The organism is Paenibacillus swuensis, assembly GCF_001644605.1.
GTDB lineage: Bacteria > Bacillota > Bacilli > Paenibacillales > DY6 > Paenibacillus_N > Paenibacillus_N swuensis.
The window spans coordinates 4,747,405-4,805,075 of sequence record NZ_CP011388.1; the positions used below are offsets into that span (position 1 = coordinate 4,747,405).

At 48.9% G+C, this 57,671-nt stretch carries 51 protein-coding genes (2 of these 51 only partly in view); 22 read left to right on the top strand and 29 right to left on the bottom strand.

Going from position 1 to position 57,671, the window contains the following annotated elements; all coding sequences use genetic code 11:
• Positions 1-67, bottom strand: the beginning of a protein-coding gene (locus SY83_RS21395) for a MarR family winged helix-turn-helix transcriptional regulator (RefSeq protein WP_068610240.1). It extends 374 nt beyond the left edge of the window; 67 of the gene's 441 nt are visible here — the first part of the coding sequence; its start codon is at positions 65-67; its stop codon lies beyond the left edge, outside the window.
• Positions 68-237: 170 nt separating this feature from the next.
• On the opposite strand from SY83_RS21395, the gene SY83_RS21400 reads away from it, so the two are divergent.
• From SY83_RS21400 to SY83_RS21415, 4 genes are read left to right on the top strand one after another with little or no spacing between them, the layout of a single operon-like run.
• A complete protein-coding gene (locus SY83_RS21400) occupies positions 238-567 on the top strand; it encodes an ArsR/SmtB family transcription factor (protein ID WP_068610242.1) in 330 nt (109 codons plus the stop codon).
• Positions 564-1,976 carry an arsenic transporter gene (locus SY83_RS21405; RefSeq protein WP_068610244.1) on the top strand — a complete coding sequence of 471 codons (1,413 nt, stop codon included), beginning with the start codon at positions 564-566 and terminating at the stop codon, positions 1,974-1,976. Before SY83_RS21400 ends, SY83_RS21405 begins: the two co-directional genes overlap by 4 nt.
• Before the next feature lie 31 nt (positions 1,977-2,007).
• Positions 2,008-2,433, top strand: a complete 426-nt coding sequence (gene arsC / locus SY83_RS21410) for an arsenate reductase (thioredoxin) (protein ID WP_068610247.1) — start codon at positions 2,008-2,010, stop codon at positions 2,431-2,433.
• 31 nt (positions 2,434-2,464) lie between these two features.
• Positions 2,465-2,902 (top strand): protein-tyrosine phosphatase family protein, encoded by a 438-nt coding sequence (locus SY83_RS21415; protein ID WP_068610249.1) that lies wholly within the window; start codon positions 2,465-2,467, stop codon positions 2,900-2,902.
• A 143-nt stretch (positions 2,903-3,045) separates the two neighbouring features.
• Here SY83_RS21415 and helD read toward each other — a convergent pair whose 3' ends face one another.
• Positions 3,046-5,463, bottom strand: coding sequence for an RNA polymerase recycling motor HelD (gene helD, locus SY83_RS21420; RefSeq protein WP_068610251.1), 2,418 nt, complete (start codon positions 5,461-5,463; stop codon positions 3,046-3,048).
• A 543-nt stretch (positions 5,464-6,006) separates the two neighbouring features.
• On the opposite strand from helD, the gene SY83_RS21425 reads away from it, so the two are divergent.
• The 3 genes from SY83_RS21425 to cydS are packed head-to-tail and all read left to right on the top strand — an operon-like array spanning position 6,007 to position 8,543.
• Positions 6,007-7,353 (top strand): cytochrome ubiquinol oxidase subunit I, encoded by a 1,347-nt coding sequence (locus SY83_RS21425; RefSeq protein WP_068610254.1) that lies wholly within the window; start codon positions 6,007-6,009, stop codon positions 7,351-7,353.
• Complete coding sequence (locus SY83_RS21430; RefSeq protein ID WP_068610256.1) at positions 7,350-8,378, top strand: cytochrome d ubiquinol oxidase subunit II; 1,029 nt, start codon at positions 7,350-7,352, stop codon at positions 8,376-8,378. The genes SY83_RS21425 and SY83_RS21430 overlap by 4 nt, the downstream gene beginning before the upstream one ends.
• Before the next feature lie 42 nt (positions 8,379-8,420).
• A complete protein-coding gene (cydS, locus tag SY83_RS23700; RefSeq protein ID WP_269453467.1) occupies positions 8,421-8,543 on the top strand; it encodes a cytochrome bd oxidase small subunit CydS family protein in 123 nt (40 codons plus the stop codon).
• Between the two features lie 60 nt (positions 8,544-8,603).
• Here the strand turns inward: cydS and SY83_RS21435 are convergent, their stop codons facing one another.
• Positions 8,604-11,249 (bottom strand): COG1361 family protein, encoded by a 2,646-nt coding sequence (locus SY83_RS21435; protein WP_068610258.1) that lies wholly within the window; start codon positions 11,247-11,249, stop codon positions 8,604-8,606.
• Positions 11,250-11,398: 149 nt separating this feature from the next.
• Here SY83_RS21435 and SY83_RS21440 point away from each other — a divergent pair, with 149 nt between their 5' ends.
• On the top strand, positions 11,399-12,223 hold the full coding sequence (locus SY83_RS21440) for a DUF3221 domain-containing protein (protein ID WP_068610260.1): 825 nt from the start codon (positions 11,399-11,401) through the stop codon (positions 12,221-12,223).
• Positions 12,224-12,283: 60 nt separating this feature from the next.
• Here SY83_RS21440 and SY83_RS21445 read toward each other — a convergent pair whose 3' ends face one another.
• Entirely contained in the window at positions 12,284-13,366 is a 1,083-nt protein-coding gene (locus SY83_RS21445) for a Gfo/Idh/MocA family protein (protein ID WP_068610262.1), read from the bottom strand.
• A 221-nt stretch (positions 13,367-13,587) separates the two neighbouring features.
• On the opposite strand from SY83_RS21445, the gene SY83_RS21450 reads away from it, so the two are divergent.
• The gene (locus tag SY83_RS21450; protein ID WP_231891320.1) at positions 13,588-14,439 is read left to right on the top strand and encodes an AraC family transcriptional regulator; all 852 of its coding nucleotides are present in this window, start codon (positions 13,588-13,590) and stop codon (positions 14,437-14,439) included.
• Between the two features lie 68 nt (positions 14,440-14,507).
• Here SY83_RS21450 and SY83_RS21455 read toward each other — a convergent pair whose 3' ends face one another.
• The 5 genes from SY83_RS21455 to SY83_RS21475 all read right to left on the bottom strand — a co-directional run bounded on the left by SY83_RS21455 (position 14,508) and on the right by SY83_RS21475 (position 21,256).
• Complete coding sequence (locus SY83_RS21455) at positions 14,508-15,821, bottom strand: homocysteine synthase (RefSeq protein ID WP_068610267.1); 1,314 nt, start codon at positions 15,819-15,821, stop codon at positions 14,508-14,510.
• A gap of 148 nt (positions 15,822-15,969) precedes the next feature.
• Entirely contained in the window at positions 15,970-16,680 is a 711-nt protein-coding gene (locus SY83_RS21460; RefSeq protein ID WP_068610269.1) for a response regulator transcription factor, read from the bottom strand.
• A 66-nt stretch (positions 16,681-16,746) separates the two neighbouring features.
• Positions 16,747-18,540 carry a two-component system histidine kinase PnpS gene (pnpS, locus tag SY83_RS21465; RefSeq protein ID WP_068610271.1) on the bottom strand — a complete coding sequence of 598 codons (1,794 nt, stop codon included), beginning with the start codon at positions 18,538-18,540 and terminating at the stop codon, positions 16,747-16,749.
• Positions 18,541-18,626: 86 nt separating this feature from the next.
• Positions 18,627-19,616 carry a bile acid:sodium symporter family protein gene (locus tag SY83_RS21470; protein WP_068610274.1) on the bottom strand — a complete coding sequence of 330 codons (990 nt, stop codon included), beginning with the start codon at positions 19,614-19,616 and terminating at the stop codon, positions 18,627-18,629.
• On the bottom strand, positions 19,613-21,256 hold the full coding sequence (locus SY83_RS21475; protein WP_068610276.1) for a fumarate hydratase: 1,644 nt from the start codon (positions 21,254-21,256) through the stop codon (positions 19,613-19,615). Before SY83_RS21475 ends, SY83_RS21470 begins: the two co-directional genes overlap by 4 nt.
• Before the next feature lie 155 nt (positions 21,257-21,411).
• Here SY83_RS21475 and yfbR point away from each other — a divergent pair, with 155 nt between their 5' ends.
• Positions 21,412-21,993 carry a 5'-deoxynucleotidase gene (gene yfbR / locus SY83_RS21480; RefSeq protein ID WP_068610278.1) on the top strand — a complete coding sequence of 194 codons (582 nt, stop codon included), beginning with the start codon at positions 21,412-21,414 and terminating at the stop codon, positions 21,991-21,993.
• Between the two features lie 76 nt (positions 21,994-22,069).
• Here yfbR and SY83_RS21485 read toward each other — a convergent pair whose 3' ends face one another.
• A complete protein-coding gene (locus SY83_RS21485; protein WP_068610281.1) occupies positions 22,070-22,429 on the bottom strand; it encodes a hypothetical protein in 360 nt (119 codons plus the stop codon).
• A 171-nt stretch (positions 22,430-22,600) separates the two neighbouring features.
• On the opposite strand from SY83_RS21485, the gene SY83_RS21490 reads away from it, so the two are divergent.
• A complete protein-coding gene (locus tag SY83_RS21490) occupies positions 22,601-24,136 on the top strand; it encodes a mechanosensitive ion channel (protein ID WP_068610284.1) in 1,536 nt (511 codons plus the stop codon).
• A gap of 95 nt (positions 24,137-24,231) precedes the next feature.
• Here SY83_RS21490 and SY83_RS21495 read toward each other — a convergent pair whose 3' ends face one another.
• The 5 genes from SY83_RS21495 to citZ all read right to left on the bottom strand — a co-directional run bounded on the left by SY83_RS21495 (position 24,232) and on the right by citZ (position 29,574).
• Entirely contained in the window at positions 24,232-24,771 is a 540-nt protein-coding gene (locus tag SY83_RS21495) for a hypothetical protein (protein ID WP_068610286.1), read from the bottom strand.
• A 561-nt stretch (positions 24,772-25,332) separates the two neighbouring features.
• Positions 25,333-25,935, bottom strand: a complete 603-nt coding sequence (locus SY83_RS21500) for a hypothetical protein (RefSeq protein ID WP_082882681.1) — start codon at positions 25,933-25,935, stop codon at positions 25,333-25,335.
• Positions 25,936-26,058: 123 nt separating this feature from the next.
• Positions 26,059-27,000 carry a malate dehydrogenase gene (gene mdh, locus SY83_RS21505; protein ID WP_068610288.1) on the bottom strand — a complete coding sequence of 314 codons (942 nt, stop codon included), beginning with the start codon at positions 26,998-27,000 and terminating at the stop codon, positions 26,059-26,061.
• A gap of 89 nt (positions 27,001-27,089) precedes the next feature.
• Positions 27,090-28,385, bottom strand: a complete 1,296-nt coding sequence (gene icd, locus SY83_RS21510) for an NADP-dependent isocitrate dehydrogenase (protein ID WP_068610291.1) — start codon at positions 28,383-28,385, stop codon at positions 27,090-27,092.
• 73 nt (positions 28,386-28,458) lie between these two features.
• On the bottom strand, positions 28,459-29,574 hold the full coding sequence (gene citZ / locus SY83_RS21515) for a citrate synthase (protein ID WP_068610293.1): 1,116 nt from the start codon (positions 29,572-29,574) through the stop codon (positions 28,459-28,461).
• 294 nt (positions 29,575-29,868) lie between these two features.
• Here citZ and SY83_RS21520 point away from each other — a divergent pair, with 294 nt between their 5' ends.
• Positions 29,869-31,392: a Ppx/GppA phosphatase family protein gene (locus SY83_RS21520; protein WP_068610295.1), complete on the top strand. Its 1,524-nt coding sequence runs from the start codon at positions 29,869-29,871 to the stop codon at positions 31,390-31,392.
• Positions 31,393-31,413: 21 nt separating this feature from the next.
• Here the strand turns inward: SY83_RS21520 and ppk1 are convergent, their stop codons facing one another.
• The gene (ppk1, locus tag SY83_RS21525; protein WP_068611287.1) at positions 31,414-33,519 is read right to left on the bottom strand and encodes a polyphosphate kinase 1; all 2,106 of its coding nucleotides are present in this window, start codon (positions 33,517-33,519) and stop codon (positions 31,414-31,416) included.
• A gap of 95 nt (positions 33,520-33,614) precedes the next feature.
• Here ppk1 and ytvI point away from each other — a divergent pair, with 95 nt between their 5' ends.
• On the top strand, positions 33,615-34,736 hold the full coding sequence (ytvI, locus tag SY83_RS21530) for a sporulation integral membrane protein YtvI (protein WP_068610296.1): 1,122 nt from the start codon (positions 33,615-33,617) through the stop codon (positions 34,734-34,736).
• Positions 34,737-34,751: 15 nt separating this feature from the next.
• Here ytvI and SY83_RS21535 read toward each other — a convergent pair whose 3' ends face one another.
• The 7 genes from SY83_RS21535 to SY83_RS21565 form a co-directional block, all read right to left on the bottom strand.
• Positions 34,752-35,153, bottom strand: a complete 402-nt coding sequence (locus SY83_RS21535; RefSeq protein WP_068610299.1) for an FxsA family protein — start codon at positions 35,151-35,153, stop codon at positions 34,752-34,754.
• Positions 35,154-35,237: 84 nt separating this feature from the next.
• Entirely contained in the window at positions 35,238-36,995 is a 1,758-nt protein-coding gene (gene pyk, locus SY83_RS21540) for a pyruvate kinase (protein ID WP_068610300.1), read from the bottom strand.
• Positions 36,996-37,085: 90 nt separating this feature from the next.
• Complete coding sequence (locus SY83_RS21545; protein ID WP_068610302.1) at positions 37,086-38,042, bottom strand: acetyl-CoA carboxylase carboxyltransferase subunit alpha; 957 nt, start codon at positions 38,040-38,042, stop codon at positions 37,086-37,088.
• A complete protein-coding gene (accD, locus tag SY83_RS21550) occupies positions 38,032-38,898 on the bottom strand; it encodes an acetyl-CoA carboxylase, carboxyltransferase subunit beta (protein ID WP_068610304.1) in 867 nt (288 codons plus the stop codon). The genes SY83_RS21545 and accD overlap by 11 nt, the downstream gene beginning before the upstream one ends.
• Positions 38,899-38,948: 50 nt before the next feature.
• Positions 38,949-39,140, bottom strand: a complete 192-nt coding sequence (locus SY83_RS21555; protein WP_068610307.1) for a glutamate decarboxylase — start codon at positions 39,138-39,140, stop codon at positions 38,949-38,951.
• Positions 39,141-39,383: 243 nt separating this feature from the next.
• Entirely contained in the window at positions 39,384-39,884 is a 501-nt protein-coding gene (locus SY83_RS21560) for a phosphatidylglycerophosphatase A family protein (RefSeq protein ID WP_068610309.1), read from the bottom strand.
• Between the two features lie 132 nt (positions 39,885-40,016).
• Positions 40,017-43,730: a DNA polymerase III subunit alpha gene (locus SY83_RS21565; protein WP_068610311.1), complete on the bottom strand. Its 3,714-nt coding sequence runs from the start codon at positions 43,728-43,730 to the stop codon at positions 40,017-40,019.
• 129 nt (positions 43,731-43,859) lie between these two features.
• Here SY83_RS21565 and SY83_RS21570 point away from each other — a divergent pair, with 129 nt between their 5' ends.
• The 3 genes from SY83_RS21570 (at position 43,860) to SY83_RS21580 (ending at position 45,046) form a co-directional block, all read left to right on the top strand.
• Complete coding sequence (locus SY83_RS21570) at positions 43,860-44,189, top strand: YtrH family sporulation protein (RefSeq protein ID WP_068610313.1); 330 nt, start codon at positions 43,860-43,862, stop codon at positions 44,187-44,189.
• A complete protein-coding gene (locus SY83_RS21575; RefSeq protein ID WP_068610316.1) occupies positions 44,186-44,677 on the top strand; it encodes a sporulation membrane protein YtrI in 492 nt (163 codons plus the stop codon). The genes SY83_RS21570 and SY83_RS21575 overlap by 4 nt, the downstream gene beginning before the upstream one ends.
• A gap of 72 nt (positions 44,678-44,749) precedes the next feature.
• Entirely contained in the window at positions 44,750-45,046 is a 297-nt protein-coding gene (locus tag SY83_RS21580; RefSeq protein ID WP_068610318.1) for a YtpI family protein, read from the top strand.
• Between the two features lie 47 nt (positions 45,047-45,093).
• On the opposite strand, the gene SY83_RS21585 is transcribed toward SY83_RS21580, so the two are convergent.
• The 3 genes from SY83_RS21585 to SY83_RS21595 form a co-directional block, all read right to left on the bottom strand.
• The gene (locus tag SY83_RS21585) at positions 45,094-46,431 is read right to left on the bottom strand and encodes a DRTGG domain-containing protein (protein WP_068610320.1); all 1,338 of its coding nucleotides are present in this window, start codon (positions 46,429-46,431) and stop codon (positions 45,094-45,096) included.
• Positions 46,432-46,604: 173 nt separating this feature from the next.
• A complete protein-coding gene (locus tag SY83_RS21590; protein ID WP_068610322.1) occupies positions 46,605-46,865 on the bottom strand; it encodes a hypothetical protein in 261 nt (86 codons plus the stop codon).
• Between the two features lie 98 nt (positions 46,866-46,963).
• Positions 46,964-47,296: a YlbF/YmcA family competence regulator gene (locus tag SY83_RS21595; RefSeq protein ID WP_068611288.1), complete on the bottom strand. Its 333-nt coding sequence runs from the start codon at positions 47,294-47,296 to the stop codon at positions 46,964-46,966.
• A gap of 231 nt (positions 47,297-47,527) precedes the next feature.
• Here SY83_RS21595 and SY83_RS21600 point away from each other — a divergent pair, with 231 nt between their 5' ends.
• From SY83_RS21600 to SY83_RS21625, 6 genes are read left to right on the top strand one after another with little or no spacing between them, the layout of a single operon-like run.
• On the top strand, positions 47,528-48,901 hold the full coding sequence (locus SY83_RS21600) for a YheC/YheD family endospore coat-associated protein (RefSeq protein WP_068610324.1): 1,374 nt from the start codon (positions 47,528-47,530) through the stop codon (positions 48,899-48,901).
• A 5-nt stretch (positions 48,902-48,906) separates the two neighbouring features.
• Complete coding sequence (locus tag SY83_RS21605; RefSeq protein ID WP_068610326.1) at positions 48,907-50,028, top strand: YheC/YheD family endospore coat-associated protein; 1,122 nt, start codon at positions 48,907-48,909, stop codon at positions 50,026-50,028.
• A gap of 2 nt (positions 50,029-50,030) precedes the next feature.
• Positions 50,031-51,404 (top strand): YheC/YheD family endospore coat-associated protein, encoded by a 1,374-nt coding sequence (locus SY83_RS21610; protein WP_068610328.1) that lies wholly within the window; start codon positions 50,031-50,033, stop codon positions 51,402-51,404.
• A 2-nt stretch (positions 51,405-51,406) separates the two neighbouring features.
• The gene (locus SY83_RS21615; RefSeq protein WP_231891321.1) at positions 51,407-52,540 is read left to right on the top strand and encodes a YheC/YheD family endospore coat-associated protein; all 1,134 of its coding nucleotides are present in this window, start codon (positions 51,407-51,409) and stop codon (positions 52,538-52,540) included.
• 1 nt (position 52,541) lies between these two features.
• Positions 52,542-53,015 (top strand): N-acetyltransferase, encoded by a 474-nt coding sequence (locus SY83_RS21620; RefSeq protein WP_068610330.1) that lies wholly within the window; start codon positions 52,542-52,544, stop codon positions 53,013-53,015.
• A 29-nt stretch (positions 53,016-53,044) separates the two neighbouring features.
• Positions 53,045-54,157 (top strand): YheC/YheD family endospore coat-associated protein, encoded by a 1,113-nt coding sequence (locus SY83_RS21625; protein ID WP_231891322.1) that lies wholly within the window; start codon positions 53,045-53,047, stop codon positions 54,155-54,157.
• 217 nt (positions 54,158-54,374) lie between these two features.
• Here the strand turns inward: SY83_RS21625 and SY83_RS21630 are convergent, their stop codons facing one another.
• From SY83_RS21630 to SY83_RS21640, 3 genes are all read right to left on the bottom strand, one after another.
• Positions 54,375-55,709 (bottom strand): hemolysin family protein, encoded by a 1,335-nt coding sequence (locus SY83_RS21630; RefSeq protein ID WP_068610335.1) that lies wholly within the window; start codon positions 55,707-55,709, stop codon positions 54,375-54,377.
• An 18-nt stretch (positions 55,710-55,727) separates the two neighbouring features.
• Entirely contained in the window at positions 55,728-56,861 is a 1,134-nt protein-coding gene (yfkAB, locus tag SY83_RS21635; RefSeq protein WP_068610338.1) for a radical SAM/CxCxxxxC motif protein YfkAB, read from the bottom strand.
• A gap of 180 nt (positions 56,862-57,041) precedes the next feature.
• On the bottom strand, positions 57,042-57,671 hold the 3' portion of the coding sequence (locus SY83_RS21640; RefSeq protein ID WP_331709963.1) for an HD-GYP domain-containing protein. It continues 480 nt past the right edge of the window; the window shows 630 of its 1,110 coding nt (coding positions 481-1,110); the start codon falls outside the window, past its right edge — the gene reads right to left on this strand; it ends in the stop codon at positions 57,042-57,044.

The window sequence follows — 57,671 nt, forward strand, 5'->3', positions numbered from 1 at the left end:
AACATTGCTCATTTAGTAAACCAAAGTTTCTAGAAAGGATTTGAAATATATTCCGTACATTTTCCATGGTTATAACCTCCTAACTCATTTATACCCATATTATTTGCATTTTGCAAGTTAATTATTATTTATAGTCAAACAGGTATATGGATGCTCTTCGGCGTTTTATGCAGTTAAAATAATTACTTGCTTATATAACGCATTGATTATATACTTTCCACATAAAGGAGGCTGCCTATGGAAGATCGGATTATGGAGATGGCAGAAGATTTAAAGTTGTTAGCGGATAAGACCCGGCTTTCTATTGTTGCCTTGCTAAAGGAACGAGAGCTTTGCGTTTGTGATATTACCGATATCACAGGAATGTCTCAACCCAATGCCAGTCAACATTTGCGAAAGCTTAAGATGGCCGGAATGGTGAATGAAAGTAAAAGGGGACAGTGGGTTTATTATTCGCTGGTTACGACAGATAAACCTTATCTCGAGTGTTTATATGGTAGCCTTCCCAGCATGAAGGAGAAAATTGATGCCGTGAAAGGCTGTTGTGAGGTTGGGGAGGACGTATGACATCTTTAGCTATTATTATATTTTTAATTACTTTAACATTGGTGATTTGGCAGCCTAAAGGACTGAACATCGGTTGGTCCGCTGCAGGCGGAGCCATTCTGGCTCTATTATTCGGTGTTGTGAGTTTGGGTGATGTGTGGACCGTTACAGGCATCGTGTGGAACGCTACGCTTGCGTTTGTAGCCATCATTCTCATATCTCTAATCCTGGATGAGATTGGTTTCTTCGAATGGTCTGCTCTGCATATGGCCAGACTTGCGAAGGGCAACGGAAAGCTTATGTTCGTATATGTCATTTTGCTGGGAGCAGCGGTATCTTCTCTATTCGCAAATGACGGAGCCGCATTGATCTTGACTCCGATTGTCCTTGCTATGGTAAGAGCCTTAAAGTTCGATGATAAAATGATTCTGCCGTTTATAATGGCCAGCGGATTTATTGCAGACACCACATCTCTTCCGCTCGTTGTAAGCAACCTGGTTAACATTGTATCCGCGGATTATTTCGGAATAACTTTCTTGCAATACGCAAGCCGCATGATCATACCTAATTTCTTTTCGCTCGCAGCGAGTATTCTCGTGTTATATCTTTATTTCCGCAAGAGCATACCGACGAATTACAATGTATCAGAACTTAAGCAACCTCATGAAGCGATCAAAGATGCGAAGCTGTTTCGATTATCGTGGATCATTCTTGGCATTCTGCTTGTTGCTTACCTATCCAGCGAATTTATCGGTGTTCCGGTTTCCTTTGTAGCCGGAGCGGTTGCAATCTTGTTCATCCTTGCTGCAAGAAGAAGTCCTGCAATCCATACCGGCAAGCTGGTTAAGGAAGCTCCGTGGGCTGTCGTTGTGTTCTCTATCGGAATGTATGTCGTCATTTATGGACTGCGTAACGTCGGACTCACAGATTTATTAGGAGATGTTATTCAACAAGTTGCCGATCAAGGACTCTTTGCCGCTACCTTAGGTATGGGCTTTATTGCCGCGGTCATTTCATCCGTCATGAATAACATGCCTACCGTTATGATTGATGCCCTCGCTATTGAAGGAACCAATACAAATGGGATCATACGAGAAGCTCTTATTTACGCGAACGTCATTGGCAGTGATTTAGGTCCTAAGATTACCCCTATAGGTTCTTTGGCCACACTTCTGTGGTTGCATGTATTGTCTCGTAAAGGCGTAAAAATCACTTGGGGCTACTACTTTAAAGTTGGGATTATTCTTACGATTCCAACGTTGCTTATCACCCTGCTCGGACTTTACCTGTGGCTTTCATATATTATCGCGGCAAGTGTGAATATATGGGTGTCCATTGCGATCATTACTCTCGTGATTGCTCTGATTTCCGGGTTGATCCTGATAGCAGTAAACAAGAGACAGAATAAAGAAGGTCAACAAAGCAACTAAATACATTAATCATTTAAAGGAGAATTATTTCATGGAGAAAAAACCGCTTGTTTACTTTTTGTGCACAGGAAATTCATGCAGAAGTCAAATTGCGGATGGATTTTTACAACAACTTGGCGGTCATAAATATGAAGTGAAAAGCGCAGGCTTGGAGGCGCATGGACTAAATCCCCGTGCTGTAGAGACTATGAAAGAAGCAGGAATTGATATCTCCAAGAACACGTCTGATGTAATTGATCCTGATCTGTTGGCAGACGCGGACTATATTATTACTCTGTGCGGTCATGCGAATGATAATTGTCCTGTAGTTCGCAATGATAAAGCCGTAAGATGGCACTGGGGTTTTGATGATCCCGCCAAAGCGACAGGCACGGAAGAAGAAATTAAGAATCAATTCCGTACGGTTCGTGATTCCATTAAGAAACGTATCGAACAATTTGTAGAGGAAGGCAAGTAGCGTTTGGATCATTCAAAAAGGAGTGCAATATATGACTAGAGACAAAAAATATCACGCCTTATATGAAGATAAAATCTTCATGGGCGGAGCTGCGGACGTTAAAGATATGGTATTAAACGAAGGTATTGATGTAGTTGTAGATTTACGCGCGGAGTCTGTTGAATGTTCCTATCCGGAGGCGAGCGTAGAATGGGTTAAAATCCCGTTGGGTGACAACGCTGCCGGCAGTCAGGAGAACTTATTCCGATCCGCCATTGATGCCGTAGTGGGGGCTTACCGCGAAGGTAAAAAGGTCGCTTTTCACTGCGGCGGAGGTAAAGGCAGAACGGGTACTGTAGCTATAGGCACACTGCTTGAACTTGGTGAAGCGAGTTCTATTGACGAAGCCGAGCTAAAAGCTAAGAACATTCGCAGCATGATTGATGTTAAGCCCGCGCAAAGGGAGTCGCTTGAAAAGCTATATTCGTAATGAGTTAAGACCATAACCAAATAACCTTGGCCAACTAACGGCCAAGGTTATTTTCATATTCGCTGTACCCAAGACGATCCGTTCGGAAGGCGGACCCGTCTTCCTTACTTATTATTACAACCGATATCATCATCCCGGATACGTCAATCTGACGCGGTCTCATACACATCCGGATGCAACGCATGAACAAACGGCGACCATTCGCCAGTCGAATACAGATAAAGTCGATGCATCGCCCGCGTACATGCTGTGTAAAGAAGCTTCCGTTCGTTGTCTCGACCATAAGCTTCGGGCGATGCATCATAGATTAAGACCGCATCGAATTCAATACCCTTTGCGAGATACACGGGAATGATCATGACTCCTTTTTCAAAGTCCTTTGTTTCCTTTGTAACAAGCTGCAGTGCTTCGCTTCCCTGAGTTCGCACTGATTCATAGGCCTCTCTGCTTTCGGCCGCGGTCTTCGTAATGACAGCGATGGATTCGAAGCCCTCAGCCCTGAGCGCCGCGATATCGACAAGAATGCGCGCATCGCGCTTTGACCCGCTGGCTATTCTCCTCAGCAGCGGCTTATGCCCCTCCCTGTCAAATGGTGCGATCTCTCCCCCGTCCGGAAGCATGCCCTTCGTAAATTCAACAATTTCTCTGGTTGAACGATAACTGCGCATAAGGCGAATCAGGCTTGTTTCCGCTTCGCCGTAAAGTCGGATGATCGGCGAATCGGTTGCAGACAGATTGGTGGCTTGCATGAAGATCGCTTGCCCGAAATCGCCGAGCACCGTCATCCGCGCACGAGGAAACAGCTTCTTCATATATTCATATTGAAACGAAGAATAGTCCTGTCCCTCATCGACGAAGACATGCCGAATCTCTGTGTTCGTGCGGACGCCCTCAATTAATTCTTTGAGATATAAATACGGTGTCGCGTCTTCGTGGAACAGCTTGTTGCTGAGCAGCGTTTCCTTGGTTTGTCTGCATATTTCCGGCCAGAGCCCAGGGACGTCGACCCCGTTCGTTTGCTCCCGATAAGCAACTTCGTCAACAAACAATTGGCCATAAATGCTTTTGACATCTACAAACGAGAATTTCTTTACACTTTTCCTAAGCGGTTTGAAATGTTCTTTCACAATCCTTCGGAGGAGTAAGTCTTCCTCTCTCAGGCCGAAGTCAAAGTCGCTTTCATCTCCCCTGCGCTTGTTGTTCATTTTCTCGCGAACGGAGGCGTAAAGCTCCGCAAGATCCAATAACTCTGACTCTTTATGAAGCTCCCCGAAAGCTTCCGCATATTCATCGGTATCCAGATAGTTGAGTTCTTCCTGCACCCAGGACGCATCGCGTTCCGCGCGTTCCAGCTTGGTCAATTCGTCCAGCAGCCATTCCTGCAGCTGAGATATCCGATGATTCAACGGCAGAGTACGTTCATAACTGTAGAATTCGTCGCGCATTCGCTTAACGCTGATCAACTCGCGATCTCGAAATTGAATGCTGTTAAATCGCATACCCTCCCGCCCCAACCATAGGCCATAGTTCTGCAGCGCAAGCAGGAACTCCTCGGAAGCTTTATACTCAATCCCCTGAACACGAGCCTCATATCCCGACGTTCCTTGTTCGGTCAGCACATACTCCGTCTGATCAAAAATATCCTCAGGGCGCAACGTGGACCCCAGCCAATAGTCCAGATATTCCTGAAACGTCGTCTGCTGCATATTTTCTTCGCCAAGCTCCGGCAGAACGGTAGAGATATAACTTACAAACATCGGATTCGGCGAGAAGAGAATAATCTGATCCGCCCTGATCGACTGTCGGTTTTTGTACAACAAATACGCAACCCGTTGCAACGCTGCGGAAGTTTTACCGCTGCCTGCAGCTCCCTGTACGATAAGCATTCGGCTATGATCATTACGGATAATGGCATTTTGTTCCTTCTGGATGGTGGACACGATACTCTTCATTTGCGAGTTCGCGCCTTGGCCAAGCACTTGCTGCAACAATTCGTCTCCAATCGTTTCGCTCGCGTCAAACATATTAACAATGCGCCCGTCATGAATTTGAAACTGCCGTTTAAGCTCCATCCTTCCGTCGATTCGTCCGGACGGTGTATCATATGAAGCCGGTCCGGGTGAATAGTCGTAGTACAGACTGGCAATCGGTGTGCGCCAGTCGTAGATCAGAAAGCTTAATTCGTCTTCGTCGACGAAGGATGATACACCGATATAAACTCGCTCACTATGCTCTGTACCTTCCTCCAGAAAGTCAATACGCCCGAAATAAGGAGACGGGAGCAGACGGTTCATGCTTTTCCAGCGTTGTATCATTTGCTTTTGGACGCGTTCCCGTTCGGCCAACATCGCGGATTGCTGTTGTACAGAGTAAAAGGTATCTTCGAAATCATCCGTGGTAGCCGTATTAATCGTCAGATCTTCCCAGAACCGCTTGCGGATTTCCGCAGCCTGATCTCGCAGTCCAGCAACCTCCGGCTCAAGTTTATCCATACTCGCCTGCAGTTTGTTTCGAACCTGATCAAGCCGATCTTGTTCTAGCACCCATTCCTTTTCTTCCATCAATACCGAACACACTCCTTTTTATTTTTCGGATAAAAAAAGAGCATTGACAAATCAACCTTTCGGATGTACAATAAAATTAGGATAGAATTGCAACGAACCTAATAATTAATTTGTCAATGACGCTACTGATTATATCACAGCGTTTTTTGTTATTCAATTTATTTTTAAATATATGTACAAACGATGATTCTCCATTTTATTTTGGGGGATCATTTTTTAAATTCACCAAATTTTCACAACGGTTGTGAACTATTTCACATACTTTCCTGTATGATAGCAATATAAACCAATTCGAACCGTTTAATCCGTCCACACTGGTGTAATATGTAATAGACTGATTTCGGTTTAATAGAATAGAAACAGGTGAGCTCATGGACCAAGATTCGAACGACAGCAACCGCCGTATTCGCAAACAGGAGAAAACCTTATTCATTGTATGTATCGCAGTGGCGGTCATTATGCTCCTGTCTGTGTTACGCAGAATATTCTAAACCCGTCTAAATCATGATTTCCGTACCAAAAAAGGGAGTTGACCGCAACATGCCGCAATACGATCCGGCCGTCTACAGCCGCATCCTGACGAGCCTTACGCTCGGGTTTCACATCATCTTCGCCACCATCGGCGTCGGCGTTCCGCTGATGATCGCGCTCGCCGAATGGATGGGGATCAAGCGTAACGATCCCCACTACACCTTACTCGCCCGCCGCTGGGCGCGCGGCTTCGTCATTACCGTCGCTGTCGGTGTCGTCACCGGCACCTCCATCGGGATTCAGCTCAGCCTCCTGTGGCCGAGCTTTATGCGCATCGCGGGGCAAGCGATCGCCTTGCCCCTGTTCATGGAGACGTTCGCCTTCTTCGTTGAGGCGATATTCTTGGGCATCTATCTCTATACCTGGGATCGATTCAAGAAACCGATCTATCATTTCTGGTTGAGCATTCCCATCATTCTGGGTTCTTCGGGCTCCGCCATGTTTATCACCATGATGAACTCGTTTATGAACGCGCCCGCGGGCTTTACGCTGGAGGACGGCAAGATTACCAACATTCAACCCATCCTGGCGATGCTTAACCCGGCTACGCCCACGAAGGTGTCGCATGTGCTGTTCTCCGCCTACTTGACCTGTGCTTTCATTCTGGCCGGGATTGCCGCCTATTCCATTCTCAAGGGACGCAAGCACGTTTACTATAAGAAGGCGCTGAAGCTCACCATGACCACTGGCCTGATCTTCGCGATCGGCACAGCCGTAGTCGGCGACTTGTCAGGTAAATATCTGGCCGAATATCAACCGGAGAAGCTGGCTGCCGCGGAGTGGCATTTTGAAACCATCGAGAAAGCGCCTTTAATTCTGGGCGGGATTCTCACGGAGGACAATGAAGTGAAATTCGGGCTCCAAATCCCTTACGCTCTCTCCATTCTGGCACATGGGACGCCCAATGCTGTCGTGAAAGGACTGAATGAATACAAAGCCGAGGATTTGCCGCCCTTATATATCCATTACCTGTTCGACGCGATGGTCGCCATCGGCATGTTCCTGATGCTGCTGACCCTGCTGTACTTCATCCTGCGGAAATGGCGCAAAGGCAATCCGCATCACAGGCTGCTCCTGTGGGCGATCGTCATCGCAGCCCCGCTGTCCGTCTTCGCGATTGAATTCGGCTGGGTATTCTCCGAAGTCGGCCGTCAGCCGTGGATCCTTCGCGGATTCATGCGAACCAACGAGGGAGCCACCACTTCCGAACATGTCGACATCATGCTTTACCTGTTCTTGCTTTTATATCTCGTGCTGGGCATCGCGGTGAGCCGTGTGCTGCGGACCCTGTTCCGTAACAATCCCGCTGAAGCCGAACTGCTCGCGCTTGAGGATTCGGGGGCGGATAAACGATGAGCTATGAACTTTTAGGTATCACGGTCTTATGGACCTTTTTGTACGGCTACCTGATTGTGGCCTCTGTGGACTTCGGCGCCGGTTTCTTCAGTTACTATAGCGAGTTGACCGGCAAGAAGAACGTCATCCACCATATCATCCAGCGTTATTTGTCTCCGGTATGGGAAGTAACCAATGTCTTTCTCATCTTCTTCATGGTGGGTATTGTCGGCTTCTTTCCGGACACGGCCTATTATTACGGAACGGCTTTGCTGATTCCGGGCAGTGTCGCTATCATTCTGTTGGCCATTCGGGGCTCTTACTACGCTTTCGCGAACTACGGTTCGAAGAAAGACAACCGGTTCTATCTGTTCCTTTATGGCGCGACCGGTTTATTGATTCCTGCTTCCTTATCCACCGTGCTGACCTTGTCGGAAGGCGGATTTATTGAGGAACGAGGCAATAAAGTCATCTTTTTGTACGAAAAATTGTTCACCAGCTCCTACTCCTGGTCCGTCGTTCTGCTTGCGATTGTCAGTGTGTTGTATATCTCAGCTGTGTTCCTGACGTATTATGCCAGCCGGGCGAATGACGGTGCGGCTTTACAACTCCTGCGCCGATACGCGCTCGGTTGGAGCATGCCGACAATTCTCTCCTCCATGCTGGTGTTCTTTGCGATTTCGCGGCATAACCCGGTGCATTTTGAACGTATGGTGGATCTGTTTTGGATGTTTGCGCTATCCTTTATCTGTTTCGCGGTTGCCGTTTATCTCGTATGGACACGCAAAGCTTACGGGCTGGCGTTCGTGTTCGTGATGCTTCAATTCGCATTCGCTTTCTTCGGTTACGGGGCCGCGCATATGCCGCATATTCTGTACCCTTACTTAACGATTTATGATAACTTCACGAACGATACGATGGCCGTCGCGCTTATTGTCGTATTCATTCTCGGATTATTGGTGCTCATTCCATCCCTGGCATTACTCATGCGATTGTTCCTGTTTGATGCCAAATATGTGCAAGGACAGACCAAGCCTGCCAAGTAACAACATTTCATACTCACACGTGCAAAATAAGGAGGAAACCGCATGCAGGACTTTCTCATCTTCTACGCGCCGCCGCTTCTGGTTGTGTTGGCTATTATGCTGATTTTTTGGTGGGGCGCGCGCCCCGAAACCTCGGAAAATCGGTTGCCGAAAGGACAGGAATAACGCAACTTAAACACAGAAGGACACTTGCCTATGGGCAGTGTCCTTCTCTGTTGTTTCAGGCTATTCTTCATCATCTTCCACAGTCAGCAGCTCTCGGTTTGAAATGATGTCATGTTCTCTCCGTAATAGTCCCGCGACCGTGTTGAAACGCCCGTTCGCAACCAGCGGGAGCGAATTATTAGCCGGAACATCCAGCACTCGGACTTGGAAACGCAGCGAAATCGATTGATTAGGATCTAGTTGACCCAGACGTATGCCGGCAATAATTTGTTGGATCGTAGCGACCTGTCCGTTAATGATCAGGGTGCCTTGAATAAATTGCAGTATGGGCGGAAGCGGCACATTCACAATCAGGTTGAAAATATTAATAAGGATCTGAGAAGAGATCGTCACATTAATCGTGACAATTTCATTAACTACAACCGCGGGGGGATTAACAATAATTTGAATAACTGCAGGATTACCCCTAAGCGTAAAAACAGCTTCATTACTTTGGACCGCTAAAGGAGCTCGGGTACCGCCCGGCGTTTGAAATACGCCATTCACCGTCACCACATCGCGGATCGTCGCCGGTAACGTCTCCGCATCAGGCAGAACCTGATACGTAACAGCAACGGTACCTCCGACAGGAATTGCAGGTAACGATATACCCGTTAACGGACTCTCTTGAGGGTCATCCACACCGTTTACCGTAACACTGCCTTCAATAAATCCATTCACCGTGGAATCGATTAGTACAGCACCAATCGCTGGAATTTCCCCTGAATTCGTAACAACTATGGTGTACAGTAGCGTATTTCCTGTTGTGATTTCATTCGCTCCTGCAAACTTTCGTACAGTAAGACTGGAAAGAAACACGGTCACAATCACAATATTGGATTGCGCCGGCAATTGCCCGCCTACTCTTCCGTTAGGGGTAATCGGATTAAACACGGCGCTAAACTGGTTAGGAATCTGACGGTTATCAGGTACGCTAATCACCCTTGCCTGAAACGAAACGCTGGTAGATTGGGTAGGTTGTAAATTCCCCAGCTGAATGGAGTTGATTATATTCGGCAATGGCGTAATCGAAGCGCCAAGGGTTTGTGTTGAGCCCGGTATCAACTGCAAATTCGAACTCAAGACATCGGTTAAGACGATTTGAGTGGCTGTGGCGTTTCCTGTGTTCGTAATTCTTAATGTGAACGTTAAAATGTCATTCAATAACGTCTCAACCTTGTCTACCGTTTTTTGCAAAGTGAGTTGACCCTCAAACACACTCACAATGACGGGGTTAGAGGACGAAGTTCCTGTAATTGGCGGACTGCCTACGAAAGGGATATAGGAATATTGAATATCTGCTTGATTAACAATTTCTCTGGTACTTAAATTTAAACTGCTTGTCGGTACGATTCGCGCTGCAAAAGTGACGGTAACCGGACTGCTGATCGTCAGAGGTATGACTACCCCTGCGAGCGGATCGGCATTCGGTTGCGTAACTCCGTTAACCTGCAGGGAACCTGCCACGAATTGGGTACCCTGCGGTAGTTCATCAATGAATATTGTTTCTATGGTGTCCAGTGCCCCGACATTCTGAATTTGCACTGTAAAAACGACAGTTTCATTAAAAAACACTTGCGGTAAATCCACACTCTTAACAGCTGTAATCTCCGGAGCAACAGCATCAATCTGCAGCCCAAGGGCATTGATGACATAAGAGTCTCCTCTGGTTACCGCTCGGACCAATGCCGAAGTCACATTTACCGGAAGCAGATTGGACACACTTACATTCGTAATCGTGTATCCCTGTCTCACACCGGGTAACGTAGTACCCGGAGATCCGTTAATGGAATTCAGATTACCAAAGGTTCCTCTTGTATCCAATAAACCATTATCTCCGTTGATTTGGGAGTTAAAGAAATTATTAACGAAGTTATTCGGTCCTGACAAGGGGGTTAGCGTACTCGCTGACGAACCGAACAGTAACTGATCCCCGACCAGGGTCACGTCTCCTTCCAGACCGCTGACCATCAGACGACCGTTAACCGGAGCAATCGGCGGCGTTGCAAATCCGGTAATGGCGGCAGTTGTTTCTGTCGCGCCAGATGTGCTGACCAATTCGTTAGCAACAAAGAAAGTTAAATTTCGTATCGGTAAAGATGGAGTACTGTACACCACCGCCAGTGTCCAACCCACAGCATTGGTAGCTACAGGCTGATTCTCAGTGGTTGTTCCAGTCACATTCCCCGTAGTATAAAGCCCTCCTCCGCCTTGGATCACAATAGAAGTCACATCTGCTGAACGGATATAAACAAGAACCTGAGGATTCACATTACTGATTAGTACAAGTTCCGATTGCGTGTTGATATCAGGAGAAACTTGGACAGTGCCGACAGGTGAGCTGAATACCACAGCATCATCAATTCGGTCTGAGAAATCCTGACCGTTCACAACATACGTTCCGGACCAGATTAATTCCGCATAGAGCACCTGACTGCCTATGGGTAAATCAAGAACGGCACTTGATGAATTTAAGTCAATAATATCCGTTGTACCCGGCGGAAATCCCGGCTCTTGCAGACTTGTATTCGTTGTGATAAAAGTAGTGATCCCATCAAGTGCGCCTTGGGTTCCAGGAACCGGAGTAAGGGCGCTTAAACCAAGCGTATTCCCGGTGAAAGTTATAGCTCCGCGACTATTGGATTGATATCTTAGAAAATACGGCATAGTCCCTCCTATAAGAACATGATTATCTTATGAATATGCCGATTTATCACTTAATATCGTTTATTTTTAATTGACTTTAACAGGAATGATGGCAACCTTTTCTCCCAAAACTTCGTCTATAAACGAAAAAGAGAATGGGAGGAATTGTCATGAAGGGATATCATAAGCGAATCATCTCATGTTTTGTGCTTTTTATAGCCCTTTCGGGTTGCGGCGCTAAGCCTGATCTTGATTCGCAAGGGGACACGATTAGTCCGTCCAAACCCCCATCTGTTACCCCGCGTCCACTAAAGGATGCTGACCCTGAATCTATACGCGCTTATCTTAAACATCAAGAAATTGCGAACGGTGATATTTACTTAAAGGACGGCCTCCTGCACATAAACATTGTTAATCTTACACCTGAATTGGAGCAGCAACTTGCGGAAGAATTCAAACCGGAAACCTATCGCCTGGTCTCTGTGGCATTTTCAATACAACAATTGGAAGAGGCTCAGCAACAACTGGCGGACAATGACTTTCATCATAAACTTAACGTCTATGGGTCATCTATCGATGTTATCAACAATCGGGTTGAAATTATTATGCCGGACGATAACGAGGATATAAAGAGTGAGATTGAGGCCGTACTCGATCCCAAACTGATTAGATATAGTGTTCAAACCCTTGGGGAACCGCATTCCGTGGGTACGATCTCTAAAGTAGACGTCGACGCCAAACGCATTCTGATCCTGGAATATGGGCAAAAGGAGCCATCCATCTTTTATAGCTTCAATGATTTTTCTAAGATTATCAACTTAGATGGAGCAGATACCGATTTCAACATCTTCAGTAAAGGTCAACCGGTTAAAGTATGGTCCACCGGCATGGTGGCCGAGTCCTTCCCCGCGCAAGGAACGGCGCGTAGAGTGGCACTTATAACACAGGAAGAAGCATCGGCCCTGACTGATGCCAAGCTTCAAACCGCCCAATGACAAAACGCCCCTTCCTCTGAGCAGAGCTCAAAGGAGGGGGCGTTGATGTTATACGATAAATTAATTATTGAAGTAAACCGCTTCGCCGGTTCTGGAGGATTCGTAGATCGCTTCAAGAATCTCGGAAACTACCAATGCTTGCTCCGGTTTCACTGTTAATTCCTTATCGTTCAATACAGCGTCGATCCACAATCTAGCTTCCAGATCCGCGTCGCTCTCGGTTTGGCCTTCATAGAAAGCTACGCCGCCTGCGGACAGGTCAACCTTCGTTGTGAACAAACGGGAGTTTTTCTCGCCGTTCAGACGAAGACCGTCTTTCATGTCGGCTCCGCCTTCCGTACCGCTCAAGGATACTTTAGCCTCGTCGACTTCAAGGGAGTTCAAAGCCCATGAGGATTCTAGAATGATTGTAGCACCGTTCTCCATGGTGATCATAGCGAATGCGGAATCTTCCACGGTAAATTCTTTCGGATCCCAAGGGCCCCAAGCGTTAGCCGCATTCTCACGGGAAGACAGCTTGTGGAACGCGCGTCCAAGTACCGCTTTCGGCTTGTAGTTATCCATCATCCATAACGCGAGGTCAAGCGCATGTGTGCCGATATCGATTAACGGTCCGCCGCCTTGCTTCTCTTCATCCAGGAACACGCCCCAAGTAGGTACAGCGCGTCTGCGAATGGCATGAGCTTTAGCAAAGTAAATTTCGCCGAACTCGCCAGCTTCACAAAGACCTTTAAGGAATTGGCTGTCCGGACGGTAACGGTTGTTATAACCGATGCTTAATTTCTTGCCTGTGCGCTTGGAAGCTGCCAGCATTTCTCTTGCTTCAGCCGCGGTCTTAGCCATTGGCTTCTCGCAAAGCACATGTTTGCCCGCTTCCATGGCAGCGATGGAAATATAAGAGTGAGAATCGTTCGGCGTACATACGTGAACGACATCAATGGAGCTGTCCTTCAACAATTCTTTGAAATCAGCATACACTTTGGATTCGGCGTTACCGAATTTCTCTTTGGCTTGCTCCGCTTTCTCCACAATAACATCACAGAAAGCTACGATTTCAGCGTCTTTCACCTTTGCCAAACTTGGCATATGCTTCCCGTTGGCGATCCCGCCGCAACCAATAATTGCTACTTTAACTTTAGACACGATTCTGTTCCTCCTTATAGTTACAACCATGATCCTAAAAGCACGCTTACATTTACGTTGAAAATTCTTTATAATGTACTAGTGTATATTCGGTTTTAGTATAGAGAATAATCCAATAAAAAGAAATTGCTGATATAGGCGTGATCTTATGTTATTTTGGCATTTTGGGGGCGGCATGGTTGGAAATCTATAATGAAAAGGTAACTTATGAAAACCCTCTCTTGTCTTTGAAGATATTTCAGAGCGACAGAACAGACGATGTAGCCACAACGAACTGGCACTATCACAAGGAATTAGAAATTCTGCTGGTGCTGGAAGGTTCGCTTGAAGTTGAGGTGGAGGATACGTTCTATTCTCTTTCCAAAGGGGATATCGTGCTCATTGGCGCATCTCAACTTCATCGGGACCGGAGCACCGGTTTTCTCGATTATGTTGTGCTTCAGTTTGACATTCAGCAATTTCTGGACCAGAACACGTTGCAATATATCCGATATTTCTCCGATCCGCAAAAGCCGCTGAGCCATTTCAACCACATGTTGGAGAACAATGAGGACGTGAAGCAGACGCTGGTCGGTTGTATCAAAGATATTTTGAAAGAGGCAACCGCCAAGGAAGAAGGCTATGAAATCGCCGTCAATATCAGAATTAAACAAATGCTGTTGACTCTGCTCCGCAACGACAATGAGCGGCAGCTCAATCGACGCGACGATTTTGACTTGGTGAGGCTTAAACCGGTGTTGGACTATATCGAAGAAAATATTAACGGCAAAGTATTGGTAGAGGATGCTAGCAAGGTCGCGAACATTTCCTATTATTATTTTGTGAAGTATTTCAAAAAAGTGCTAGGGATGTCCTTTACGGAGTATGTTAACTATAAAAAAATCAAGCGAGCGGAGCAGCTCCTGCTGACCAAAGACCTCAGTATCGCGCTTGTAGGCGAGGAAATCGGTATGCCGAACATGGCGCATTTTTACAAAATTTTCAAAAAGTACAACGACTGCTCCCCCAACGAATTTCGCAAAAAAATGCTGGACTGGTCGCATCATGAACGGGTAACAGTGCCGCCGGTATAGCAACACAAATGATCCCCCTCACGGCTTTGTTAACACGAAGCACATGAGGGGGATTCCTTTATCTATATCTAGTTCGATGCAGAAGCATATACTTGCTGGCTTAAGGCGATGGCCTGTTCCAGATCGGCGATGATATCCCGCGCCGCTTCCGTACCCACAGACAGACGAATCATCCCGGGAGAAACGCCCGCGGATTCTTGCTCCAGCTCGCCTAACTGCTGGTGTGTAGTGCTTGCGGGATGAATAATTAACGATTTGGAATCCCCGACGTTGGCGAGATGAGAGAATAATTTCACGTTATTAATGACACTTTTCCCTGCTTCCAGACCGCCCCTGATCCCGAAGGTTAAGATCGCACCCTGGCCGTCCGGCAAATACTTAAGGGCCTGCTCGTAGGAAGCATGGCTTGCAAGTCCCGGGTAGCTCACCCATTCCACCGCCTCATGCGCCTCCAGAAAGGAAGCGACCTTCAAAGCGTTGGCGCTGTGGCGTTCCATTCGCAGATGCAACGTTTCCAAGCCCTGCAGCAGCAGGAAAGCGTTGAACGGGGATAAGGCTGAACCCAGATCGCGCAGCAATTGAACCCGCGCTTTGATAATATAGGCAATGGCACCGACAGCCTCTGTATAGACAACCCCGTTGTAACTCGGGTCCGGCTCCGTCAAACCGGGAAACTTTCCGGAGGCTTTCCAGTCAAATGTACCGCCGTCCACGATGATTCCGCCTATGGAAGTTCCATGTCCGCCGATAAATTTAGTAGCCGAGTGTACAACGATATCGGCTCCGTGTTCTAACGGACGGCAAAGGTAAGGACTTGGAAATGTATTGTCTACGATCAGGGGAATCCCGTGCTCATGCGCGATCGCGGCGATGGCTTCAATATCAATGACATCTCCTTTAGGATTGCCGATCGTTTCCGCATAGATCGCTTTGGTGTGTTCCGTAATAGCCTCACGGAAGTTCTCCGGATCGGCCGCATCTACGAAGTGTGTCTTGATCCCCAACTTTGGCAACGTATGCGCGAATAAATTATATGTACCGCCATAAAGACTGGATGCAGAAACAATTTCATCTCCGCTGCTTGCAATATTCAGGATCGAGAACGTAATAGCAGCCTGTCCAGAGGCTACAGCCAGGGCCGCAGCACCGCCTTCCAACGCGGCTACGCGCTTCTCCAACACATCTGTCGTCGGATTCATAATTCGTGTATAGATGTTGCCGAATTCTTTAAGCGCAAACAAATTCGCAGCGTGGTCCGTGTCCCGAAACCCGTAAGAAGTAGTTTGATAAATAGGCACAGCACGGGATAACGTCGTCGGGTCCAAGTCCTGACCGCCGTGCACGGCAAGCGTATCTAAGGAAAGATTCTGTTCATCTGACATATAACATTCCTCCTAAAATTATAATACCTGCTTAACCATTATCTCACATGATTTGGTAAATGAACATGCCTATTCCTAGTTTTTTCATCGGAATTATCAGCAAAAAAAGTTCTGAACAGGGATTGTTTCTGTTCAGAACTTAGAAGCATCATCTTTTCGTTATGACTAATTTATAACCTACCCCGCGAATGGAGTCGATTTGTACTGATTCTTGTCCCATTTCAAGCTTCTTTCGGAGCGAACTGACATGAACATCCACCGTACGCTGTCCGCCGATATAATCAAAGCCCCAGACAATATTCATCAGGTCATCGCGCGTAATCACCATACCCGGCCGCTGGACCAGATACAGCAATACTTCGAATTCCTTAGGTCGCAACTGAATAGATTCACCTTGAAGCACCACTTCATATTTCTCGGGAAATATTTGTAAATCGCCGATAGATATCACTTTATCTGTACTTACTGAAGAAATTGATGCGACATCATCCGACATCGTTCGACGCAACACCGCGGATACGCGTGCCAACAGCTCTGCCACACCGAACGGTTTGGTGATATAATCATCCGCACCGTGTTTCAGCCCTTGCACGACCTCATCTTCGGCATTCCGCGCCGTGAGAATGATTACGGGTGTTTTATTCCCTTTTTGCCTAAGCTTCGTCAAAATTTCAAAGCCGTTCATACCCGGAAGCATAATATCTAATATAATCAGGTCATAGTTATGTTGCAATGCAGCTTGCAGGCCGTCCCCGCCATGATCGACCGCGCGGGTTTCGTACCCTTCCTGCGTAAGGTTATAGGACAGCAATCGCGCTAAAGTCGGTTCGTCCTCTATGACTAGAATTTTGTGCGGCATGGTGACCCCCATCTACCCTTTTAATATAAAGTGTAAAGCATTTATCCGCTCTTTGTAAACTAGCTGTTAATGAACAACAGGCAGTTCGATAATAAAGCGCGAACCTGCGCCTAAGCTGCTTTCCACCCGAATCGTCCCCCGATGCAGTTCTACAAGATGTTTCACAATGGATAATCCGAGGCCCGTTCCGCCGGAGCTTCTTGATCTGGCCTTGTCCACTCTGTAAAACCGTTCAAATATGCGAGGAATATCTTTCTTTGGAATGCCGACACCGGTATCTTGGATCACGATCTGGACATGATCATATTCGCCATTGCCGGCTGTATCCACAGCCTCTGCCGTCACAGTAATTTTTCCGCCTTCAGGCGTGTAGTTAATCCCGTTCGCGAGTAAATTAATCAGAATCTGCTGTAACCGGTCCTCATCTGCTTCCAAGTAAAGATTCTCGTCGACATGCATATCCATATCAATTTGCTTACGTTTCGCTTCCGTCTGCATCACATCAATGGTATTAAGAATGAAGGGCTGCATCTGAATAGGGGAAAAATACAGCGGAATTCGTTTCGACTCCACTTTGGACAATTCCAGTATATCCACAATCAGCCGGTTCAACCGATCGCTCTCGTCATGGATAATCTGAAGAAAGGATCTCGCGGTTTCCTCGTCATTGACCGCGCCGGCCAGCAACGTTTCCGCAAATCCCTTTACCGCGGCAATCGGTGTCTTCAGTTCATGCGAGACATTCGCCACAAATTCACTACGAACCCGCTCCAGGCGCCGGATGGCTGAAATATCATGAAGTACAATAACAATCCCCGCCCAATCCGTTTCACTATGATACATGGGAACAAGATTGATTTCCAGAATCCGTTCTTCCGGGAAATAGAAAGTTAACTCATCCCGGATATGTTCTTTCTTCTCCATACATTCCTGGATGATTTGGGTCATCTCATATTGTTGCTTCGCTTGATCGTAGGTTTTCCCCAGCAATTCTTTGGAATTGAAGCCGAGAATTTCCTCCGCCGAACGATTTAACAGTACTATATGCCCTTCGCGGTCGATCATCACCACACCGCTAATCATGTTCTCCAGAACACTCTTGAGACGGCTTTCATCTTCCTGAATACGATTCATCTGGAATTGCAAGGAATCCGCCATCGTATTAATGGCGTTACCCAGTTGGCCGATTTCATCCACATTTTTGATAAAAACACGGGATTTGTAATTCATATGTGTAATTTGATTGGCGACCCGGGTAATTTTCTCCAACGGCCTGGTTAAGGAATGCGCGATCCGATAGCTTAACATCCCCGCCATGGAGAAGAAGATAAACAATCCCACGATGAGGTAAAACCAGACCAGCCGTGTCCGCGCCTCAACGTCCTCAAGACTCATCGACAGCCTAACGTATCCCTTGAAGTCGGCCCCCTGCTGGACAGGAACGGCAACATAAAGCATATTCTTCTTTAACGTTGCACTGAAACGGGTTGAACTGCCCACGCCTTTAGCTTTGGCCTGGATCACTTCCAGCCTGTCGCCGTGATTATCCATGAACGTCGGATCATTGTCGGAATCCCCTAAGACTTTGCCGTCCTCCCGGATAAATGTCACTCTTGCTTCCGCTACGGCCCTGAGATGCTGCGCGTTCGACGTGTAATAAGCAATCTGCTCCTTCTCCGTTCCGCCGGACAACCAGTCGGTCTGGGCCATGATGATTTTGCCTTCGCGGACCAGATTATCCTTCAGGCTTTCCAGTTGGGCTTGATTGAACATACGGGCCATAAATATACCGCAGGCCAATACCGACAAGCCAATCAACACAATAAAGATCAGCGTGAGCCGCACGCGAAATTTCATCATTCGTTGTGAACCTCGTTCTCTCTATAGTCTGTCTGAGCCAAGCTTATCGTATCTTTTCTGTGACTCCGTGACTAGTATGATTATTGTTAAGGTTTTGTAAACTCGCGCTTTGCACGATACGCCAGAAACCAATAGTTGGCCGTAGCGAGCGGCTGCTGAATAAGGATAGCCAGCACGACCGGCACAGCGGCCAGCGGACCGAAGTACGCCAGGCCGATCACCATGCCCAGCGAAATATTCCGCATGCCCGAGGCATAGGTGTAGTTCGCTGGATTCGCTGTGCGGGGCAGGATGTACGTGCCCAGCAATCCCAGCGCGTAGCAAGCGGCTACCAGCAGAACCACAGCAGGTATGACCCGCACCATGTCCTGGCGCAGCGCCGAGATATGCGGCGCAATGGCCGCGGCGTTAATCGCGACTACGGCCGCGAACGCCAGCTTGGACAGCGGCGCCGCAACGGGCGCCGCAGCCGCGCGGATGCGTCCGCGCGAGAGCTCGCACAGCGCCACGCCGGCCGCTGTGGGCAATACGATAATGATGAGCAGCTTCATCATCATCCCCGCGCCGTCGACATGGATGTCGGCGCCGAAGAACGCTTGCACGAGCAGCGGCACCACCGCCGGACTCAGCAGCGAGTCGATTACGATCAGGGAGAGGATCCACGGCACGCTGCCGCCGGATAAGCCGACCCAGATCGCGGACGACACGCCCAGCGGGATAGCGGTGAAGAGCACCAAGCCGACGACATACGGCGAGGCGGCTCCAAACACGGCAGCCCCTATGCCGTAGGCAATCAGGGGCGCCGCGATGTGGGCCAGGGCGAACAGCAGCAGCATCGAAGCGGGGTGACGAAGCTCATCCCGGATCGAGCGGAAGCTGCAGCCCCAGGCCATCACCAGCGTGATGTACGCGAAGAGCCCCGGCACCCAGGGGATGAATTGCTGCAAGGGGCCAGAGGCCAGGAATCCCGCGATGAGCGCAGCCGGAATGACGATAAACATATACCGCTCGAACAACGCATTAAAGCGCAGCCCGAGCGGTATCGTTACACGTGCGGTTTGAGGCTCCGAACTCATTTAAACACAGGTTCCTTAAACTCGGCTAATTTCTCCAGGGAATTCTTCTCCACCTCGGCATGCAAGCTGTTGCCATGGGAATCCATCGTCACAATGGCCGCAAAGCCTTCGACTTGCAGATGCCACATCGCTTCCGGAATGCCGAATTCCATGAAGTCCACGCCTTCCACTTTCTTGAAGCATTCCGCATAATACTGCGCGGCGCCGCCGATAGCGTTCAGATAAACGGCCCCGTGCTCTTCCAGGGCTTGCAGCGTCTTCGCGCCCATGCCGCCTTTGCCGATGACGGCGCGTATGCCGAATTTCTTAATAATATCGCCTTGGTAAGGTTCCTCGCGAATACTTGTTGTCGGTCCTGCCGCTCGCACACGCCAACCGTTCTCATCTTTACTCATCACGGGACCGCAGTGGTAAATCACTTGTCCGTTCAGATCAATCGGCGCGTCATGATCCATCAAATAACTATGTAACGCATCGCGGCCGGTATGCATCTGACCATTGATTATGACAACATCTCCTACGCGTAATTGACGAATCTGCTCTTCTGTAATCGGAGTTTGCAGCACGATCTCGCGGCGCTCGGATGCAGTGTTATCCACTCCCCCCTGATTCAAGGGGATAACCCGGCCCTCATTGGCAACATTACCGCCACCCTGCTGAGCCGATGGGATAACCCCGCCTCCTGTTGCGAGCACGGCCTCAGTCGCTTCCACATCGGTTTCCTCGGTCATCGAGACCTCCGAACCGCCCGTGTAAATCCATTCGGTAATCCCGCCCGTTGCCGAATCAATCAACACCCCTTGGCGGCGGTACGCCCAACAGTTGTAAGCAACCGAGACGAAGAAGCTTGCCGGCAAGCGGTTCATCACGCCGACTTTACAGCCCAGCAGCGTAACCGCGCCGCCAAAGCCCATCGTGCCGATGCCCAGCTTATTCGCGTTCTCGAGGATGTAATCCTCAAGCTGCGCCAATTGCTCATTGGGATTCACATCGTCCACGACGCGGAACAGCTGCTGCTTCGCGAGCTCGTAGCCCGTCGTGCGATCGCCTCCGATGCCGACCCCGATAAAGCCTGCGGAGCAGCCTTGTCCTTGCGCCTGATAGACCGCATGCAGAATGCATTTGCGGATCCCGTCCAAATCGCGGCCCGCCTTACCCAAGCCCTCCAGTTGCGCGGGCAAGCTGTACTGAATATTCTTATTCTCGCAGCCGCCGCCTTTCAGAATGAGCCGCACATCAATTTCATCTTTCTCCCATTGTTCAAAATGAATCACAGGTGTTCCCGCTCCCAGATTGTCTCCGCTGTTCTCGCCGGTAAGCGAATCCACCGAGTTCGGACGCAGCTTCGTATCCTTCGTCGCCATCCGCACGGCTTCCCGAATATCCCGTTTCATCGCGATCTGATTGGCTCCTACCGGGCAGTGAACCACAAACGTCGGCATCCCTGTATCCTGGCATATCGGGGAAACATTATCCTCGGCCATCGTGATGTTCTCCGCAATTGTCGACAGCGAAAGGGCGGCTCTCGTTCCTTGATCTTCCTTCGCTTTCGCGGCTTTTACCGCGCGCCTGACGTCGGCCGGCAAATTGGTGGACGTTTCTACAATGAGCTTAATCATGCTTTCCTGAAATTGATTCATAATGACGGCTCCTCCCTGGCATCTATCTCAAATTATGGTATGATCAAATGAAAACAACACTCCCTATCATATCATATTTCCGCCATGTGGATAAGCGTTTTCAGCGAGAACCTGCAGGCGGCGTCAGACTCTGGTTTCGAAAGGATGACTTCCGGATGGAACATCATTTTATGGCATATATGTATCGTTTGCGTTATATCGGACGTTGGAGTTTAATGCGTAACACGACGCAAGAGAATGTGGCTGAACACTCCTATCATGTCGCTTTGTTGACCCATATGTTATGTACCATTGCTAACGAGATTTATGGCAAAAACGTGCCCGCCGACCGCGCCGTCACCGCCTCGCTCTTCCACGACAGCACGGAAGTGATTACCGGCGATATTCCGACCCCGGTGAAGCATCATAACCCGTCAATCCTCCGGCATTTTCGCGAGATTGAAGTGATGGCCGCGGACCGCCTTACAGAGATGGTGCCGGAGTCGCTCCGTCACATTTATGATCCGCTCGTGCATGGGAGGGCGGATGACCTGATTCGGCCGTATCTGAAAGCGGCCGACTTGCTCGACGCCTATCTGAAGTGCGTCACGGAGCTGTCCGCGGGTAACCGCGAATTTGCCGTAGCCAAGCGGCAGACGGAGGAAGCGATGCTGGCGATGGGCATGGAGGAAGTGGACTATTTCCTGACGCACCTGGCACCCAGCTTTGAGAAAACATTGGACGAACTGTCCGAGTGAATCTGATTGTAAACGAAAAACAGCTTACCCTTTGCGTTTATCGCAATTGGCAAGCTGTTTTATTTTGGCTTAAAAATTAATACGGAAGCCAAGACGGCTCATACATAATAGCAACAATCAGAATTAACAAGATCGCATTTACCGCGCTAAGTGTTTGTACCGCGCCTGCATTGCCGTCCTTCATCTTTTTGCCCATAATGCCCGTAACCGCGAACAGTCCTACTAACAGAACTGCCGTTGTAACATACCAGGCAACCGTTGGATCATACTGAGACGCCAAGTAACCGCCTGTCAGGAATTGCAGGATTAGCAAATACATGCCGACCCGGTTCATCGAACGCAATACAGGAAGGTTGTTCGCGCGTCCGCTAAAAAACGGCAGCAACAAGTAAAATCCAAGACCAATAGATCCCAATAAATGCAAAAACAATACCATCTTCCATTCACCCCTGATTCGTCAAAATAGGAAATACACCAACATTCATTATACTCTATAACTCTACCCAGAACAAAATAGTCCGTTCGCCCTATGCACCTGTTTAATTTTGGACATCTACGTTTATGTAAAGAACATAACCAATCCATAACTGAGAGGACGATGCACAGAATGAACAACGAACGTGATTTTGATAACTGGGATTTGTACTACTGGATGAACAACAATAACTTATGGCGCATCCTTGCAGCCATCGCAATCCTGATTATCGGTTTATGGGTAGCCAAAGCGGTAGGCAAGGCGATTTCCAAGGGCTTATCCAAAACCACCGTGGACCGCAAAGGTCACATTTATCTCAACCCCAAAACTTCGGTAAGCTCCATTCTCGGTAACGTCGTTAAATATTTTTTGTACCTCGTTACGATTCTGATCGTCTTGGAACTTCTGTCCTTTAGCTCGATCTTAAATCCATTTGTAGCGTTTATTAACAGCATCACAGTTTACATCCCGTTTATCCTGGCGGCCGTATTGCTTGCAGCCGTTGCGCATATTCTGGGAACGTTGCTGAAAAGTCTGGTGGTTCGTTTGCTTGCATCGAATGCGGTTGCTAAACACACGCCCTACCTGACACAGTACAAAGATACCATCGGTACTATCGTCTACGCTTTAATTATTCTGTTGTTCGCACCAAGCATCCTGCAATCGTTACATATCGATGCGATCTCCCGTCCGATCGGCGCTGTAGTGAATCTGATTATCAGCTTCCTTCCACTGATTGTCACAGCCGTTATTCTGATTATCATCGGTCATTTGATCGCGAAGTTTGTGGCGAGCCTGGCGCAGACGCTGGCGACTTCCATGAACCTGCAACGTTGGACCGGTCCCGAAGTGAACGTTCCTTCCATCGTACGCAGTGTCGTTTACTTCCTGATTCTGTTCCCTATTGTCGTTCAGGCTTTAAACGTGTTGCAGATCGATTCCATACAACAGCCTGCTGAGAATATTCTAAACCTGATTATGGCTTGGATTCCGCGCATTGTTGTTGCGGCTTTCCTGATCTACCTGGGCTACATTATTTCCAAAATCGTCCGCAACTTCACACTGACTCTACTATCCCCGATGAAGTTGGATCAGAAGACGTACGGATTAGCTACAATGTTTAACCGTCGCAAAAACATGCTCGATGCTAAAGGGAATCCGCTTGGCGGCGGTATCACACCGGCACCGACACTGACCACAAACGGCGAATCGATGGGTGTGACGACCACGTGGCCCATTACACGCTGGATTGCTAACATCGTCGGTATCCTTGTATTTGGATTCTTCCTTGTAGAAGGTACGAATGTGCTGGGTCTGGAATTCATATCCGCTACGGTCGCAACGTTAATGGCGTTGTTACCTCGACTGGTATTAGTAGCCATTATCATCCTGGGCGGTATCGTATTGGCTCGCATGGCTGCAGGACTGGTTAGCGATTCAAATCCGTTGAAGAATTTCATTCAACCGGTGATTATCGTGCTGGCTGTTGTGATCGGCCTGACTGAGATTGGATTAGCATCCTTGATTATTACCTCCGGATTTATGATCGTGCTTGGCGCTTTGGCCATCACCTTCATCATCTCGGTCGGTATCGGAAGCATTCCTGCTGTGAAAAACTACTGGAGCAAGAAACAATCCTCCGGCAGCAACAACAGCACGGGATTGTAAGCGAAGGGAATTTACGAATCATCCACAACTGAAGACCTATCCCAATTTATGAAACCCGGAGCACTGCTGATTTAGCGGCCTCCGGGTTTTCATGTTTATCTGTGGAGACGCCTTCGATTGCGATGTGTTCTGTACAATGCAATGGCCGCTACTCCCGTAGCACCGATTAGATAAGGCACATAGTAAGTCCAATCCTGAGTTTTATTGGAATATCTGTACTCGGCCATCAAATAGGTTTCCTCATCAACTTTCACGGATATCGCTTGTTTCCGCCCCATTCCGATGATCGCATAGTAGCCGGTACCTACAGCATAGGCGTTGGAAAAGTTGCCGGAGTAGCTCCCTTCCCGATCCGAGTATTTCGTCACATAGCCAATCTTCTTACCGATGCGTGCCTCCTCAACCTTAACATCCGTTACCTCATACAAATATCCATCATTCGCCACACTTTTGTACGCCCAATCCGCCAAAGCCGCCCCGCCCCCCATTCCGCCGAACACACTCATGATAGCTAACATACCAAGCACTTTGGACATATTAACGATCCGAAGCACATGGAGAACATGATGCACAAGATGAAATTGTCCAACTACCCTAAGCTCACTTGAGCTGCGTCCCGCATTATTATTCGACATTGGGAATTTCACGCTGTACCACCGCCCCTTCTTTTACAGAAATTGACTGCATTGGAATCGTAAAGGTTGCAGATTACGTCTTTTAACAAATTGTAAATAACCTCTCTAACTGCAGACACTGCAATAGTAGCGTTATCGCTACTAAATTACTCTTCAATACCTACTGGAACTGAATTTGTAGCGATATCGCTACTAATGATTGAAATTAAGCCACCCAGATTACTTAGACCACTCTTTTGTAGCGATAACGCTACTAATCACATCACATAACGATTATAAAGTTGGAATTGTAGCGTCTTCGCTACTAATGCAACACCACAACCACCGTTAGTACTACGATGCCTCAATTCAACCATCGATTTCACGTCTGACTCCATAATTTCTGTTCCCCACCTACTACACTTTCTTGTTGCGCCACCGCTCTGACAGAACATAGGACGTTACTCTCAAATTCCCGCTATGCGGTTTTATGATTCCTTTCTCTACCAACCTCAACAAGGCTTTCCTGCTATTGGAACGTTGAACATTTAGTAATTTTGATATTTCAGCGACACGGACAGGTTAATTCGTTCCCTTGAACAACTTCACAATCTCCCGTTCCCGCATATTTAGTTCTTCCGTATCATCATCACTAAATGCTCCAAACCAATGCCCAAACAGATGTAAAACAAATTGCTGACACCTCCTCGACTTGTTGGTAACATGATTTAAGCTATAACGTGTTATTAACCAGTCATCAATAAGTAAATGATTTCCTCGCTCCAACTGATTGTCGTAATCCCAACGGCTTATATCCCTTGCGTGCGTACCGTAAGGATCAACTTCAAAACCAATCTTATACCTGCCCCTTATGTAAGCAAAATCTATAAATCGATATCCATCCTCAAAATCCCGCACCTCATATTCTGCGTGAAGATATTCAAAATGTCCAAAAATAGGCCACCATACTTTTTCCAAAAACAGACTTTCCGCATGTCCAATACCCACTTCTTGGAGCCTGATTAACCTCGCACCTTTACTTTCCCTAATTTGTCTCTCTACATAAAATGTGTATGCGTCGGCAAATTCCCCATCCTTCTTCTCGACTTTATCAACGTCCACAAGGGTATCAACCAGGTTACGCATACTCTTCCTCAGACCCGTCTTTCCTGCTTTTCGTTCCATCCCACTTCATCCCCTTTCCCAAACTGGGCTCCTCCTAAACGCAAAAAACCGCCTCTCCCCCTACGGGAAAAGACGGCATGTGCTTCACGCTCGCATGTATATTGTTGTTATTTCCAAAAAAGGTTAAGCCGTTACAATTCGGATTACGCCCCGCACAGACTCCGCGGACTTCTCAAGTGCCGCTTTCTCGTCCTCCGTCAGCTCCAGTTCGAATATCTTCTCGATGCCGTCGCCGCCCAAGATCGCGGGTACACCCATGAACAGGTTGTCATAGCCGTACTCGCCTTCCAACAACGCAATGACCGGAATGATGCGCTTCTTATCCTTCAGAATCGCCTCGGTCATTTGCACCAGGGACGCCGCCGGCGCATAATACGCGCTGCCGTTGCCCAGCAAGTTCACGATCTCGCCGCCTCCCGTACGGGTGCGTTGCACGATCGCTTCGATCCGATCAGCCGGGATCAGCTTCTCGATCGGAATACCGCCTGCGTTCGAATAACGAACGAGCGGAACCATGTCGTCGCCGTGGCCGCCAAGTACGAAGCCCCGCACATCTTCCACGGAAACGTTCAATTCTTCCGCGATAAAAGTGCAATACCGCGCGGTATCGAGCACGCCGGATTGACCGATGACACGGTTTTTCGGGAAGCCCAATGCTTCAAACGCCACATAAGTCATCGCGTCCACCGGGTTGCTTAAGATGATGACGTAAGAGTTTGGAGCATATTTCTTCACATTCTCACAAACGGATTTCACAATACCTGCATTGGTGTTAACCAGATCATCACGGCTCATCCCCGGCTTGCGGGCAATCCCTGCCGTAATAATCACGATATCGGAATCAACGGTATCTTCATAGGAAGAAGTTCCGATAATCTTGCTGTCGAACCCTTGAACCGGACTTGCTTCCAGCATATCCAGAGCTTTACCCTTTGTAGGGTTTTCCAACTGCGGAATATCGACAAGAACAACGTCGCCAAGCTCTTTCTGAGCAAGCATTAAAGCAGTAGTCGCGCCCGTGAAGCCTGCGCCGACCACGGTAATTTTTCTGCGAGTGATGGCCATAATTGGATTACCTCCCGAAAATAGATGCTCCCCGAAAGTAAGGTGCTGTTTAAGCATACACCATGACCTCTCGGGGAGACAAATTTAGACTACATATTCGAAATGATTTGGTTAGCGAACTCCGAGCACTTCACTTCGGTTGCGCCTTCCATCAGACGGGCGAAGTCGTAAGTTACGGTTTTGTTATTGATGGATGCGGTCATCCCTTTATAGATCAGGTCAGCCGCTTCCTGCCAGCCCAGGTGCTCAAGCAACATTACGCCGGAAAGGATAACGGATCCAGGGTTTACCACGTCAAGACCAGCGTACTTAGGCGCTGTACCGTGCGTAGCTTCGAAGATCGCGTGACCTGTCACGTAGTTGATGTTGGCGCCAGGTGCAATCCCGATGCCGCCCACTTGTGCTGCCAATGCGTCAGACAGGTAGTCACCGTTCAGGTTCAATGTAGCGATAACATCGAAATCCGTAGGACGAGTCAACACTTGTTGAAGCGCGATATCAGCGATGGCATCCTTCACAAGAATCTTGCCAGCATCCGTAGCTTCCTTCTGAGCAGCATTCGCCGCGTCTACACCTTTGTCCGCTTTAATGCGGTCGTATTGATCCCATGTGAACACTTTGTCGCCGAATTCAGCTTCAGCCACTTCGTAGCCCCAGTTTTTGAAAGCTCCTTCAGTGTATTTCATGATATTACCTTTGTGAACAAGCGTTACACTCTTACGTCCGTGTGCAATTGCGTATTCTACCGCCGCGCGGACAAGACGCTTGGAACCTTCAGCGGATACAGGCTTGATGCCGATTCCGGAAGTTTCAGGGAAACGAATCTTGTTAACGCCCATTTCCTGTTGCAGGAAGGCAAGCACTTTCTTCACTTGCTCGGAACCTTCTTGATACTCGATACCCGCATAGATATCCTCTGTGTTCTCACGGAAGATAACCATATCTACCAGCTCAGGACGTTTCACCGGAGAAGGCACGCCGTCGAAATAACGCACTGGGCGCAAGCAAACATACAAATCCAGCTCTTGACGAAGAGCTACGTTCAGGGAACGGATTCCGCCGCCGATCGGCGTTGTCAAAGGACCTTTAATCGCAACGATGTACTCGCGAATCGCTGTAAGTGTATCTGCCGGCAACCACTCACCGTATTGGTTGAAGGATTTCTCGCCCGCGAATACTTCGTACCATGCGATTTTCTTCTCGCCGCCGTATGCTTTCTCAACAGCCGCATCCAACACACGTTGGGAAGCCGCCCAGATGTCAGGACCTGTTCCGTCTCCTTCAATGAAAGGCACGATCGGATTGTTAGGCACGTTCAAGACACCATTGTCGATTGTTATAGGTTGTCCTTCGGTCGGTAATGTGTATTTGTCAAATTGGGGCATGAATAATTCCTCCTGAAATTTAGGTTTGGGGTAACCGCGAGGCTACCCACCGTTTACATCATAACTTGTTATCTTAAGAACGCTGCTCAAGCGGGATATACTTGCTATTCGAAGGACCCGTGTACTCGGCGCGAGGGCGAATCAGACGATTGTTCTCGAATTGCTCCAGAATATGCGCGGCCCAACCGGATACACGGCTGATCGCGAAGATCGGCGTGAACAAATCGCGAGGGATCTCCAGTGAAGTATACACGGAAGCGGAATAGAAATCGACGTTCGGTTTCAAACCCTTCTGTCCGGTAACAATCTCTTCAATCTTAATCGACATGTCGTACCAACGGAGATTGCCCGTCAGCTCGCCCAGTTCGCGGGACATCTTCTGCAGATGCTTCGCGCGGGGATCGCCGTTCTTGTATACGCGATGACCGAAGCCCATGATCTTCACTTTATTATCCAGCTGTTCGCCGATATAACCGTCAACCTGCTCAGGTGATCCGATCTCTTCCAACATCGCCATCACCGCTTCGTTCGCGCCGCCGTGCAACGGACCTTTCAGCGCGCCGATGGCGGAAGTGATACCCGAGTAGATATCAGACAATGTAGCAACGGTTACCCGCGCTGCGAATGTAGATGCGTTCAGTTCATGATCGGCATGCAAAACAAGTGCCGTGTCCAACGCGTTTACAGCTACTTCATCCGGCTCGTTGCCTGTAAGCATATATAGGAAGTTATGTGCGATCGATACGCCTTGTTTCGGCTCAAGCGGCTCCTGCCCTTGACGAATGCGAGCAAATGCAGCAACAATCGTCGGCAATTGTGCTTGAAGACGAATCGCTTTGCGAACGTTTGCATCACGGGACATATCGTTAGCTTCCGCATCGTAAAGTGCCAAGGAAGAAATGGCTGTGCGCAAGGCAGCCATGGAATTTGAATCTTGCGGGTATAGCTTCATCTGAGAGATGACTTCCGCCGGTATTGCTGCATTACCGCTTAAATCTTGCTTAAGTTGGTTTAATTCCGCCTCGTTCGGCAGTTTGCCAAACCATAACAGATATACTACCTCTTCGAACGAAGCCTGTTCTGCCAGCTCGTCAATATTAATGCCACGGTACGTCAGGAAACCGTCAATAATCGAACTGATCGATGAGGTGGTTGCAACGATACCTTCAAGCCCTTTAGTTGCTGTCATCCTTCTCTCTCCTTTAACAATGAATTACGAATGGTCAGTACGGAATGAATAATATCTTTGAATGATTAATCTATGACAAGCGCTATGAAACATCTTCAGAACTACCACATTAGTCCATCCTAATCATAAAGCATTTTCCAAGGGATGTGAACCGAACCCCACATAAAACTTCATTATCGCTTCTATAAAAGAATTTTTGAAAAGGGTTTCAGGGGAGTTGTTTTGCTAGTTTCAAGGGTAATGTTACAATAAGCACATCATGTTGATATTATTTATCGTGAAAGGAAGTCTGACATGTCCTCTACCCGCTTCGGCATCATAGACATCGGTTCCAACTCCATCCGCCTTATGATCTGCGAGGTAACAGAAAACGGAGCCTACCGTGTAATAGATGAAAGTAAAGCTTCCGCCCGACTCAGCGCCCATATCGATAGCAACGGCAACCTGCCTTCAAGCGGGATTCAGATCATTATAGAGACTCTAGCCTATTTCAAAAAGCTTTGCGAGGCCAGCGGCGCATCCTCGATCCGGGCCGTAGCCACCGCCGCGGTTCGTAACGCCGTCAACGCGGATGAAATCATTCGCTTGACCGAGGAAGGCAGCGGTATTCCGGTAGAAATTCTGAGCGGCGAGGAAGAAGCCCGTTACGGCTATCTTGGCGTTAGCAATACACTTGATATTGAAGAAGGTTATCTTGTGGATATAGGCGGCGGTAGTACGGAAATTGCCTATTTCCGCAATCGGAAGCTTCAACAAAGCGTGTCCTTTCCGTTCGGCTCCGTCAATACCGGCAAGAAATACTTGCGCAACGGCAACTTGGACGCCGAGGGATTAACTAGAATTCAAGCCATGGTAAGTCAAGCCATGGACAAAGAGCCTTGGATCCGCAAGCATCCCGGTTTGCCTTTAATCGGACTCGGCGGAACGATACGCAGTGTGTCCAAACTTGATCAGAAACGAAAGAAATACTCGCTTCCTTTAACCCATAATTACCCTATGTCCGCTCAGGACACGGACGACTGGCTAAGCATACTTATGCCGATGCCTCTGGAGAAGCGGAAGAAAGTTCCCGGCTTAGCTAAGGAGCGCGCCGATATTATTCTGCCGGGTCTGGCCATCATGCAGGCCGTTTTCCGGCATACAGGTTCAAGACACTACATCATCAGCGGCGCGGGCCTCCGGGACGGCCTTTTCTTTGAGGCGCTGAGTCCGGACAAGCCTGAAATTGACAATGTGCTGGAACACAGTGTCCGCAACCTGATGTCTCTGCATCCCGCTATTCCTTACTCACATCTGGAACAGGTCAATCGTCTGGCCGTCACTTTGTTCGATCACCTTCAGCCGTTTCATGCTCTTGGCGCCAGAGTAAGAGAATATGTGCATGTCGCTGCTTTGCTGTACCGAATCGGTGTGACGATCAATTACTATCAGTATGCCAAGCATACATTCTATCTCATGGCGCATTCCCGCATTGACGGGTTGACGCACAGAGAAATTCTGATTTGTTCCATGATCGCCTCTCACAAAAGCAAAAGCCGGACCCGCAGCTTATTCCTTGAACACAAGGATATTCTGACGGAATCCGACTTTGGATTAGTTATGCAGATTGGCTCTCTGCTGCACCTGGCCATCGCGCTGGATCGCAGTGAAACCCAGCCTGTGAACAAGCTGCAAGCCGAGGTGTTCAACAAAGAGCTTTTGCTTTCCCTTCAAATCGCGAAGCTTGCCGATATTGAACTGAAAGAAATCGAGAACGTAACTCCTGATTTCGAGAAACAATGGGGACTTTCCGTGAAAACGGCCGTTGCCCCCAAGTAATCGGAATTCGAATTCATGAAATCAGCTCTTCCAGAGACGTGTATCCGCCGCCGCGAATTGGCTTCGCAGCGGCGGTTTGTCGTTCGTGACTCGCGCGTACGTGCCGTTCGACAAGAGCTGTCTGGCTTTTACATTATCGCTAAGCTTCAATTGGAGTATGTTGATGATGGAATCCCGGATTTGCTTGTCGAACACCGGACACATCAACTCCACCCGCCGGGTAAGGTTACGCGTCATCCAGTCCGCGCTGGCCAGAAACACTTCCGGGTCACCCGCGTTCTCGAAGTAGAACGTCCTGGAATGCTCCAGAAAGCGATCCACAATGCTGTATACATGAATGTTCTCACTCAAACCGGGAACACCCGGACACAAGCAACAGACGCCTCTCACCAGTAAGTCAATCTTCACCCCTGCCTGCGAAGCCTCATAGAGCAAGTCGATCATCTCTTGATTGGACAGGGAATTCATCTGCCCGATGATATAGGCCGGCTTGCCTTGCAAAGCATTTTCTTTCTCTCTGGCGATCAGCTGAAAAAACTTATCTTTCAGCGAGCTTGGCGCAACGCCGAAAACCTGAAAATTATGCGGTGCGGAATAGCCGGTAATATCGTTAAACAACGCGGAAGCGTCCTCTCCGATTAACGGATGCGAAGTAAACAATCCCACGTCCGTATACAACCTTGCTGTGCTGTCATTGTAATTACCGGTGCCGACATGCACATACCTGCGTAATTGATCTTGTTCCTGACGCAGCACGAGAGTGATCTTCGCATGCGTCTTGAGTCCGACAAGGCCGTATACGACATGGCATCCTGCTTTCTCCAACTGGCGCGCCCAAGCGATGTTCCGTTCCTCGTCAAATCTCGCCTTCAGCTCCACCACGACCGTAACCTGTTTACCCGATTCAGCGGCCCTCGCCAGCGCCTGGACCAAGGTCGAATTTCCGCTGACCCTGTACAGTGTCATCTTAATGGCTAACACCTGGGGGTCATAAGCCGCTTCCGTCAGGAAATCATCCACCGCTTTGAAGGATTCATACGGATGGTAAACAAGCAAATCCCTTTGGCGAAGCACGTTAAAGAGATCCTCGCTTTCCGCGAATTCCTCTGGATACACCGGATCAATCTTCGGAAACCTTAGTCCGTCTTTGCCAGGAATGGATAAGGAGAACCGCATGAGGTACGTTAAATCCAGAGCTCCGTCGATTTCAAATACATTATCGGTAATCTCAAACTCGTCCTTCAGCAGATTAAGCGCGTACGGATGCATCCCCTTTTCCACTTCGAGACGCACGGGAATGCCCCATCTCCTTTTGCGGAGCTCCTTCTCAATCTCTTCCAGAAGATCTTCGGCATCCTCTTCATTCAACGTAATATCCGCGTTTCGAGTCAGTCGGAAATGGTGAACAGCTAACGGAATATATCCGCTGAACAAGGTTTGAATGTGTATTTTGATTAAATCTTCCAGCAATATGTACTCCAGCTTCTTACTGTTTGGCCGGGACGGCAATTGAACAAACCGCGGCAAGATCGACGGCACCTGCACAATGGCAAAATAGGGCTCCTCATCCGCCTCGTAAGCTACTTCATCCTCCCGTTGGAGCACAACCGACAAATACAAGCCCAAGGAATGGACAAGCGGGAACGGACGGCTCTGGTCCACTGCCATCGGCGTCAGAACGGGAAAGACAATATCATGAAAGTAAGCGTCCAACGTCTTTTGCTGATTTACGCTCATATCATCGTACCGGGTGAAATGGATTCCCTCTTTGGCCAGTTGCCGATGCAGATCGCGCCCTGCCTTGGATTGTAACGTGACCATACCGCTCGCGCGTTTCATAATTCGTTTCAGAAGACCTTGAGGCGTGTACCCGGTAAAATCCTTGCGCGTAACACCCGCCTTCACCTGTTCCGTAATGCCGGCAACCCGGACACTCATAAATTCATCGAGATTAGACGACACAATAGACAAAAATTTAATTCGTTCAAGCAACGGATTCTGCACATCCTGCGCTTCTTCCAGCACACGCTTGTTAAACTCCATCCAGCTCAATTCTCGATTGACATAACGGGAAGGAACATCTTTTCCGATATGAATTTTGTTCAAAAAAATGACCTCCTGTTTCATAAATAGGGATGATGTCGATTTTGGTAGAATATAGATTACATGATACAATGTGATTATACATAATCGTTATTTATCCAGCGTAAGGGAGGTTCTCCATGGACCGCAATTTGGTTCGTCAAATGTTTCGCGGCTTGCTTGTGATTATTGCTATCGTATTAGCATGCCTTGCTTTCTATTACGGCACACCGTTGCTTTATCCTTTTGTTATCGGGTGGTTGCTCGCCTATATGCTTAACCCTATCATTGCCATGTTGCAACAGAAAGCTAAATTCCCCCGTTGGTTAGCCGTAACTGCCGCATTGGTCGTCTTTATCGGGATTGTCACGACCTTTATGGCCATCTTGGTGACCCGCATCGTTGTTGAAACCGGTGTTCTCCTTGAGACAATCCAGAACAATCTCGATAAGTGGATAGATGATTTGTTGAACCTGGTTAATTCAGATGTCATACAGGGCGTTGCGCAGCAACTTAGCCGTTTGTATGAAGATAACCCTGATTATCAGGAAACAGTCAACAATAATCTTTCCTCAACTGCCGAGACCCTAGCCGGAGCTGTTTCCAAATTGATTACTGCGTTTTTTGACAGTGTGCTGGTTCTCATTAAGCTATTGCCGAACATTGCAACCATCGCCATCGTGATCCTGCTGGCTACATTCTTCATCAGTAAGAATTGGGAAAGACTGAAGCAGCAGATCTCGGATTGGTTCCCAGATAAGACCGTACGAACCTCAACCGTCATCTGGTCTGATTTACAGAAAGCCCTGTTCGGTTATTTGCGCGCACAGCTCATTCTGATTTCCATAACAGCCGCGGTCGTCATCATTGGTTTACTCATTCTGAAAGTCAAGTATGCCATCACCATTGGCTTGTTAATCGGCTTGGTGGATCTGCTTCCCTATCTCGGCACCGGCGCGGTGATGGTCCCTTGGATCGCATACGTATACATCTACGGTGATATCCGGTTGGGTGTAGGTTTATCCGTATTGTACGGCATAATCCTGGTTGCCCGCCAGATCTTGGAACCTAAAGTACTTGCCAGCAGCGTAGGCTTGGACCCTCTCGCAACTTTGATTTCCATGTTCGTCGGATTAAAGCTGTTCGGTGTGCTCGGGCTTATCATCGGGCCGGTTACCCTGGTCATCCTGTCTGCCTTCGCCAAAGCGAACGTCTTTCGAGATCTGTTCTACTTTATCCGGTTTGGACCGCGCCCTAAATAGTATACAAGTTAATTGTTAACGCCACGTAAACTTGAATAAATTTCTGTCTCCCTGAGACAATTTCTTTTGAATGAAAGCTTGCAACCCGGCTCGGAAGAGAGGTCTGGTCAACGGAAACACAAGCATAAAGCCTAAGAGATCGGTAATAAAACCAGGCGTGAGAAGCAGCAATCCCCCTACGAGAATACAGATACCATCCAGGATCGGTGTGCCCGGCACCTGACCTGACTGCATCTGTTCGCGTGCGGCGGCGAGCACTTTTCGCGCCTCTCTTTTGGCCAGAAAAGCGCCGACAAACCCTGTCATCAAGATGAACACGAACGTCTGCCAACCTCCGATTAAACGTCCCATCGTCAGCATTCCCCAGATTTCCAACGCAGGCACAACTACCATCAACACTACAATGATCCGAAACATGGTGAGTCTCCCTTCGATCCGTCATTTGAAAAAAAGAGCCTTTCCGCGATACCTATCCGCGGAAAAGCTCTTTGCTGTTTAAGATTACAATACGTTAGCTTGTCCTGTGTAAATAACACCCAGTTCAGCATAAACCGATACTTCCATACCGTCCTTCAAATCATCGAAAGCGTTATTCACGCCGATGATAACCGGAATACCAAGATTCAATCCGACGACAGCGGCATGAGAAGTAATGCCTCCGCCCACGGTAATGACAGCTTTGGCTTTCTCAAAAGCAGGCATGTATTCTTTATCTGTCGAGTAAGTAACCAATACCGAATCGTTACCCATCTTCTGAATCGCTTCTTCCGGAGAACGGGCGATAACGATCTTGCCTGTTGCGCTTTGGCTGCCGATACCCTGGCCTTTGGCAATCAACTCGCCGATGTGATGAACCTTGATCAGGTTCGTGGTGCCCGCGCGGCCAACCGGTACACCTGCTGTAATGACAACCAGGTCGCCAAGGCTTAACATGCCGGTAGATACGCCGCCGTTAACAGCGATATCGAACATTTCGTCCGTTGTGGTAGCGGCCGTTCCTTTAACAGGAATAACACCCCAGACCATCGCCAACCGGCGCATTACCTGCTCGCTAGGCGTTACAGCCAAGATCGGAGCTTTAGGACGGTATTTGGAAACCATACGCGCCGTGTAGCCGCTCTCTGTGGAAGTAATAATCGCTTTCGCTTCCAGATCCAAAGCCGTGTTCGCTACCGCTTGGGAAATAGCTTCCGTTACGGAAGTTTGGGAAATCGCAGCTTGATGTACGAAGATTTCGCGATATTGCAATGCGGATTCGGCACGCAAAGCGATTCGGGACATCGTTTCAACGGATTCTACAGGGTACTTTCCTGCCGCTGTTTCGCCGGAAAGCATGATCGCGCTTGTACCGTCGAAAATCGCGTTCGCCACGTCGCTTGCTTCCGCACGGGTCGGACGCGGGTTACGTTGCATGGAATCCAGCATTTGTGTTGCAGTGATGACAGGCTTACCGGCAATATTGGACTTCTGAATCATACGCTTCTGAACCAGCGGCACTTCTTCCGCAGGAATTTCAACGCCCAAATCACCGCGGGCAACCATCAGGCCGTCGGAAACTTCCAGAATTTCATCCAGGTTGTCCACGCCTTCTTGGTTTTCGATCTTGGAGATAATCTGGATGTGCTCCGCATTGTAACGCTCAAGCAACTGACGAATCTCTAATACGTCACTAGCTTTACGAACGAAAGAAGCCGCGATGAAATCGATTCCGGATTCGATACCGAAGATGATGTCATTGGCATCCTTCTCCGTAATGCCTGGCAAGGAGATGCGCACGCCGGGAACGTTAACGCCTTTCTTGCTCTTGATTTGTCCGCTGTTCACAATGACACAATCGATTTCTGTGCCGTTGCGGATGCCTGTAACCGTCAGACCGATCAGACCGTCGTCAATTAGAATGGTGGATCCGACTTTAACGTCTTTCGGCAAATCTTTATAAGTAATTGGGATACGCGTAATATCGCCCAACATTTCTTCCGTAGTCAGCGTGATATTCTCGCCTTGTTGCAGTTCGATCGGCTCTTGAGCCAGTTTACCCAGACGAATTTCCGGCCCCTTCGTATCGAGCAGGATCGCCACCGTCTTGCCCATTTCCTGACAAGCTTGGCGAATGTTCTTGATCCGGTTACCGTGTTCCTCGAAGTCACCGTGGGAGAAGTTCAGACGGGCTACATTCATTCCCGCGTTAATTAATTTCTTCGTGTTCTCGAGGGACTCGCTGGACGGTCCGATCGTACATACAATTTTCGTTTTGCGCATGGTTTCTTAATTCCTCCGATTTTAGTAAAGCTGGCTCTTGTCTGTGTTGTGAGTATCTATAAAACTTCTACCCATTATTATAATCAATTGCTAAACAAAAGTAAATTTCCCGACCTTACGAAATTTCTCGTAACGGTCCATTCTTAATTGGTCCGCGTTCAGCTTCAGCAGCTCTTGCAGGTGTTTCCAGACGGCTTCCTTCACGTAACCGGCCTGCTCGTCCCAGTCGCGATGCGCGCCGCCCTTAGGCTCAGTCACAATTTCTTCGATAATCCCGAAACCGAGCAGATCGTCCGCCGTAATCTTCATCGCTTCGGCCGCTTCATCCGCTCTGGACGCATCCTTCCACAAAATGGATGCCGCCCCGTTAGGCGAAATGACCGAGTAGATGGCATTCTCAAGCATTAATACACGGTTTCCGACACCTATAGCCAATGCTCCGCCGCTGCCGCCTTCGCCGATAACGACGCATATAATCGGCACACCGAAGCCGGACATTTCGCGCAGGTTGCGGGCAATCGCTTCCGATTGCCCCCGCTCTTCCGCGGCACTGCCGGGATAAGCGCCTTTCGTATCAATGAACGTTATGATTGGACGCTTGAACTTGTCCGCTTGTTGCATCAGCCTGAGCGCTTTCCGGAATCCTTCCGGATGCGGGCTGCCGAAGAAACGCGCGATGTTATCCTTCGTATCCTTGCCCCGCTGGTGTCCGATCACGGTTACAGGAATTCCGTTCAGCTTGGCCACACCGCCGACGATCGCCAGGTCATCTCCGAACAGCCGATCACCGTGCAGCTCCATGAAATCCGTAAACATGGAATGAATGAAATCCAGTGTGGTCGGACGTTGGTGATGCCGCGCGAGATGCATCTTCTGGGAAGCGGAAATGTTCGAATACACTTCCTCTTTAAGCCTGGCGTATCTTTCCTCCAAGCGTGCGATTTCATCGGTAAAATCAATGCTCTTCTCCGCACCGAACCGTTGCAATTCCTCAATCTTGCTCCGTAATTCTACTAGAGGCCGTTCAAAGGGCAACTCACCCGCCATGCGACACTTCCCCCTTTACGGTATGAAAATCCAGGATTTGGGCTAACGTACTCTTGAGATCTTTGCGATGAACGACCTTATCCAACTGTCCGTGAGCCAAGTTGAATTCGGCTGTTTGGAAGTTGTCCGGCAGTTTCTGACGGATCGTCTGTTCGATGACGATTCTCCCAGCAAATCCAACCAACGCGCCGGGCTCCGCAATGTTATAATCGCCCAACATAGCGAAAGAAGCCGGAACGCCGCCGAAGGTGGGATCGGTCAACACCGAAATATATAAGCCGCCCTGTTCGTGAAGCCGGGACAGGGCCGCGCTTGTTTTGGCCATCTGCATTAAACTCAGAATACTTTCCTGCATTCTGGCTCCGCCCGAAGTGGAGAATATGATTAACGGATAGCGCTTCTCCATAGCAATTTCAATAGCGCGGGTTATCTTCTCGCCCACCACGGAGCCCATGCTGCCGCTGAAGAATTCAAAATTCATCACCGCAACGACGGCTGGAAATCCTTGAATGGTGCCTTCCCCCGTAACTACGGCTTCTTTATGAGGGTTCTTCTCCAACTGCTGATCCAGTTTCTTGCGATAGCCGGGAAATTGCAGCGGGTCCACCGAAATCATATCCTGGTCAAATTCAAAAATGCGTCCTTCATCCAAGATCATCTGAATCCGTTCAGTGGCATTCAGTCGATAATGGTGGCCGCATGAGGAACAAACCTTCAAATTCTTCTCTAACTCTTTGCTGTATTGGATATTTCCGCATTTCGTACATTTGTTCATAATCCCTTCCGGGATATCGCGCTTCACGCGTTCCGAAGGAATCGTTGCGTACTTCTTCTTCTGAAATAGGTCCTTAAGCACATTGACACCTCACAAGGCAATTTTGGATTTTGCAAAAAAAGCCCGTAATTCTATCTGGGGTTAAGAATGCCGTTCAATACCTCTTGAACTTCTTCAACTTCACCTTCGGGAACGACAATTTCGAATTGATTCTTGGAAAGATGGGTACCCCGGACGCCTACGAGAAAACCTTCTTCGGTCAATTTATGCTTTATGATCTCTGCAATTCTGGCGGTTGGCGCAATATATATGACCGTCCACATGAAGGAACCTCCCCTGCTTGCTATAACACTTAACACATCCGGTTGACGATGAACTTATGTATAACACAGCCTTTCTCCACAGAGCAAGAAGACCGTGTTCATTTAACCAAGGCGAAACGACTGTCGCTCTACTTTAGTCGTAAAAAGTCCACACAATAGACTCATGATACCATATCTCTTCTTTCTATAGCAATGCGGTAGATTCGCTAAAAAGAAAAGAAAAGGCTGGAAATTCAGCCTCTGTTAAGCCTCCGGCAGTAAATCTGAGTACCGGACGGCATTCTGATTTTTATGGGCGATTCGGGCGGAAGCGGCCGCCGCGAGGCCCGCTACCAGATCGTCCAGAAACACATGGATCCCTGATTTATTATCGTTTAATTCCTTAATAATTCCGATTTTCTCCTTATCGAGATAACCGAAGGAGGTGAGCCCGATCATCCCGTACACATTCGTAATGCCGAGCGCCAGCGTTTCATCCACTCCGTAAAGCGACTCATCGGCCTCCATTATGGCTTGCAACGGCTGCGGCAGCAACTTCTTCTCCGCCAGCTCATCCAGTGCGATTCCCGTGTAAAGCACGTATTGCACTTCTCTTTTGTTCAGTACAGCCATGACACTCTCTACGCAAGCTTCATTGGATAAAAAGGCGTTGTAAGGCTTCTGCAGCTTGTACACGATTTCGGCTATGGACTCAACCGAAACCCCGCGGGCTTTCAACATGCGTACGATGGTTGTGTGAGACATTCGCATTCCTCCTGATAGGGACTGTAACTAAACATATGCAAAGGAGGTTGTAAATGTTCATATTTTTTCTATGAAAAAAAGGCCATGCTCTCTCATTCGTTAAGAGAGAAAGCACGGCTTTCAAAGATAGGATTATTTGACCCGGACCGCGTCGGGTCCAAGAATCTCGGCAATGCCCCCGAACAGTTCGGGTGAGGGCTTCACGTTGTGCTGTTCGTTGAGCGCGAGAAGCTTCCCCTCGCGCTCGTAGAACAGCACGGTCTGCAGCGGCCCCGCATGCCGCTGCAGCAGCGCCTTCAGCCGGCTCAGCACCGCCGGCGTCTCCCGGTCTTCGGCGATCCGCACGAAGACCTTCTGGCTCTGCCGCTTGGCGGCGGGAGCCGACTGCGCCGGGGGCGCGGTCGGCTGCTCGCGCTCCGCGGGCGGAGCGGCCGGCGCAGCCGGCCCGGGTGCGCGGGCGGCAGCTTGGCCGGCCGGCCGCGCGCCAGCGCCCGCGCGGGGCGATGAGGCGCCGGGGCGCTTCATCGCCCGCAAACGCGCGGGCAGCTCGGGGCTGTCGAGCGGGATCAGCTCGTCCGCGAGCAGCTTGATGTCCTCGTCCTGGTGCTGCAGCTTCGCACGGACGAGGACCAGAGCGCCTTTGTGGACCAGCGAACCATACCGCTTCCACGTCTCGGGAAAGAGTACCGCTTCCAGCTTGTCGACGCGGTCCTCCAATTCCAGAAAGGCCATACTCTGGCCTTTCTTCGTAACGATGTTGCGTTGGGAGACGATCATCCCCGCGACCCACACTTCCCGTCCGTCCGGAAGCTCCGGCAACTCCAGAATGCGATCGGTTTCAGCCTTGCGGAGCAGATCTTCATAGCTGTCCAGCGGATGGCCGGAGATGAACAACCCGAGCAACTCGCGTTCTAGTTCCAGCTGTTGAAGATGGGAGTAGGGCTTAATCTCCGGATATTCGATCGTCCAGTTTACCGCCTCCACGAAGCCAAACAACTGAAGTTGAAGATCATCCCGCTCCTTCTTCCACTTGACGGCCGCATCCAGCGTCTCGTCCAGCATAGCGATTAACTGCGCCCGATGCCCTTGCATGGAATCAAATGCGCCCCCCTGAATGAGGGATTCAATTACCCGCTTGTTACAGACGCGAAGGTCCACCTTGCGGCAGAAATCCAGTAAGTCGGCATAGACCGACTCCTTACGTTCTTTAATGATCGTTTCTATGGCTTGCGTACCCACATTCTTGATGGCGGCCAGTCCGAAACGAATGCCTCCCAGTGGGGAAACGGTTTCTATAAGCACTTCTTCTGCAAGGGGCTCCTTAACTGCCGGTTCTGTTGGCGCAGCCCGCTCTACCGCGTTCCCGATCGCATTCCTGTCCGTCCCTCTCGCCTGCGGCGTAAACAGCACTTCGCTGCTGTTCACATCCGGGGGAAGAATATCGATGCCCATGCGGCGGCAGTCATCAATATATTCCGCCACTTTGCGGTGATTTCCCATGACAGCCGTGAGCATGGATGCCATAAATTGCACCGGATAATGGGCTTTGAGATAAGCCGTCTGGAACGCGAGGACACCATATGCCGCGGCATGAGCCCGGGGAAACCCGTAATCCGCAAAGCGGACAATCATGTCATAGACCTTATTCGCGTCGTCTTCCGGGTAGCCTTCCTTCAAGCTCCCTTGGACGAAATGCGCGCGTTGCTCGTCCAACACTTCCCGCTTCTTCTTCGAGACGGCGCGCCGCAGCAAATCCGCTTCGCCGAGAGAGAATCCGGCCATGGCTGAGGCAATCTGCATGATCTGCTCCTGGTAAACAATGATGCCATAGGTGTCGGACAGAATCGGCTCCAGAGAGGGATGCGGGTACTCAACCTGGATCTGACCATGCTTGCCGCTGATATATTTCGGAATAAATTCCATCGGACCCGGACGGTACAAGGCCAGCACCGACACAATATCCTCGAACGTCGAGGGCTTGAGGTCCTTGAGCACGCGCCTCATCCCTGCGGATTCCAGTTGAAAGATGCCCGTTGTGTCACCGCGGCTTAACATTTCGTAAGTCCGCGGGTCGTCATCCGGAATCGCATGGAAATCGATGTCCTTGCCGAATTGCACCTTCACCCAATGCAACGTTCTCTCAATAATGGACAACGTCCGGAGCCCCAGAAAGTCCATCTTCAGAAGTCCGATCGATTCCAGGTGTTCCATGGAATATTGAGTCAGCGCCGAATGCTCCGTCCCCGCTTGCAGAGGAACATAATGGGTCAGCGGGTCACGGGAAATAATAACGCCTGCCGCATGGGTCGAAGCATGCCGGGGCATGCCTTCCACTTTACGCGCCATCTGGATGAGCTCCGCTGTTTTCGGCTGGGTTTCCGTAAGCTTCTTCAGCTCCGGGTTCAGTTCCAGCGCTTTCTCGATCGTGATCCCCAGCATGTTCGGAATCATCTTCGCGGCGCGGTCTACTTCATGATACGGCAGATTTAACACCCGTCCGACATCGCGAACCGCGGCTTTAGCAGCCATCGTTCCGAAGGTAATAATCTGGGCAACCCGGTCGGAGCCATATTTACGCGCCACATAATCTATAACCTCGTCGCGTCGTTCATCACTGAAGTCAATATCGATATCCGGCATGGAAATCCGCTCGGGATTTAAGAAACGCTCAAACAACAGCTTATACCGGATCGGATCCACATCGGTAATCCGGAGCACATAGGCTACCAAACTGCCGGCTGACGAGCCCCTTCCCGGTCCGGTGGCAATGCCGTTATCATGAGCGTAGCGGATGAAATCCCAAACGATCAGGAAATAATCGGAGAATCCCATCGTTTGAATCACATTTAATTCATAGCTCAGTCTGCCCGTCACGGATTCGCGAAATTCCGCATCTTTCCAGCTTTGCTGTTTGCCGAAACGCGCCTCCAGCCCCGATTCGCACAATGTCTTTAAATAACTTTCGCTGTCGAATCCATCGGGAATGGGTTCAAAGGCGGGGAGAATCGATGTTCCGAACGTAAGCTCCAGATTACACTTATCGGCAATCCGTGACGTATTGACCACAGCTTCTGGCACGTGCCGAAAAAGTTTGGACATTTCTTCACTATTTTTGAAATACAACTGGTCCGTCGAGAACTTAAAGCGCTCTTGATCATCAACGGTTTTGCCTGTCCCGATACACAGCAACACGTCTTGCACCTTATGGTCCGGCTCCGTAATGTAATGAATATCATTCGTCACCGCCATGGGAATACCCGTTTCCCGGCTGAGCTCGATCATGGCGGCGTTAACCTTCTTCTGTTCGATTAAACCGTGGTCCTGCAGCTCCAGGTAGAAGTCTTCACCGAACATGTCTCTGTAGCGGAGGGCGGCTTTCAGGGCTTCTTCTTGGCGGTCGTGCTGCAAGTGCCGGGATATTTCTCCTCCCAGACATGCGCTAAGACATACGATACCTTCCGCATATGCAGCCAGGTGCTCCAAATCAATGCGCGGTTTGTAATGAAAGCCTTCAAGTTGTGCAACGGAACAGATTTTCATCAGATTTCGATAGCCCTGTTCATTCTTGGCCAGCAGAATTAAATGATAGATCGGATTGTCCTTGCGCGCGCCTTTCTCTTTCAGCGGCCCCGTTGTTAAATACACTTCACAGCCGATAATCGGTTTAATTCCCCGTTTAACACAAGCTTTATAGAATGGAATCGCTCCGTACATGACGCCGTGGTCGGTCAATGCCAGGGCTTTCATCCCGTTTCTGGCTGCCGTTTCCGCTAAATCTTCAATTCTGGCCGCGCCGTCCAGCAAACTATATTCACTGTGAACGTGCAAATGTACAAACTCGTTCATGCCCTTTCCCTCCTTATCTCTCGTTGTGGAAAACTATTATCATATTCGGGAGGGTTCATCCCATACATTAGGGATAGGGACAACCCTCTTCATTCTTCATCCATACCATTCGTTCACGGAGGCCTTCTCATGAACTTTATAACCAAGGTGTTCTTTGATTTCTTTGTCGCGTTCGGCGTGGTGCTGGGCGGTTCTTTACTCGGCGGCATCTGCGCGGTCATCACGCTTCAACCGCCCGCTTCCATGATGTTCACCATCGCGGACAAAATCAAAATATGGGCTATTGTCGCCGCCGTGGGCGGCACCATTGATCCGCTTAAGGTCATTGAGACCAATTTCGTGGAAGGTCACCTCTCCCCCGCCATCAAGCAGATTCTGTTTATTGTGAGCGCGTTTGCCGGCGCTCAAATGGGTACGGATCTCATCCACTGGATCTGCCGCGGCGGAATGAAATCATGAGAGTTCCGTCCATGGAGAGGTTTGCCCATCTGGCACAGATTGCCGGCATATTCCTGTGCGGCCTCGTTGTGGGCTGCGCTCTCTTCAATTCCGTTTTCCATTTGCAGATGGAGAAGGTGTTGAAATCCAACCGGGAATACAAAGAACAGATTGAAGAGCTTCAAGATGAAGCTAAAGTTTCGGAAACCTATAAAAATAAACAAGTCATCTCCAAAATTATGGTACGCATTGAAAAAAATCCGGCGGATAACGAAGTGAAACAGATCGCTCAGGAACAAATTAAAAATTCGCTGCAAAAGGAACTCAGTATCCTAAAAGGCAATTCCATTTATGATATTGACCGAGACGCGAAGATCGCCCGACTGCTGTTAAATAAGAAAAGATACACGGTGGATGGAAATGATTATACGATTGCGGTGAAAACCATGCTGCTTGTTGATAAAGTATTGCACATCTGGATTTCAGTGGACCGGCATATCCGAAATTGATTTTCTTGGCGGAAATGAGTACAGTTAAACTTATTATTGCGAATGTATATGCAAAGGAGCTCATACCCCGTTATGATTCAATCCATTTATTACGTATTTATCCTGTTGATCCTGGCCACTTCACTCTTCTCCGTGTATAACAGCTTCAAATCCCGCCGCGAAACGGACGGAGCACGGAAGGGCATATATGCCGCAAGAACGAACATTTCGATGGGAGCGATGCTGATCCTGATCGCTGTCATGCAATTGTTCTTCTTCCAAGGAAGCTCGCTCCGGGTCATTATAGGCGTGCTGTTTCTGCTCATTGGCGTGTTTAATCTGTTTGCCGGACTTCGGAACCATAGTTATTTCGGCAAAATAAGTCGGTAATCAAGGAGCTCTCACCACGATTGATGTGGCTGGGCTCCTTTTCGCGTTTAGTCGTGATCCAAGGTTTGCGCCGTAATCAGCGATTTGGCCACCAGGCCTCCCGCATGATAAATTTCAATATCGAGCTTACCGAATTTCCTGCTCATTTCGAACAGTTTGGGACGAATTTCGATTTCCGCGTCAATCTGCAAGGGACGCAGGAAATAAGAGGTCATGTTCTCCAAAACCGCGTCATGCTTACGGTGATCACGGATGACACGATAGGCCGCCTTCGTCATTAATGTGGTCAGCACCCCTTCTGATACCGTGCCCAGATGATTCGTCATTTGGGGGGTTATGATGCCCGTAAAAGTAAGGGTACCGTCCTCCTCCCGGCGTTCGTCAAAACCTGTCCAGATCAGGTCTTGGAAAGTTTCACCGATCTGGGGTTGCTTCTGGGCATATTGCATCGCCTTCAATACATCCTTGCGGGATATTACGCCAAGCAGCTTGCGCGATGTATCCACGATGGGAATCAACTCAATCCCTTCCCAAACCATTAAATGCGCCGCGGAAGCTACCGACGTATCCAGCGACAAAGTTGCCGGATTACGCGTCATTAATTTATCAATGGATTGGTCCGGCGATTCCCCTACCACATCCTTGGACGTGACTACCCCGATGACCCGGTTCCACTCATCTACGACGGGAAAGCGGCTGTGGGTCGTTTCGTCGACCATCCTCCGCAACTCTTCGACCGTGTTATAGCTCTTGGCGGCTATGACTTTGGATCTCAGGGAAACAATGTCCTCGATCAGCATGATTTTCTTCTTGATCAGACGATCGTCAATCGCCCTGTTAATCATGGAAGCTACTGTATAGGTATCATAGCTGGAAGAAATAATAGGGAGACACAGCTCATCGGCTAATTCCTTAACCTCCCGGCTGGTGTCAAACCCCCCGGTAATCAAGACGGCGGCCCCTTGCTCAAGGGCGACACTATGGGCTTTCTGTCGATTCCCGATAATAAGCAGAGACCCCGCGTCAATATATCGCATCATCGCATCCAGCTCCATCGCGCCTATAACGAATTTCCCCAGCGTCTTATCGAGCCCCTGTGCCCCTCCGAGAATGGAACCGTCCACAATATTCGCTACTTCGGCAAACGTAAGCTTGTCGATATTGTTGCGTTGCTTCTTCTCGATCCGGACCGTGCCTATTCTTTCCTTCGTGCTCAGCAGTCCCGTCGCCTCGGCTTCTTTCAGCGCTCGATAGGCGGTACCTTCGCTCACTTGCATATCTTTAGCCATCGTTCGAACCGAAATCTTGGTCCCGACTTTGAGATTCTCAATGTATTTCATCAGTTGCTCGTGCTTGGTTTGTGTTCCGTTCGTCAAACCGTCCATCTGTATTACCCTTTCTACCGTTAACTGTATTAATCTGTAATAAACATATTATACTGCCAAATGCAAAAAAGAACAAATGTACGTATTTCACAAAAGAGCTGTACATCTAAAGAAAACCGCTCCCTGTCCGAAGACCGGGGCGGTTGTGATGTGTATTGAAGGGAAGACGGTATTCAGTTCATATAACGGCGCAGCAGACGTTCCCGGCCGGCTCTTTTAGCCCGTTTGATCCGCGCAAGCTCTTTACGCTGCTCCTCATCCACACCCAGCAGAAAATGCAACTGAGACGCGATGATCAGTAAAGAAAAGCAAATCCATATACAGCTGAACAAGGTTGGCAATGTCAGTCCATATCCATTCTCCAAGCGGGGAACCGCGAACATCAGCAGACCCAGCGCCAACCCCAGATACAATACTCTTCTAGCGCCTTTCATAGATCCAACTCCTTTGCTAAGACTAGTTTACTATCAGCCTATGGTAACGGAGCGTAAAATATGAGACAAACCTGCGCTGCCTGAGTTTATATTCTCTGCTATAGAACGTCCTTCAACGGTTCCATAATAATTCGGTTTACATCCTCCACAATAACCCCTAATCGTCTCTCGGCCTCGAATATCCGTTGAATGTTGGGATTCATGTTCAAAATTTCAAACCTTTTCTGCATCCGGTCCATCTCGTCACTCGATGGGGATTCCCCGTTCATCAGCCTCTGCTGTAACTCCAATTGCTGGCTCCGGAAATCATCGAGCATCCGCTTGCCTTCCTCATCCGCTTGAATTGCAAGCGCCGCAGCCTTACAGTCCGCATACTCATTGCTTTCTTTAATGGCTTTGGTCAGTTCGTAAGCTTTGTCATACACATTCATCATTCTCATCCTCTCTCAAATTTGGGCGTACCCAACCTTTAGCTTTTTCCGTTCTCTCTATGCTAACGAAAACTGCAATACGCCTATAAGCGGCGCGGGTTTGCGAATTCGTCGGAAATGCGGATACCGGCTTATGAACCGCTTTCGAGTTCTGGGATGTTACAAGCACCACTAGATTAGTGTCCTCATATGATGATGTATTGAAAGTTGATGCTGGGAAGGAGATCACGCATGCAAAGCTCCAAAATCACAGTACAGGTGCTTGGCTCCAGCATACACGACGAATCGGTCATCTGGGTCAGTGACACGTTGCTGAAGAAATTCAAGATGTCCGCCAACCAGCCGGTTACCCTTCAGTTTGGCGCATTTCGGATGCAGGTAAAGATGGTATCCATGGTAAAAGGCGACGGCATCCGTTTGCAGGAATCCACAGCCCGCAAGATGGGGCTGCAAACCACCGTTCAATTAAGGATGCAGTATAAAGCTTCTTCCCATTCCCTCATCTTGGGACCGCTCATTGGAGTGCTGGTCAGCCGATCTTATTCGCAATTCCCCGATAAGCCCTTCGGTACCATCACTTCGTTCGCCAAGGAACTGGTAGACGCGTGCCAGAGTCAGGGGGCGTTGGTTTACTTCTTCACGCCGAATGAAGTCGGATTCAATACAAATTATGTGCAGGGCTGGAGTTATTCCGACAGCTGGTATAAGACGGCTTTCCCATCGCCGGATGTGTTGCATAATCGTTTAACGACCCGAAAACTGGAGAATAAACCCAGCGTACAACATTTCATGAGGGAAGTAAAACAGCGTCATAACACCAGTGTGTTTAACGAGAAATTTCTGAATAAAACCGAAGTGTTTCAGGCTTTGCAGCATGATCATACCTTGTTGAAATATCTTCCGGAATCCTATCTCTTCAAAAATTTCACAATGCTCAAATCGATGTGCAGCAAGCATAGTGTCGTGTTCCTTAAGCCTATACGAGGCAGTCTGGGTAAAGGCATTATCCGCATAACCAAAATGAGCGACAATTCATATCAATGCCATTTTACCAATGTAAACGGTGCTCGTAAACAGAACTTTCCGAAACTGTTAAACCTCTTTACAGCCATCTCCGGCAAAATGAAAACAACGCGGTACCAAATCCAACAAGGTTTGCATCTTATGGAGGTAGGCAAGCGTCCTGTGGATTTCCGCGCACTCGTACAGAAAAATCTCGAGGGAAAATGGGAGATCACCTCTGTCGTAGCCCGAATTGCCGGAAGTCACCACTTTGTCTCCAATATCGCCCGAGGCGGAACGCTCAGCACGGTGAAAGAAGCGGTGGCTAAATCGAATTTAACCCCTTCGAACCGCAGTGATCTTTATAACAAGATGCACAAAGCCGCGTTAGACATCGCAGCAGGCGTGGATGCCCAGATCCCGGCCCATTTCGGAGAATTAGGTATCGATCTGGCCGTGGATGTCACCGGTAAAGTTTGGTTGCTGGAAGTTAACTCCAAGCCTTCCAAAAATGATAACACCCAACTTAACGATACAAAAATCCGGCCCTCTGTCCGGCGTATGGTCCAATACGCCCGCTATCTGACCGGTTTTACGAGGTGAAACCGATGCTACGTAAACCTCATCAACCGCGTTATGTCGGCATCATGATCTGTGAACGCGGAGGCGCTCTGCCATTTCCCGAGCGCGATTACTTTCGAAAGCTTTGTCTCCTTGGGCACAGCTTAGGGATGACTGTCTATATTTTCTCACCGGAATGGGTGCGTTTTGAAAACAACCGTACCGTGGGGTATACGTATAACGGCAAGATTACCGCCTGGGAAAAAAGTGTGTTCCCTCTGCCCAATGTGCTCTACGATCGTTGCTACTACGCGAATAAGATGAGGTACGACCTTCATGCTCCGTTGATCAGCAAGCTAAGAAAGCTGAAGGGAATCCGATTCATGGGATATGGCTTGAAAGGGAAGTGGGATGTGCAACAGGCGCTGCACAATCATGAGAACATGCTGCCTCATCTCCCTTATACGGAACTGTATCAAACCTCCCGAGGACTTAGCTCGTTCCTGAACACGCATGGAGAAGCATTCCTCAAGCCCCATGCGGGAAGTCACGGTAAGGGTGTTATGCACCTGATCAAGAAGGCTGAGAGTACGTTTGAACTTAAGGGCAGGAATCCACAAAATTCACCTTTTCACATTACATTTCGGAATGAACAAACAATGCTTCAATGGGTGAGACGCTTTATGGGCACCCGGCGTTATCTCATCCAGGAATACCTTAAATTGACTACAACCGAAGGGGAACCTTATGACATTCGTTCTTTGGTGCAAAAAGACGGCGGAGGGAATTGGCGAACGACAGGCATGGCGGTCCGCAAAGGAAAGCAGGGCAGTATAACCTCCAATTTGGCCGGAGGGGGTCACGCGGAAGAGGTTATTCCCTTCCTGAGTAACCAATTCGACCAGGAACAAGCCGATACGATTCTGACTGTGCTAAACCATCTCTCTTCTACGATTCCCGAAGCCCTGGAACAACAACACGGAAGGCTTGCTGAGCTGGGTATCGACCTCGGGGTGGATACCCAAGGCCGTGTATGGATATTGGAAGTTAATTCTAAACCGGGCAGATCCGTTTTCACTCAATTGAACGACCTGAACGCACGTAAAAATTCCGTCAAGTATCCCATACAATACGCCCGGTATCTTTTGGATCGGCAACTAGGAGGATAACCATGAGCATAACCAATTGCAACGTACACTTTACCGCGCAAACCGACAAAGCGATCTATGTTTCCGGCGCTTTGTTGAAACAGCTTAACCTGGGAGGACGGAAATCCGTTTCCTTCCGCTTAGGCAAAGAGTCCATTCAGGCCACGGTGCGAACGATTAAACGGAAAGGAAATCATCTATATCTTCCTTCCGGCATCAGGAACACGATACGCGTACCGAAATCAGGCAACATCATGGTGCTGAGTAACACAGATGAAGTGCACATCGGTCCGCTCATCGGCATTTTAACCGACGGTACCGGCCGGAGCGGCGCATTGCCTTTCAGCGGTCGTACCGGCTTCATCAAACAGCTGCTGAAGGCGGGCCACAACAAAGCTTATTTCTTTGCGTTTACGCCGAGAGACATTGATTGGCAACGAGATATGGTAACAGGCTACTTTCTAAATGAGAGCAACGGCTTCACCCGAAAAACCGTTCCCCTGCCGGACGTTGTCTACAATCGCCTGCCTAGCCGAATCGCCGAAGGCTCCGGATCCATGGAGAGCTTCAAAGAAAAATTCGTGAAACGTAAAATTGCTTTCTTCAACTGGAGCTTTTTTAGTAAATGGGAAGTTTACAACATGCTGGACGGCGAACAGGAAGCTTACAAACACGTGCCAGAGTCCTTCCTGAACCCGACGCCCGAACGGATTAAAGAGCAGTTGGAAAAGCACTCTTTTGTCTATCTGAAGCCTACAGGAGGGTCTTTAGGCCGCGGTATTTACCGATTGACGTATCATCCCAAGAAAGGTTACTTTGCCCGGTTCCGAAGAGGCGGATCGAACGTGCTCCTTCGGTTCAGCAATTTCAACTCCCTCATGCGCATGTTGCACAACGGCAATAAGAGCCGAATGAAGAATTATGTGTTGCAGCAAGGGATTCGCCTGATTGAAATCGATTCCTGTCCCATCGACTTCCGTTTCCATCTACACAAGAACGGCAAAAATCAATGGGTCGTAGCGGGCATCGGTGCAAAGAAAGCGGGTAAGGGCAGCATAACGACGCATGTAAAGAACGGCGGACAGCTGATGACGCCGGAACAGGCGCTAAGCCGGGTATTCGGCGGAAGATCCGATGAAGTGCTGGAGGAAGCGAAGAAAGTGTCAATCAAGATGGCGGAGGCTATAGAGCGAAACTATAAGCATACCATCGGCGAGCTGGGACTGGACATCGGTGTCGATAAAGACGAGGAAATCTGGATGTTCGAGGCCAACGCTAAACCGGGACGCTCCATCTTCAAGCATCCTTCTTTACGCGGTGAGGGTAAGCAGTCGTTGACTTATATCTTTGAACATTGCATGTATTTAAGCAAGTTCCGTGTAAGAAAGGATGGTTAAGTGTGGACATTCACCTGCACGACGTCAGCCACAAACCCGTCTTAGCCATTCTTACCGTGGATGATGACAACGGTCTGTTCCGGGGAAATCGCAACAATTTCATTGATCTGATCAAGACGGGGAGAGATCTGGGGTTCCTCGTCTATGTGGCGACATGTAAAGAATTAAAGCTTAACAACAAACGCATTATCGGTTTTACTTACAACGCGGAAAGCAAGACATGGCTGCAGCAGCTGTTCCCGCTTCCTCATGTGGTCTACAACCGTATCCCCTTTCGCAAGGATGAGCTGCTTCCCGAGAGTCAAAGAGCGATCGACAGTTGCCTGCGCCACCCCAATATTCGGATATTCAATCCCGCGTTCTTTAATAAATGGCATCTCTTTGAGTGGCTGAAGAAATCCAAGAGCACCCGCAAATACATTCCCGCAACTCGTAAATTAACCACTGCCGCGGAGTTCGGCAAGCTGCTTAAGCAACACACCGTCCTCTATCTGAAACCGGAACGCGGAAAAGCCGGCGTAGGTATTATGAGAGCCAAACAAACGACGAACAAGGAGCATCCCTTCCGTTTAACGGTGCAGGATGAAAAAGGCAGTCACACCTATAGGTTCACAACCCTCTCCAAGTTGTGGAGCAAGCTGTCCCGCTTCACCGGAGATGAAGATTATATCGCCCAACAGGGAATTCAGCTGGCAAGCGTGAGTCAGCGTCCGTTCGACCTGAGATTGCTGGTGCAGAAAAACTACAAAGGACAGTGGGATGTGACGGGCATCGGCGCCCGTGTGGCGGGGGTGCTTAGCATTACCACTCACGTTCCGCGCGGCGGTTCAATAGATGATCCGGAGAAGTTGCTGACGGTATCCTTTGGCAGTGAAATCGCCAAGAAACTCATGGTAAAAGCAAAGCATGCCGCGCATCTGATCGCCAGACAGGTGGAGAAAGGCGCGGGACATTCCCTAGGTGAAATGTCCATGGATATGGGCGTTGATGAAAAAGGGAATATATGGTTTTTTGAAGCCAATGCGAAACCGATGAAGTTTGACGAGCCCCATATTCGCAAAAAATCGCTTGAACGTATATTTCAATACAGTATGCACCTAAGTAAACATTGGCAGGTCAAGTCGGGAGGCGGCTAACGTGCGCATTCACGCAATTACACCCGACCGGTATCACCGGTTTAACAAGGGCGTGCAACAATTTGCCAAACGGCATGGTGACGGCCGCATCACACGGGGCGCTCTGCGCCTGGCTGAAGCCGCTTTAGCCGATAGCTCCTCCTCCAAGGGAAATCAACTGCTCCTGATGTCGGATCAAGGAGACATTGCCGGAGTCAGCCTAGTGTTGGGATATGGCGAGATTGCCGCTATAGTCATTGTTCATTCCGAATACAGGGGACGCCGGGTGGCCCCGCAGCTGATTTCGCGACACGTTGCCGATTTAGGAGCCTATACGTGCAACGTAGCCGTCCATAATACACCTAGCTTAAAGATGTGTTTCCGTGCAGGACTGACCGCGGTGGGTCTGTTTACAGGACCAACAGGTGTGCCCACACTGCGGTTTATCCATCCCGGCAGCTTCGTGACTTCTACAAATTTGAATCAAAGTGGGTGAATCCGTTGCCTCAACCTGTGCTAGGCATCATGACCTTGTACCTGAACAACCGTAAATATATTGAGGAACGCTCTGTGTTTCAAAAAATGATCGTCGCCGGCAACGGGCTGGGCCTGGCTTCGTTCGTCTTTACACCGGAAGATATTGATCGTTCCCGCAATCTGATTAACGCTCAATTCTATGATACAAGCAAAGCGCGCTGGACCCGGAAGTGGACTTCGTTTCCCACCCTGATTTTCGACCGATGCAGATACCAGCCGAATAAGAGGTTTCATCAGCTTCAGAATTTTCGTAAAACCTATCCCAAGTTGGTCTATTTGAACCGTCCGATCTCCAACAAATGGGTCATCTACGAAATTATGATGAAGAACAGCCGCATTCGTCCTCACTTGCCCGAGACCAAGCTATGTATGCGGGTCAAGGACGTGACTGACTTTCTGGGAAGATACAATCTCGTCTATCTGAAGCCGAAGAACGGCACCGGGGGACGGGGCATCCTGCGAATTGAGCGAATGACAAATCAGATCTATCTGATTCAAGGAAGAGATCACAACCGCAAAATTATAACACCTCAGCGCGTAACCCGCAGCCAAATTACCGAACGATTAAAGAACTGGCAGTTACCGGGTCGTTACCTCATTCAACAAGGCATTCAGTTGAAACTGAAAGACGGACGGGTTCACGATTACCGCCTGCTTATTCAGAAGAACGGAACAGGCAACTGGGAAGTGACCGGTTGTGCCGGCCGAATCGGCGCCCACCGCAGCATCACCTCCAATCTCCACGGCGGAGGTCAAGCGGTGAAGATGGATGATCTGTTAGGCCGTTGGTTCGACAACGAAGATAAAATTAGAGAAGTTAAGCAAACCGCGGATGATCTTGCTTTGGAAGTTTCCCATTTTGTCGAAGACAAGTACGGCAAGCTGTGTGAGCTGGCGTTAGACCTGGCCATTGACAAAGAGGGGCATGTCTGGCTGCTTGAGATCAATCCCAAGCCGGCACGCGAAGTATTCAAGCAAATCGGTGAGAGCGACACCTACACCAAGGCCATCTCACGACCTATGGAATATGCGCTGTGGCTCTACCGTCAGAAGAAGGCGGCTAAAGTGGCCGCTTCCGCCAAACGGAAAGGAATGAAATAATTAAGCGATCCCTGACCGAATCACCTGCGGACAGAATGTAAGGTGCCGGCCCGGCCGGTACCGGTCGGGTTACATACTTGAACAAAGAAAAAACCTGCAGAACGTGTCTGCAGGCCGTCAAGGAATTTATATATCATTAAAAGGGGGGTTGCTATAACTATACCCACTTAATATTAAATGAACATGAATGAAATATTACATTCTTGTTACAGCAGGATTATAAGTCTTTTACAGGTTTCTTATCCTTCTGATAGATATGGACACGCAATATTCTCAACCGGTCCATTTCAGCCGCTTCAAATACATAATTACCTACTTCCACCTTGCGATTCTCTTCCAAGTTACCCTCCAACTGTTTGAACATCCAGCCTCCGATGGAGTCTACCTCTTCATCCTCCATATGCAGTCCGAACATATCATTCACTTCCTCGAGCAGCGTGCGCCCTTCTACCGAAGTGATATGATCCAGAACTTCGATACTCGGACGATAGCCTTTATCGAACTCGTCATGAATCTCGCCTACGATTTCCTCCAGAATTTCCTCGGTTGTTAACATTCCGGCGGTACCTCCGTACTCGTCCACAACAATGGCCAGCTGAGACGCCTTGCGTTGCATTAATTTCAACACCTGGCTGATCTCCATGGATTCCGGAACATTGAGAATGGGACGAACCATGGAACGGATATCGGGATTGCTCGTTAAGTCCGTTGTGAGCATATCCGTAATGTGCACAAATCCGATAATATCATCCTTGTCCTCATGGGCTACAGGATATCGGGTATGTTTGGTCGCATAAACCGTACGCAAGTTTTCTTCAAATGGAACCGAGGTATACAAGCATTCCATATCTGTTCGCGGTAACATCACTTCCCGCGCAAGGCGCTCACTGAACTCGAAGATATTATCAACAAGCCTCATCTCATCTTTGTCAATATGACCGGTCTTGGCGCTCTGTGTGACCAGAATTCGAATTTCTTCCTCCGTATGGGCGGCTTCATGCTCGCTTGCAGGCTCCACACCGAAAAGTTTAAGCAAGCGGTTCGCGGCTCCGTTCAGAAACCATATAGCCGGCATGAACAGTTTGTAGAACAACATTAACGGTCCGGAAAGCCAAAGCGAAGTCAATTCAGACTTCTGAATGGCCAACGATTTAGGAGCCAGCTCCCCGATGACGATGTGTAAGAAGGTAATGACCAGGAACGCGATGGCAAAGGAGATGGTATGCATCCAGGAACTTGTCATATCGAAACCGAATTTATGGAACAGCGGTTCCACAATCAATTCATTAATGGCAGGTTCCCCTACCCAACCCAGTCCCAGGGAAGCCAACGTGATCCCAAGTTGCGTAGCGGATAAATAAGCATCCAGCTTCTTGTTCACCGTTAATGCATACTTCGCGCGTTTGTTTCCCTCATTCACCAGTTGGGTTAAACGAGACTGACGAACCTTTACCAACGAGAATTCCGCAGCCACAAAAAATCCGTTCAGTAATACAAGAAATAGGACCAAACTTAAATTTAGCGCAATCTTTCCCCATTCAAAATGTTCCAAGTCGCATTACCCCTAACTTTAAGCGAAGATCGCTTTTCTCGATTTGAAATCCACCGATTTGTAATAGGCATCCGCAACTAGCAGGTTTGGACCGCAGCAATTCGCGGCAGGGCAATGACAATCCACAGTCTGACCTACCGGGTGAGCGAGCCAGCGGTCGAATATGCTGTCCAGACTCTCATCGGATATGTTGCCGAATGACGGCATGTCCGCGAAATCAGTGACGAATACATCCCCGTTAAACAGATTCAGGTTCAGCCGGTTTCGCCCGTCCGGATCGTTGCGAACGGTTACGTTCGGTGTTTGTTTTAACTTATTAAGCAATTTTTGATCATCTTGAAACGGATTGCATGCAAAAAAGGGCAGCGTACCGAATAACATCCACAATTCAGGACGGCGCTCATCCAGTAAACGATCAACTGCGTTACGGATTTGATCCAGCGTCAACAGGGGTAATCCAGCCGCAAACGAGCTTGGATACATCGGATGCACTTCATGCCGCCCACAGCCCATCTCATGAATCAGCCTGTGAATATCGACTAACTTATCATGCGTTCTGTAATTAATCATCGATTCAGCCGAAACGAACATACCCTCACGGCTCAGTTTCGTCGTATTTTCCACCATACGCTCATAAAGCTTCGCAGCGGCTGTCAGTTTCACTTCATGCCCGCTGTTGGCAAATCCAACTTCATGGAAGTGTTCGGCATTTAAATAATTAAAGGAAATATGCATCACATCGAGCCAAGGCAGCATGGATTCATACCGGCTATAGTCAAGGGTGACATTCGAATTCAGCTGGGATTTAATGCCGCGTTCCTTAGCGTATTTCAGAATCGGTAAAATATACTGGTCTACGGTTGTTTTATCATAAGACGGCTCGCCGCCGGTAATACTGATCGTTTCCAAATGCTCCACTTGATCCAGTTTATCCAAGATCAGCTTCAGAGGGAGTTTAGCGCCTTCCCGCATCGTTAAGGAATCCCCTACCGCACAGTGCTCACAGCGCATGTTACACAGATTGGTTATGGTCATTTCAACGGAAGTTAGAACATGTTTGCCGTATTTGCGGAGGGAAACGATGGGGTCCCACGGATCATTTTCAGGAGAAACAGGCCACGCTGTCGGATATAGTAATGATGGATTATTCATAATAGGGAAGGCACCTGACTTTACATTATATTGCCCGATCTTTCGCCAAGACGGTTATCTTGTATTGTATCGTTCTGAAGGTAATGAAAGCAAGCAGGGGGAAGGAAGAGGGAAATTTGTATCTTTTGGGAACACAATAAAAAGCCCCGCAACCGCGTTCGGCTGCAAGACTATAGGTTGTTACACGAATTGATCATTGACCTGGGCGATCATGACATTCAAGTTTTTGGAGAGATCGATTTCATACATCTGCTTCAGATCTTGCCCCTCGGCGTCTTGCAAAACACGGATAATCGGCCTTTGAGGGAAAGAGGAGTTGATATCCACGACCACACCCTTCTCGCCGCTATGCAGCATCACGGACACACCGACCGGATAGAGCGCCACCTTATCCCGAAACGCTTCTAATTTACTTTGCTCATATAGCGTTCCCGATCCTGTATACAGCATTTCCATCGCTTGATGCGGCAACATCGCCTTCCGATAGACCCGGTGCGAGATCATGGCGTCATACGAATCAACCAATCCGATCCACTTGGCATAGTCATGGATATCTTCGCCGCCGATCCCCCGCGGATATCCCGTTCCGTTCATTCTTTCGTGATGTTGAAACGCGCAATGCGCCGATAACAAAGGTATGTTAGGTTCATCCTTCAGTATTCGAAAGCCAAGTTCAGCATGCTTCTTCATCGTCTCGAATTCGGATTCGGACAACGCGTGAGGTTTGTGGAGAATTTCTACAGGGATCTTCGTCTTGCCGACATCGTGGAGCAACGCACCGAGACCCAACGTCATCAGTTCCTCCCGGTT

What these genes read in the sequence shown, in the direction of transcription:
- SY83_RS21400 (WP_068610242.1), top strand. Translation starts at nt 238, where the DNA reads ATGGAAGATCGGATTATGGAGATGGCAGAAGATTTAAAGTTGTTAGCG.
- SY83_RS21405 (WP_068610244.1), top strand. Translation starts at nt 564, where the DNA reads ATGACATCTTTAGCTATTATTATATTTTTAATTACTTTAACATTGGTG.
- arsC (WP_068610247.1), top strand. Translation starts at nt 2,008, where the DNA reads ATGGAGAAAAAACCGCTTGTTTACTTTTTGTGCACAGGAAATTCATGC.
- SY83_RS21415 (WP_068610249.1), top strand. Translation starts at nt 2,465, where the DNA reads ATGACTAGAGACAAAAAATATCACGCCTTATATGAAGATAAAATCTTC.
- helD (WP_068610251.1), bottom strand. Translation starts at nt 5,463, where the DNA reads ATGGAAGAAAAGGAATGGGTGCTAGAACAAGATCGGCTTGATCAGGTT.
- SY83_RS21425 (WP_068610254.1), top strand. Translation starts at nt 6,007, where the DNA reads ATGCCGCAATACGATCCGGCCGTCTACAGCCGCATCCTGACGAGCCTT.
- SY83_RS21430 (WP_068610256.1), top strand. Translation starts at nt 7,350, where the DNA reads ATGAGCTATGAACTTTTAGGTATCACGGTCTTATGGACCTTTTTGTAC.
- cydS (WP_269453467.1), top strand. Translation starts at nt 8,421, where the DNA reads ATGCAGGACTTTCTCATCTTCTACGCGCCGCCGCTTCTGGTTGTGTTG.
- SY83_RS21435 (WP_068610258.1), bottom strand. Translation starts at nt 11,249, where the DNA reads ATGCCGTATTTTCTAAGATATCAATCCAATAGTCGCGGAGCTATAACT.
- SY83_RS21440 (WP_068610260.1), top strand. Translation starts at nt 11,399, where the DNA reads ATGAAGGGATATCATAAGCGAATCATCTCATGTTTTGTGCTTTTTATA.
- SY83_RS21455 (WP_068610267.1), bottom strand. Translation starts at nt 15,821, where the DNA reads ATGTCAGATGAACAGAATCTTTCCTTAGATACGCTTGCCGTGCACGGC.
- SY83_RS21460 (WP_068610269.1), bottom strand. Translation starts at nt 16,680, where the DNA reads ATGCCGCACAAAATTCTAGTCATAGAGGACGAACCGACTTTAGCGCGA.
- pnpS (WP_068610271.1), bottom strand. Translation starts at nt 18,540, where the DNA reads ATGATGAAATTTCGCGTGCGGCTCACGCTGATCTTTATTGTGTTGATT.
- SY83_RS21470 (WP_068610274.1), bottom strand. Translation starts at nt 19,616, where the DNA reads ATGAGTTCGGAGCCTCAAACCGCACGTGTAACGATACCGCTCGGGCTG.
- SY83_RS21475 (WP_068610276.1), bottom strand. Translation starts at nt 21,256, where the DNA reads ATGAATCAATTTCAGGAAAGCATGATTAAGCTCATTGTAGAAACGTCC.
- yfbR (WP_068610278.1), top strand. Translation starts at nt 21,412, where the DNA reads ATGGAACATCATTTTATGGCATATATGTATCGTTTGCGTTATATCGGA.
- SY83_RS21485 (WP_068610281.1), bottom strand. Translation starts at nt 22,429, where the DNA reads ATGGTATTGTTTTTGCATTTATTGGGATCTATTGGTCTTGGATTTTAC.
- SY83_RS21490 (WP_068610284.1), top strand. Translation starts at nt 22,601, where the DNA reads ATGAACAACGAACGTGATTTTGATAACTGGGATTTGTACTACTGGATG.
- SY83_RS21495 (WP_068610286.1), bottom strand. Translation starts at nt 24,771, where the DNA reads ATGTCGAATAATAATGCGGGACGCAGCTCAAGTGAGCTTAGGGTAGTT.
- SY83_RS21500 (WP_082882681.1), bottom strand. Translation starts at nt 25,935, where the DNA reads ATGGAACGAAAAGCAGGAAAGACGGGTCTGAGGAAGAGTATGCGTAAC.
- mdh (WP_068610288.1), bottom strand. Translation starts at nt 27,000, where the DNA reads ATGGCCATCACTCGCAGAAAAATTACCGTGGTCGGCGCAGGCTTCACG.
- icd (WP_068610291.1), bottom strand. Translation starts at nt 28,385, where the DNA reads ATGCCCCAATTTGACAAATACACATTACCGACCGAAGGACAACCTATA.
- citZ (WP_068610293.1), bottom strand. Translation starts at nt 29,574, where the DNA reads ATGACAGCAACTAAAGGGCTTGAAGGTATCGTTGCAACCACCTCATCG.
- SY83_RS21520 (WP_068610295.1), top strand. Translation starts at nt 29,869, where the DNA reads ATGTCCTCTACCCGCTTCGGCATCATAGACATCGGTTCCAACTCCATC.
- ppk1 (WP_068611287.1), bottom strand. Translation starts at nt 33,519, where the DNA reads ATGAAACAGGAGGTCATTTTTTTGAACAAAATTCATATCGGAAAAGAT.
- ytvI (WP_068610296.1), top strand. Translation starts at nt 33,615, where the DNA reads ATGGACCGCAATTTGGTTCGTCAAATGTTTCGCGGCTTGCTTGTGATT.
- SY83_RS21535 (WP_068610299.1), bottom strand. Translation starts at nt 35,153, where the DNA reads ATGTTTCGGATCATTGTAGTGTTGATGGTAGTTGTGCCTGCGTTGGAA.
- pyk (WP_068610300.1), bottom strand. Translation starts at nt 36,995, where the DNA reads ATGCGCAAAACGAAAATTGTATGTACGATCGGACCGTCCAGCGAGTCC.
- SY83_RS21545 (WP_068610302.1), bottom strand. Translation starts at nt 38,042, where the DNA reads ATGGCGGGTGAGTTGCCCTTTGAACGGCCTCTAGTAGAATTACGGAGC.
- SY83_RS21555 (WP_068610307.1), bottom strand. Translation starts at nt 39,140, where the DNA reads ATGTGGACGGTCATATATATTGCGCCAACCGCCAGAATTGCAGAGATC.
- SY83_RS21560 (WP_068610309.1), bottom strand. Translation starts at nt 39,884, where the DNA reads ATGTCTCACACAACCATCGTACGCATGTTGAAAGCCCGCGGGGTTTCG.
- SY83_RS21565 (WP_068610311.1), bottom strand. Translation starts at nt 43,730, where the DNA reads ATGAACGAGTTTGTACATTTGCACGTTCACAGTGAATATAGTTTGCTG.
- SY83_RS21570 (WP_068610313.1), top strand. Translation starts at nt 43,860, where the DNA reads ATGAACTTTATAACCAAGGTGTTCTTTGATTTCTTTGTCGCGTTCGGC.
- SY83_RS21575 (WP_068610316.1), top strand. Translation starts at nt 44,186, where the DNA reads ATGAGAGTTCCGTCCATGGAGAGGTTTGCCCATCTGGCACAGATTGCC.
- SY83_RS21580 (WP_068610318.1), top strand. Translation starts at nt 44,750, where the DNA reads ATGATTCAATCCATTTATTACGTATTTATCCTGTTGATCCTGGCCACT.
- SY83_RS21585 (WP_068610320.1), bottom strand. Translation starts at nt 46,431, where the DNA reads ATGGACGGTTTGACGAACGGAACACAAACCAAGCACGAGCAACTGATG.
- SY83_RS21590 (WP_068610322.1), bottom strand. Translation starts at nt 46,865, where the DNA reads ATGAAAGGCGCTAGAAGAGTATTGTATCTGGGGTTGGCGCTGGGTCTG.
- SY83_RS21595 (WP_068611288.1), bottom strand. Translation starts at nt 47,296, where the DNA reads ATGAATGTGTATGACAAAGCTTACGAACTGACCAAAGCCATTAAAGAA.
- SY83_RS21600 (WP_068610324.1), top strand. Translation starts at nt 47,528, where the DNA reads ATGCAAAGCTCCAAAATCACAGTACAGGTGCTTGGCTCCAGCATACAC.
- SY83_RS21605 (WP_068610326.1), top strand. Translation starts at nt 48,907, where the DNA reads ATGCTACGTAAACCTCATCAACCGCGTTATGTCGGCATCATGATCTGT.
- SY83_RS21610 (WP_068610328.1), top strand. Translation starts at nt 50,031, where the DNA reads ATGAGCATAACCAATTGCAACGTACACTTTACCGCGCAAACCGACAAA.
- SY83_RS21625 (WP_231891322.1), top strand. Translation starts at nt 53,045, where the DNA reads ATGACCTTGTACCTGAACAACCGTAAATATATTGAGGAACGCTCTGTG.
- yfkAB (WP_068610338.1), bottom strand. Translation starts at nt 56,861, where the DNA reads ATGAATAATCCATCATTACTATATCCGACAGCGTGGCCTGTTTCTCCT.